Annotated in this window: 35 protein-coding genes and 4 pseudogenes (1 of these 39 running past the window's edge); 19 read left to right on the top strand and 20 right to left on the bottom strand. The window is 46.7% G+C overall.

Annotated features, from left to right (window positions below; genetic code table 11):
• Positions 1–428 precede the first annotated feature (428 nt).
• From DW083_RS14610 to DW083_RS14635, 6 genes are all read left to right on the top strand, one after another.
• Positions 429–1,835 carry an amidophosphoribosyltransferase gene (locus DW083_RS14610; protein ID WP_122332874.1) on the top strand — a complete coding sequence of 469 codons (1,407 nt, stop codon included), beginning with the start codon at positions 429–431 and terminating at the stop codon, positions 1,833–1,835.
• A 59-nt stretch (positions 1,836–1,894) separates the two neighbouring features.
• On the top strand, positions 1,895–3,115 hold the full coding sequence (gene pepT / locus DW083_RS14615; RefSeq protein ID WP_115499445.1) for a peptidase T: 1,221 nt from the start codon (positions 1,895–1,897) through the stop codon (positions 3,113–3,115).
• A gap of 16 nt (positions 3,116–3,131) precedes the next feature.
• Positions 3,132–4,217 carry a glycine cleavage system aminomethyltransferase GcvT gene (gene gcvT, locus DW083_RS14620; protein WP_122332875.1) on the top strand — a complete coding sequence of 362 codons (1,086 nt, stop codon included), beginning with the start codon at positions 3,132–3,134 and terminating at the stop codon, positions 4,215–4,217.
• 193 nt (positions 4,218–4,410) lie between these two features.
• Positions 4,411–7,113 carry an ATP-binding protein gene (locus DW083_RS14625; protein WP_122332876.1) on the top strand — a complete coding sequence of 901 codons (2,703 nt, stop codon included), beginning with the start codon at positions 4,411–4,413 and terminating at the stop codon, positions 7,111–7,113.
• Between the two features lie 86 nt (positions 7,114–7,199).
• Positions 7,200–8,150 (top strand): transporter, encoded by a 951-nt coding sequence (locus DW083_RS14630; RefSeq protein ID WP_115499442.1) that lies wholly within the window; start codon positions 7,200–7,202, stop codon positions 8,148–8,150.
• A gap of 107 nt (positions 8,151–8,257) precedes the next feature.
• Positions 8,258–9,511, top strand: coding sequence for an ATP-binding protein (locus DW083_RS14635; protein ID WP_122332877.1), 1,254 nt, complete (start codon positions 8,258–8,260; stop codon positions 9,509–9,511).
• Here DW083_RS14635 and DW083_RS14640 read toward each other — a convergent pair.
• On the bottom strand, positions 9,497–9,982 hold the full coding sequence (locus DW083_RS14640) for a GNAT family N-acetyltransferase (protein WP_115499440.1): 486 nt from the start codon (positions 9,980–9,982) through the stop codon (positions 9,497–9,499). The genes DW083_RS14635 and DW083_RS14640 overlap by 15 nt on opposite strands.
• A 116-nt stretch (positions 9,983–10,098) precedes the next feature.
• Here DW083_RS14640 and DW083_RS14645 point away from each other — a divergent pair.
• Positions 10,099–10,535: pseudogene (locus DW083_RS14645) on the top strand (DUF695 domain-containing protein).
• A 98-nt stretch (positions 10,536–10,633) separates the two neighbouring features.
• Here DW083_RS14645 and thrC read toward each other — a convergent pair.
• The 8 genes and pseudogenes from thrC to DW083_RS14690 all read right to left on the bottom strand — a co-directional run bounded on the left by thrC (position 10,634) and on the right by DW083_RS14690 (position 21,668).
• Positions 10,634–11,947, bottom strand: coding sequence for a threonine synthase (thrC, locus tag DW083_RS14650; protein WP_122332878.1), 1,314 nt, complete (start codon positions 11,945–11,947; stop codon positions 10,634–10,636).
• On the bottom strand, positions 11,944–13,146 hold the full coding sequence (locus DW083_RS14655; RefSeq protein ID WP_122332879.1) for a cofactor-independent phosphoglycerate mutase: 1,203 nt from the start codon (positions 13,144–13,146) through the stop codon (positions 11,944–11,946). Before DW083_RS14655 ends, thrC begins: the two co-directional genes overlap by 4 nt.
• A gap of 3 nt (positions 13,147–13,149) precedes the next feature.
• On the bottom strand, positions 13,150–15,585 hold the full coding sequence (thrA, locus tag DW083_RS14660) for a bifunctional aspartate kinase/homoserine dehydrogenase I (RefSeq protein WP_115499436.1): 2,436 nt from the start codon (positions 15,583–15,585) through the stop codon (positions 13,150–13,152).
• Between the two features lie 357 nt (positions 15,586–15,942).
• Positions 15,943–16,878 (bottom strand): DMT family transporter, encoded by a 936-nt coding sequence (locus DW083_RS14670; RefSeq protein ID WP_233547706.1) that lies wholly within the window; start codon positions 16,876–16,878, stop codon positions 15,943–15,945.
• Positions 16,879–16,890: 12 nt separating this feature from the next.
• Positions 16,891–18,891 (bottom strand): fructose-1,6-bisphosphatase, encoded by a 2,001-nt coding sequence (locus DW083_RS14675; protein WP_122332881.1) that lies wholly within the window; start codon positions 18,889–18,891, stop codon positions 16,891–16,893.
• 3 nt (positions 18,892–18,894) lie between these two features.
• Positions 18,895–20,229 carry an MATE family efflux transporter gene (locus DW083_RS14680; protein ID WP_122332882.1) on the bottom strand — a complete coding sequence of 445 codons (1,335 nt, stop codon included), beginning with the start codon at positions 20,227–20,229 and terminating at the stop codon, positions 18,895–18,897.
• Positions 20,226–20,986 (bottom strand): annotated as a pseudogene (locus DW083_RS14685) (peptidylprolyl isomerase). Before DW083_RS14685 ends, DW083_RS14680 begins: the two are co-directional and overlap by 4 nt.
• Positions 20,987–20,996: 10 nt before the next feature.
• Positions 20,997–21,668 carry a peptidylprolyl isomerase gene (locus DW083_RS14690; protein ID WP_122332883.1) on the bottom strand — a complete coding sequence of 224 codons (672 nt, stop codon included), beginning with the start codon at positions 21,666–21,668 and terminating at the stop codon, positions 20,997–20,999.
• A gap of 127 nt (positions 21,669–21,795) precedes the next feature.
• On the opposite strand from DW083_RS14690, the gene DW083_RS14695 reads away from it, so the two are divergent.
• From DW083_RS14695 to DW083_RS14705, 3 genes are all read left to right on the top strand, one after another.
• Complete coding sequence (locus DW083_RS14695) at positions 21,796–23,082, top strand: DcaP family trimeric outer membrane transporter (RefSeq protein ID WP_122332884.1); 1,287 nt, start codon at positions 21,796–21,798, stop codon at positions 23,080–23,082.
• A gap of 125 nt (positions 23,083–23,207) precedes the next feature.
• The gene (locus tag DW083_RS14700) at positions 23,208–26,309 is read left to right on the top strand and encodes a SusC/RagA family TonB-linked outer membrane protein (protein ID WP_122332885.1); all 3,102 of its coding nucleotides are present in this window, start codon (positions 23,208–23,210) and stop codon (positions 26,307–26,309) included.
• 10 nt (positions 26,310–26,319) lie between these two features.
• Entirely contained in the window at positions 26,320–27,945 is a 1,626-nt protein-coding gene (locus DW083_RS14705; RefSeq protein WP_122332886.1) for a SusD/RagB family nutrient-binding outer membrane lipoprotein, read from the top strand.
• 338 nt (positions 27,946–28,283) lie between these two features.
• Here the strand turns inward: DW083_RS14705 and DW083_RS14710 are convergent.
• Both DW083_RS14710 and DW083_RS14715 read right to left on the bottom strand, forming a co-directional pair.
• Positions 28,284–30,877 (bottom strand): annotated as a pseudogene (locus DW083_RS14710) (outer membrane protein assembly factor).
• A 173-nt stretch (positions 30,878–31,050) separates the two neighbouring features.
• Positions 31,051–31,752: an MBL fold metallo-hydrolase gene (locus DW083_RS14715; RefSeq protein WP_370039203.1), complete on the bottom strand. Its 702-nt coding sequence runs from the start codon at positions 31,750–31,752 to the stop codon at positions 31,051–31,053.
• Between the two features lie 132 nt (positions 31,753–31,884).
• On the opposite strand from DW083_RS14715, the gene DW083_RS14720 reads away from it, so the two are divergent.
• Both DW083_RS14720 and DW083_RS14725 read left to right on the top strand, forming a co-directional pair.
• Positions 31,885–33,612 (top strand): serine protease, encoded by a 1,728-nt coding sequence (locus DW083_RS14720; protein ID WP_122332888.1) that lies wholly within the window; start codon positions 31,885–31,887, stop codon positions 33,610–33,612.
• A gap of 9 nt (positions 33,613–33,621) precedes the next feature.
• Positions 33,622–34,056, top strand: coding sequence for a hypothetical protein (locus DW083_RS14725; RefSeq protein ID WP_115499424.1), 435 nt, complete (start codon positions 33,622–33,624; stop codon positions 34,054–34,056).
• A 3-nt stretch (positions 34,057–34,059) separates the two neighbouring features.
• Here the strand turns inward: DW083_RS14725 and DW083_RS14730 are convergent, their stop codons facing one another.
• Complete coding sequence (locus DW083_RS14730; RefSeq protein WP_122332889.1) at positions 34,060–35,271, bottom strand: DUF763 domain-containing protein; 1,212 nt, start codon at positions 35,269–35,271, stop codon at positions 34,060–34,062.
• A gap of 114 nt (positions 35,272–35,385) precedes the next feature.
• Here DW083_RS14730 and DW083_RS14735 point away from each other — a divergent pair, with 114 nt between their 5' ends.
• Positions 35,386–35,901: a thioredoxin domain-containing protein gene (locus DW083_RS14735; protein ID WP_122332890.1), complete on the top strand. Its 516-nt coding sequence runs from the start codon at positions 35,386–35,388 to the stop codon at positions 35,899–35,901.
• 218 nt (positions 35,902–36,119) lie between these two features.
• On the opposite strand, the gene DW083_RS14740 is transcribed toward DW083_RS14735, so the two are convergent.
• The 8 genes from DW083_RS14740 to DW083_RS14775 form a co-directional block, all read right to left on the bottom strand.
• Positions 36,120–37,160, bottom strand: a complete 1,041-nt coding sequence (locus DW083_RS14740; protein WP_122332891.1) for a TQO small subunit DoxD — start codon at positions 37,158–37,160, stop codon at positions 36,120–36,122.
• Between the two features lie 546 nt (positions 37,161–37,706).
• A complete protein-coding gene (locus tag DW083_RS14745; RefSeq protein WP_122332892.1) occupies positions 37,707–38,306 on the bottom strand; it encodes a hypothetical protein in 600 nt (199 codons plus the stop codon).
• A gap of 178 nt (positions 38,307–38,484) precedes the next feature.
• The gene (locus tag DW083_RS14750; RefSeq protein ID WP_115499420.1) at positions 38,485–39,486 is read right to left on the bottom strand and encodes a GGGtGRT protein; all 1,002 of its coding nucleotides are present in this window, start codon (positions 39,484–39,486) and stop codon (positions 38,485–38,487) included.
• A gap of 8 nt (positions 39,487–39,494) precedes the next feature.
• Positions 39,495–39,686 (bottom strand): hypothetical protein, encoded by a 192-nt coding sequence (locus DW083_RS14755; RefSeq protein ID WP_122332893.1) that lies wholly within the window; start codon positions 39,684–39,686, stop codon positions 39,495–39,497.
• A complete protein-coding gene (locus DW083_RS14760) occupies positions 39,679–40,371 on the bottom strand; it encodes an iron-sulfur cluster assembly scaffold protein (RefSeq protein WP_115499418.1) in 693 nt (230 codons plus the stop codon). Before DW083_RS14760 ends, DW083_RS14755 begins: the two co-directional genes overlap by 8 nt.
• 123 nt (positions 40,372–40,494) lie before the next feature.
• On the bottom strand, positions 40,495–40,941 hold the full coding sequence (locus tag DW083_RS14765) for an OsmC family protein (protein WP_122332894.1): 447 nt from the start codon (positions 40,939–40,941) through the stop codon (positions 40,495–40,497).
• Positions 40,942–40,952: 11 nt separating this feature from the next.
• Positions 40,953–42,908 carry an alkyl/aryl-sulfatase gene (locus DW083_RS14770; RefSeq protein ID WP_122332895.1) on the bottom strand — a complete coding sequence of 652 codons (1,956 nt, stop codon included), beginning with the start codon at positions 42,906–42,908 and terminating at the stop codon, positions 40,953–40,955.
• A gap of 63 nt (positions 42,909–42,971) precedes the next feature.
• Positions 42,972–44,090, bottom strand: a complete 1,119-nt coding sequence (locus DW083_RS14775; RefSeq protein WP_122332896.1) for a TlpA disulfide reductase family protein — start codon at positions 44,088–44,090, stop codon at positions 42,972–42,974.
• 141 nt (positions 44,091–44,231) lie between these two features.
• On the opposite strand from DW083_RS14775, the gene DW083_RS14780 reads away from it, so the two are divergent.
• The 6 genes and pseudogenes from DW083_RS14780 to DW083_RS14810 all read left to right on the top strand — a co-directional run.
• Entirely contained in the window at positions 44,232–48,314 is a 4,083-nt protein-coding gene (locus DW083_RS14780) for a hybrid sensor histidine kinase/response regulator transcription factor (protein WP_122332897.1), read from the top strand.
• Positions 48,315–49,259: 945 nt separating this feature from the next.
• Positions 49,260–52,330 (top strand): annotated as a pseudogene (locus DW083_RS23650) (SusC/RagA family TonB-linked outer membrane protein).
• Positions 52,331–52,356: 26 nt separating this feature from the next.
• Positions 52,357–53,979 (top strand): RagB/SusD family nutrient uptake outer membrane protein, encoded by a 1,623-nt coding sequence (locus DW083_RS14795; RefSeq protein ID WP_115499411.1) that lies wholly within the window; start codon positions 52,357–52,359, stop codon positions 53,977–53,979.
• Between the two features lie 68 nt (positions 53,980–54,047).
• Entirely contained in the window at positions 54,048–55,154 is a 1,107-nt protein-coding gene (locus DW083_RS14800; RefSeq protein WP_122332898.1) for a basic secretory protein-like protein, read from the top strand.
• Between the two features lie 23 nt (positions 55,155–55,177).
• Complete coding sequence (locus tag DW083_RS14805; RefSeq protein WP_122332899.1) at positions 55,178–57,505, top strand: GH92 family glycosyl hydrolase; 2,328 nt, start codon at positions 55,178–55,180, stop codon at positions 57,503–57,505.
• Between the two features lie 17 nt (positions 57,506–57,522).
• Positions 57,523–57,671, top strand: partial view of a GH92 family glycosyl hydrolase gene (locus DW083_RS14810; RefSeq protein WP_115499408.1) — the 5' portion only. The gene runs 2,140 nt beyond the window's last position; only the first 149 of its 2,289 coding nucleotides appear in the window; the start codon lies at positions 57,523–57,525; the stop codon falls past the right edge of the window.

Consider the following 57,671-nt stretch of genomic DNA (forward strand, 5'->3'; position numbering starts at 1 on the left):
AATCTTCGCGAGGTGCCGAGTGCACTACACATTAGCACGGTCGTAATGGCAAAGAGGACGGTCGTAATTGTTGAAAACGCTCAAAAAAGAGGAAAAAGTCCCTTTTTGACGGCCGAAAAGTGGGTTAACGTTTATTTGCTTTTAGCTCTCTTTTGAGGCTTGAAAATGCGTTTTATACAATAAGCCCCCCGGAATAGTTGAAAGTTATGAGTTGAAAATTGAAAATTAGGGGGAGCGTATTTATTTAGAAAAGCGGAATTATTCGTTTCGACCTTTTATTGTGTTTGCATCTATTTTGTGGTTAAGATGGTAAGGAATAAGCGAAGTTTCCCCTGTAAAAAATGCAAACGTGTGGGCGTAACTTCTGAAATTTCTAAATAATCTTGTACCTTTGCAACCTAATTCAAAAATCAAAAACACTATTTACAATGGGTGGTTTTTTCGGAACTATTTCTAAGTCGGCTTGCGCTGTTGATTTATTCTATGGCACCGACTACAATTCTCATCTGGGGACTCGCCGAGGCGGTCTGGCTACATACGATAAAGAAGCCGGCTTTACCCGTTCCATTCACAATCTGGAAAGTTCTTATTTTCGTACCAAGTTTGAACCTGCTCTTCCCAAGTTTGTAGGAAATGCAGGAATCGGTATTATCAGTGATACGGATGCGCAGCCGATTGTGATCAATTCACATCTTGGAAAGTTCGCGATCGTGACGGTAGCGAAGATCAACAACATCGATGAACTGGAACAGGATTTGCTGAAGGCGAACATGCACTTTTCCGAGTTGAGTTCGGGCAAAACAAACCAGACCGAACTGGTTGCCCTGCTGATTACACAGGGAAAAGATTTTGTCGAAGGAATCGAGAATGTCTATAACCGGATCAAAGGTTCCTGCTCCATGTTGCTGCTGACGGAAGACGGAATCGTTGTTGCCCGGGACAAATGGGGACGTACTCCTATTATTATAGGTAAGAAAGAAGGTGCTTTTGCCGCCACCAGCGAATCGAGCAGTTTGCCCAATCTGGATTATGAAATCGAGCGGTTCGTCGGTCCGGGCGAAATCATTCGTTTGCGTGCCGACAGCATCGAGCAGATGCGTAAGCCTAACGAACAGATGCAGGTTTGCTCGTTCCTTTGGGTTTATTATGGTTTCCCGGTATCCTGCTATGAAGGCAAGAATGTCGAGGAGGTCCGTTTCCAAAGCGGTTATAAGATGGGAAAGAAAGACGAATACGATGTGGATTGCGTTTGCGGTATTCCGGATTCGGGCGTCGGTATGGCGTTGGGATATGCCGAAGGAAAAGGCGCTCCTTACCACCGTGCGATCACAAAATATACACCGACCTGGCCGCGCAGTTTTACTCCGGCCAATCAGGAGATGCGTTCACTGGTTGCCAAGATGAAACTGATCCCGAACCGTGCCATGCTGGAAGGCAAGCGGATTTTGTTTTGCGACGACTCTATTGTCCGTGGCACGCAGCTTCGCGATAACGTGAAGATTCTTTATGATTACGGGGCAAAGGAAGTGCACATGCGTATCGCTTGTCCGCCGCTGATCTACGGTTGTCCGTTTATCGGGTTCACTTCTTCGAAGAGCGACCTCGAACTGATTTCCCGCCGTATCATCCAGGAACTTGAAGGTGATGAAAATAAGAATCTGGACAAATATGCGACAACCGGTTCACCCGAATACCAGAGGATGGTGGATATTATTGCCGAGCGTTTCGGTTTGAGCTCATTAAAGTTCAACACGCTGGAAACATTGGTGGAAGCAATCGGATTGCCGAAATGTAAAGTTTGTACACACTGTTTTGACGGAAGTAGTTGCTTCTAAATTTTGTTGTTCGTGACACTTTGATTACTTTTAGGGCTTGTAACATTAATAATAAGCTTATGACTGTAACAGATAGATTTTTGAAGTATGTGACGTTCGACACGCAGTCGAGCGAAACGACGGGGACGACGCCCAGTACGCCGGGACAGCTCGTGTTTGCAGAAGCACTGGTTAAGGAACTGAAAGAGATCGGGTTGGAGGATATAACCCTCGATGATAAGAGCTACCTGATGGCAACTTTGCCCGCCAATACGGCGAAGGCGATTCCGACGATCGGTTTCATTGCCCATCTGGACACAAGTCCCGATATGTCGGGAAAAGACGTGCAACCCCGTATCGTGACTTATAAGGGTGGCGATATCGTGTTGTGTGCGGAAGAGAACATCGTGCTTTCTCCGTTGATGTTTCCCGAACTGAATGATTATAAGGAACAGGATATCATTGTGACGAACGGCAAGACGCTGTTGGGGGCTGATGATAAAGGCGGTGTGGCCGCTATTATCTCGGCTATGAAATATCTGAAGGATCATCCGGAGATTGAACACGGCAAGATCCGTATCGGTTTTACGCCGGATGAAGAGATCGGTGCCGGTGCTGACCATTTCGATGTGGAGAAATTCGGTTGCGAATGGGCCTATACGATTGACGGCGGACAGATCGGAGAGCTGGAATATGAGAACTTTAACGCTGCCGGTGCGAAAGTCCTTTTCAAAGGGTTGAACGTGCATCCGGGTTATGCAAAAGACAAGATGCTCAACGCTTCCCTGCTGGCTGTGGAATTTGCTTCCTGGCTACCGGCCGCACAGCGTCCGGAACATACGGACGGCTATGACGGTTTCTTCCATCTGACAGCTATGGGCGGGACGGTTGAAGAGGCTTCCCTTTCTTACATTATCCGCGATCATGTGCGGACAGCCTTCGAACAGAAGAAAGAATTGCTGCAAGAGCTGGTGAAACGGATGAACGAAATGCATCCGGGCAGTACGACCTTGGAGTTGCGCGACCAGTATTACAATATGCGTGAAGTCGTTGAGCCGAAGAAATATATCATAGACCTGGCGTTCGACGCGATGACGGCTGCCGGTGTGACGCCTTTGGTCAAACCGATTCGCGGCGGAACGGACGGTGCACGCCTTTCCTTTATGGGCCTGCCTTGTCCGAACCTTTTTGCCGGAGGATTGAATTTTCACGGCCGTTATGAATTTCTTCCGGTCAAGTCGCTGGAAAAAAGTATGGAAACAATTATCAAAATAGCTGAGCTGCTGGCTCAAAAATCTTAAATAAATTTATAATAACATGAAAACAACTCCCTTTACCGATGTGCACATTGCACAAGGTGCCAAAATGCATGAGTTTGCCGGTTTCAACATGCCGATTGAATATACCGGTATTATTGATGAACACATGACCGTTGTGAACGGCGTAGGTGTGTTCGATGTTTCACATATGGGCGAGTTCTGGGTAAAAGGCCCGAACGCATTGGCTTTCATCCAGAGTATCACGTCGAACGACGCTTCTGTCCTGCCGATTGGCAAGGCTCAATATACTTGTTTCCCGAATGATAAAGGCGGTATCGTGGACGACCTGTTAGTGTATCACTATGAGCCGGAGAAATATCTGTTGGTAGTCAATGCCGGTAATATCGCGAAGGACTGGGATTGGTGTGTAAGCCATAATACGGTTGGAGCCGAATTGGAAAATTCTTCTGATCGGACGGCGCAGTTGGCTATCCAGGGACCGAAAGCCGTTGAAGTACTGCAACGCCTGACTCCGGTCGATCTGTCTTCCATCCCTTATTATTCATTTGTAACAGGTGAGTTTGCCGGTTGCAAGAATGTGATTATCTCCAATACGGGTTATACCGGAGCCGGTGGTTTCGAACTGTATTTCTATCCGGATGATGCAATGACGATCTGGAATGCAATCTTTGAAGCCGGAAAACCGGAAGGCATCAAACCGATCGGTTTGGGCGCGCGTGATACGTTGCGCCTGGAAATGGGCTTCTGCCTGTATGGCAATGACCTGGACGACACGACTTCTCCGATTGAAGCCGGCCTGGGTTGGATCACTAAGTTTGCAGAAGGAAAGAACTTTACGAACCGTGCCGAGTTGGAACGCCAGAAGAAGGAAGGCGTGACACGCAAACTGTGTGCGTTCGAACTGGTTGACAAAGGTATTCCCCGTCATGAATATGAAATCGTCGACGCAGAAGATAATGTGATCGGTGTGGTAACATCCGGTACGATGTCTCCCGTATTGAAGAAAGGTATCGGTATGGGCTATGTGAAACCTGAATATGCAAAAGCCGGAACGGAAATCTTCATCAAGGTCCGTAACCGTAACCTGAAAGCACAGGTGGTAAGACCTCCGTTCAGAAAATAAGTATTCAATAGTCCACAATCGGGTGGGCATGACATTGGTTATAGAATGACCATAGATTGATTATCATAATATGGATAATTAATTCTGTGGTCATTTTCTTTTGCTATATCTTTTTTTCTTACCTTTGGACATTTTTTAAAGAGTATCTTTGATTTTCAACAGGTTTTGGAGTATGGGCTAAAATAGTACAAATATGAAACGCTGGTATCATTTAAAGGGCCTTTTTTTGTTAGTGGTTTTTCTGATAATAACCACCTTGCCATCCTATGCTTCTCCGGATGGGGGCGAAAACAGTTATGTGCTAATCATAAACTCTTATACGGAATCTAATCCTTGGAGCCGTATTTTTACGGCGCCGGTCTATGAGCAAATGACAACAGATGATGAAAGTTGGACTGCCTATACGGAAAATATGGACCTGATGCTGATAAAGACGGATGCTGATGTCGAGAATTTCTCAACTTATTTATCCCGGAAATATACGGGAACGCCTCCTTCTTTAGTGATTTTACTGGGAAATAGCGCTTATATGTTGTTGCGGGACGAGTTGAAACGCCGTTGGGGTAAAGATATTCCGCTTTTAGTTTGTGCGGAGAAGGATTTTATTGCTCCCTATGAATATTACTTGTCTAAAGAGGCTTGTCCGGAAGAACTGCAAATCAACCTTTCAGAGATGGTCGAAACCTTCCATAACCTGACTATACTGTATGTCCCGGAATATATATCCGAAACGGTCAATCTGATAAAGAATTTGAAACCCGATATGAAACGGCTTATCTTTCTGGCGGATAAGCGTTATATCAGTGCACAGAATAAGCGCTTTATCCAAGATGTCATGGAGAATGATTTTCCGGATATTGAACTGCAACTGATAACAGCCGGAGATACGAGTACGGATGAACTTATCTCTCTGTTAAGCCGTGTGGATAAACGGACTTGTGTTTTGTATTATTCATGGATTCTTTTAAATCAGCAGGGGAATCGGGATATTCTTAGTTCCGATACTTACCGGATGCTGAGTTCTTATACGGACGCTCCTATCTTCACCCTGAATGACATGGGAATAGTGGAAAACGGGATGGTCGGGGGATTTTTTTATCCGGAATCCAATATCTCTACTACGCTTACCGGAATTGTCAGTGATATATTGAAAGGGAAAAAGCTGCATGCCGTTATTACTCCCGGTCAGCCGTGTTCGGTGTTGAACTACCAGGTCTTGATACAAAAGAATATTCCGCTTTCTGATCTGCCTTCCGATGCTATCTTTTATATGAAACCTCCATCATTTTGGCAGCAATATCATAACCATGTTTACGCAGGCAGTGGAGTCCTTTTCGTCTTTATCTTATTCCTGTGCCTGCGGATTAAATCATTGAACAAGCTGCGGATATTCCACACCAGGGAAATTGCGTTTATGAGGAATTACAGGCAGCTGATCAACTGTATGCCTATTTCCTATATGAAGCAGCAGATCTTATATGAGGGAGGTAATGCCGTCGATTATTTGATAGTCGATGTCAATCCTGAATTTGAAAAGTTATTCGATAGAAAAACTCATTTCCTGAATAAGAAAGGTTCGGAGCTGTCCCATTCCCGTTTGGTGCAATATATGCAGGCCTGTTCGCTTATATTGGCACAAAACAAGCAACTCAGTGTCCAATATTACTATGAACCGGCCGAGCATTATCTGAATGTCCTGATCATCCCGTCCAGTACGCCGTGTTGTGTCGACCTGTTCATGTCGGATGTAACGGAAGTGGTTAAAGCGCAACAGGTATTACGCTCTCTGAACAAAAAGCTCTCCATGTCGTTGGATGTGGCAAACATTGTTCCCTGGAAATGGGATTTGGTCCAGCAGACCATCCTTTGTGAAATGAACCCTTCCGGGAACACCGGTTTTTCCGGGTTGTTTGATGAAAGTAAACTGATAGCACCGGCCTCTGAATATTTTGCAAAGATTTACGAGGACGACAGGGGTAAGATAGAAGAGGCTTGCGAGGCTTTGCTACTTGGCCATGTCGATAAGATAAAGGAGGAGTATCGTATTCTTCCGGAGGGGGAAGACGAACTGGTATGGGTGGAAACATATGCGACTGTGGAGAAAAGGGATGAAGACGGAAAACCGACATCACTGATTGGTTCCGTAATCGACATTACAGACCGGAAGAAAGTGGAAGAGGAACTGCTGAACGCCAAGAATAAGGCTGAGGAGTCCAATAGGCTGAAGTCTGCTTTCCTGGCCAATATGAGCCACGAGATCCGTACGCCTTTGAATGCAATTGTCGGTTTCTCCAATATTCTTGCCATGACGGACGATGCGGAGGAGAAAGAAGAATATGTTCATATCATCGAAAACAATAATGTCTTGCTGTTGCAGCTTATCAATGATATCCTGGATTTGTCGAAGATAGAGGCGGGGACATTGGATTTCATCTATTCGGATGTCGATATAAACACCATGCTACATGAATTGGAAGTATCCATGCAGAGCCGTATAACGAATCATGTCAAGCTGATATTCGAACGGAAGGAGGAGGATTGTTTCGTCTCGATAGCCAAGAGCCGGTTTATGCAAGTTCTTATAAATCTTATAACTAACGCTATCAAGTTTACGGAAGAAGGCAGCATACGCTTCGGCTTCTCGATACAAGACGGGGAGATGCTGCGTGTTTATGTGGCGGATACCGGTTGTGGTATTCCGCCGGAGAAACAGAACAGCGTATTCGAACGTTTTGTCAAACTGAATGCTTTTGCCCAAGGCACCGGCCTGGGGCTTTCTATTTGCCGGATGATCATTGAATATCTTGGCGGTGAAATATGGGTGGAGTCGGAAGTTGGAAAGGGGACGACGTTCGGGTTTACTTTCCCTTATAAACCCGCTACGGTACGGGAATAGCTTATTTGGCGATTTGTAGAAAAAAAGAGTTCTTCGGGTTTAATATTATATATATCTTTGTCCCGAAAATATAAAGAATAGGTATTATGTTGAATTTTCTGAAAAACTGGACGTTGCCTATTGCAATGTTGGCCGGTGTGTTAGGTTATTTTATGTTTGCCAACTTCACTTTTCTGGAGCCGACAAAACCGTTTATGAATTCTTTAGTTGCCTATTTGACCCCTTTCCTGATCTTTGCACAGCTGTTGCTAACTTTCTGCAAGGTGCAGCCGCACGAGTTGTTGCCTTCTCCCTGGCACGGATGGCTGTTGCTGTTCCAGCTTGTTTCTGCCTCTGCAATAGCCGCTTTGCTGATATTCGTCCGGATGGAAGGTTCCTATAAGGAGGTGTTTGAGGGGGCGATGGTTTGCCTGATTTGCCCGACGGCGACGGCAGCTGCTGTTATTACCGGTAAATTGGGAGGGAGTGCATCCAGTTTGACTACTTATACGCTGTTGTCCAATATCCTGGCGGCAATCGTTGTTCCGCTGATGTTCCCTTTGGTGGAGCCTCATGCTAATATTACTTTCCTGACGGCATTCCTGAAAATATTGAGCAAAGTGTTCCCGTTGTTGCTTTTCCCGTTTATCCTGGCAATGCTGTTTCGCTATTATCTTCCGAAAGTCCATCATTTCTTGTTGGGCTTCCGTGATATGGCTTTCTATCTTTGGGCTGTTGCCCTTACAATTGTAACAGCCCAGACTGTAAAATCGCTTGCCAATAGTGATGCCGCAGTGGGTGTTGAGGTGTTGATTGCATTGGCCGGATTTATAACCTGCGTCATTCAGTTCTATTTAGGGAAACGGATCGGTACCCGTTATTTCGATCGCATCAGCGCCGGGCAGGCGCTCGGACAGAAGAACACCGTGCTTGCCATCTGGATGTCTTACACGTATCTGGATCCGCTTTCATCGGTCGGTCCCGGCTCATACGTCCTCTGGCAAAATATTTTCAATAGCTACCAACTGTGGAAGAAGAGGAAGAAAGAGATGAAATAAGGATATAGATTACAAATATTCCGATTAGAAATCGGAATATTGCAGGCAAAGTTCCGAATGACATTCGGAACTTTTTGTTATATTTGCCTCAATAAAAGAACATCATCATGAATAAGGAACTGTTAAGGCAAGTCATTTATGAGCAGAAAGCCCAGAATGTAGACTTAGGTATTGAACGATATATCGATCCTACTTTGCTCGAATGTCCGGAAGTGGTCGTCATAACAGGAGTGCGGCGCTGTGGTAAATCTGTCCTGTTACATCAGATACAAAAAAGGCGGGAAGAAAAAGACTACTATCTCAATTTTGATGATGAACGGCTTATTAGTTTTACTGTAGAAGACTTCCAAATGCTGAATGAGGTCTTTATGGAAGATTTTGGTTTGCAGAAGACTTATTATTTGGATGAAATACAAAATATACAAGGGTGGGAACGCTTTATTAGCAGGCTTTATGGGCAAGGATGTAAAGTGTTTGTTACGGGTAGTAACGCGAACCTTCTAAGTCGGGAACTGGCTACTTTTTTGACCGGACGTCATGTGACTGTGGAACTTTATCCTTTTTCTTTTCTTGAATTTCTGAAATTGGAACAGTTTGAATTCAAGCATGAATACTTTTATACGACAGAAGGCAAAGCCCGATTATCCAGTCAGATGCGTAAATATTTGAAGATAGGCGGCTTTCCCCAATATATACGTTGGGGAAGTACTAATTATTTGTCTTCGTTATATAATGATATTTTATATAAAGATGTGGTAGTACGCAACCGGATTAATAATGAGAAGCAACTTAAAGAAATGATGTATTATTTAGCCAGCAATGCTACTCATCGGTACACTTATAATTCTGTTGCAAAAGTTGTTGGAATAAAGACTTCAGATACAATTAAATCTTATCTCGGATTTATTGAGGATACTTATCTGGTTTATCAACTTGGTAAATTTGATTATTCTGTAGGTGCTCAGATGAAAAGCCCTAAAAAGATTTACTTTATAGACAATGCAATTATCAATAAAATAGGTTTCAACGCCACGGATAATTTAGGAAGCCTTTTGGAAAATATTGTATGCGTGGAGCTCTTGCGGCAAGGAAAAGAAATTTATTATCATGCAGATACACAAGAATGTGATTTTATAGTTCGTGAAGGAAATCAAATAGTCCAATCTTTCCAGGTTACTGTTTCTCTAAATGATCCGCGTACGCGGGAACGTGAAATGAAAGGTGTCCTTTCTGCTATGGATGCTTATAAGCTGAAAGAAGGATATATAATAACCTTGGAGGAATACGAAGAAGTAACAATCGATGATGGGCGTTGTATCCATGTATTACCTGTATGGAAATGGCTGTTAGAGAAGCACTAACTCATAGTCCACGACATCCAGCCAACGGTCGAATTTCAGTCCTACTTTTTCGAAGCGGGAGACTTGTTTGAATCCGAGTTTTTCATGTAATATGTTGCTGGCTTCATTCCCTTCCGTGATGCAGGCGATCAGGGCGTGAAATCCTTTTTGGCGGCATTCGTCGATCAGCTTTACCATCAATTGCTTCCCGATGCCTTTTCCTGTACTTTCCGGTGACAGGTAGACGGTAGTTTCCAGCGTATATCTGTAGGCGGCGCGCTCTTTCCAGGGATGGGCGTAGCAGTATCCGACCACTTTGTTGTCCACTTCGTAAACAAAATAGGGGAAATGGGCGGAGATTTCAGCTATCCGTGAACGCATCGTTTCTTCCTGTAAGGGTTCCGTGTCGAAGGTTGCTACACTATGCAAGACATATTCATTGTAGATATCCGTAATCGTTTTTGCATCCTGGAGTTTTACCGGTCTGATCATTGTCTAAAAGAATTATTATATTTTCTATTTTGAGGACAAAGATAAAAGATAACTGCTTTGTATAGACGCCTGATCTCATAAATAATATCTATTTTTGTAGAATAATTGATATTGATATGAAACTAAGTAACGAATGGTTTACCGCTCTTTCAGAGAATGAATCCGGACAGTTGGTCACTGTTTCCGGCCGTGACGAACTAACCGAATTTGTGCAGTCGGGCAAGTTCAAGGAACGGGTGGAAATCACCTGGAAATATGAAGGTGACGACAAGGGAATGCCTTCCGAAGCATTGGCTGAAAAGATGGAAGAGATACAGGAAGCTTGCGCAAGGCAATGGAAAAGGATAAGCTTTCAATCCTGACGGGTGTATATACCGGAGGAGGAGAGAAGATATGGGTCTATTACACCCGTACCGTCCGTGTTTTCGGTGAACGGCTGAACGAAGCATTGGCTCCGTTTGAAGAGTTGCCGATCTCTATTTATACGGAGGTTGATCCCGAATGGGAAGAATACACGGATATGTATGAGATGAAAGACTGGGCCATTGAATGAAAAATAAAGAGGATGCATCAATTTAGTATGAGATGGCGGGGCAAGTCCGCCAAGACACAGATGCTATAAATAGGACTTTTGATGCATCCTCTTTAATCTTATTGTTTCATCAGGTAAGACTTGAAACCCTCGAAATCTTTTTTCAGCTCGATACTTTGTTTTGTCCCTTGCATAAAGGCTTTTAGCTTTGCCGGTATTTCAATATCCGCTTCCAGGATGCTGTCTACCGTTCCTTTGAACTTCGCCGGGTGGGCCGTTTCCAGGAATACGCCTGTTTCACCGGGGGCGAGCTTGTTTTCAATTAACGCCTGATAACCACATGCACCATGCGGATCGAGCAAATAACCGGTTTTTGTGTAGACCTGCTTCATGGTAACGGCGATTTCTTCATCTGTGAAACGATAGCCGCTTATCAGTCGGCTAATTTCCTGATGCGGGTTGCCATTTTTGCCAAACAGATCCAGGATACGGGCAAAATTGCTCGGATCGCCTACATCCATTGCGTTGGCTATCGTTGCAACGGAAGGACGCGGGGTGTAAGTGCCTGTTTTCAGATATTCGAGGAATACATCATTGCGGTTGTTGGCGGCAATAAAGCGCTTTACGGGTAATCCCATCCGGTTGGCAAACAACCCGGCTGTGATGTTTCCGAAGTTCCCGCTGGGAACAGAAACGACCAATTCATCCGCTTTACCGATCTTGTCTAATTGCGCGTATGCATTGAAATAGTAGAATGATTGCGGAAGGAAACGGGCAACGTTGATCGAGTTGGCCGATGTCAGTTTCATGTGGCGGTTCAGCTCGTCGTCCATAAAGGCCGACTTGACCAATGCCTGGCAATCGTCGAACGTGCCGTCTATCTCCAGTGCGGTAATATTCTGTCCTAATGTCGTGAACTGGCATTCCTGGATCGGGCTTACCTTTCCTTTGGGATAGAGCACATACACATGGATGCCCGGCACACCTAAAAATCCATTGGCAACGGCACTGCCTGTGTCTCCCGAAGTGGCAACCAATACGTTAACTTGCTTCAGCCCTTCTTTTTTAATGAAATATCCCAGCAGACGTGCCATGAAACGGCCGCCGACATCCTTAAAGGCCAGTGTCGGACCGTGGAACAGCTCGAGGCTGTAGATGTTGTCGTCGACGTGTACCACCGGAGTCTCGAACGACAGCGTGTCTTTTACGATCTCATTCAAGGTACCGGCATCGATGTCTTCACCAAAGAAAGCCTGTGCCACAGTGCAGGCTATTTCGTGGAAAGATTGGTTCTTCATATTGCCGATCGTATCCTCGTCTAATTTGACGATGCGTTCGGGCATATATAGCCCTTTGTCACCGGCGAGCCCTTTTACAACGGCTTCTTCCAATGAGGCAAAGGGAGTTTGCTTATTTGTGCTGTAATATTTCATAATAACTCTTTTATAAATTCGTCTTTCTCTAAAATGCCATATTTACCCTTCAGAACGGAACACTCGTCGAAACGGGTGACAGCGTCGGGTGCCTGTCCCGGTTTGTAGATCAGGAAAGGAACCGGGGTGTTTGTATGGGTACGGATGGCGCAGGGAGTCGGGTGATCCGGAAGTACGGCTATTGCAACTGGCTCGTCCCATTTCTGCAATTCTTCGAAAATAATGCCGATCGCCCGCTTGTCCAGGTTCTCGATCGTTTTTATTTTCAGATCCACGTCGCCTTCGTGTCCGGCTTCGTCGCTGGCCTCCACATGGAGATAGACGAAGTCGTTTGTTTTCAGGGATTCGAGAGCGGCGTGCGCTTTTCCTTCGTAGTTGGTGTCGTACAGTCCGGTGGCGCCTTCCACGTCGATCACTTTCAGTCCGGCATATACGCCGATACCGCGGATCAGGTCGACGGCAGAGATCACGGAGCCTTGCTTGAAGCCATACATTTCCTGCATAGTCTTCATGGCCGGGCGATATCCGGGCGACCAGGGCCAAATGCTGTTTGCCGGATCTTTCCCGGCGGCAACACGTTTCCGGTTGACGGGATGATCCTTCAATATCTCTTGCGATTTCAGAATCAACTCGTTCAGCAGATCGGCCGTTTCCTGTGCTTCCGGCACTTCCGGCTTAACCATCAGGGGACGGAAAGGATGGAGGGGTACATCGTGAGGAGGCGTGCAATCCAAGCGTTTGTCACCTCCTTTGATCACTAACAGATGGCGGTAAGACACACCCGTGTAGAAATGTACGCGGTCGGAGCCTAATTTCTCGTTCAGGAAGCGGATCAGTTCGTCCGCCTCACCGGTTGTGATATGTCCGGATGAATGGTTTTTCAGGATATCGCCTTCCACACAGATCAGGTTACAGCGCATCGCCATTTCCCCCGGTTTCAGCTCATATCCGATACTGGCGGCTTCCAATACGCCGCGGCCTTCATATACGGTCGGAAGGTCGTAGCCCAAAACTGCCATATTTGCCACTTCACTTCCCGGATGGAAACCGTCGGCAACGGTTTTCAAGCGTCCGGTCACGCCCATTTCAGCCAGCCTGTCCATATAAGGAGTGTCTGCATATTGCATTGGCGTCTTGCCGCCTAAAGCCTCTATCGGCTCGTCGGCCATCCCGTCTCCCAGAATGATTATACTTTTCATCTTTTATCGAATGTTTGCGATCGAAATAATGTCGGCGAATACGCCTGCTGCCGTTACGTCGGCACCTGCTCCATATCCTTTGATGATCATGGGATATTCGTGATACCGTTCGGTGGAGATCATGATGATGTTGTTACTGCCTTCCAATTCATAGAACGGGTGGTGCGCATCTACCTCCTGCAAGCCGACTTCACAGGCTCCGTTTTCCATTTTGGCTACAAAACGGAAGCGTTTGCCTTCTGTCTCTAATTGCTGGCGTTTTGCTTCAAATTCGGTATCCAGTTCCTGTATATTCCGCCAGAAATCATCGAGCGTACCTTCAAAATATTTGTCGGGGATGAAAAGATGACGCTGTACGTCTTCCTCTTCAACCTTGTAGCCGGCTTCACGGGTCAGGATAACCAGTTTACGGATTACGTCTTTTCCACTCAGGTCGATACGCGGGTCCGGTTCGGAATATCCTTCTTCCTTAGCCATCATGATCGCCTTACTGAAAGGAATATCGGCGCTCAGGGTGTTGAATATGTAGTTGAGCGTACCGGAAAGGACTGATTCCAGTTTCAGGATATGATCACCGCTGTTGATCAGGTCGTTCATCGTATTGATAATCGGCAATCCTGCACCGACATTCGTTTCGAACAGGAACTTGACACCGCGATGGCGGGCGATTTCTTTCAGGTTGGAATAATTGTTGTAGGAAGAAGATGCTGCGATCTTATTCGCTGCAACAACGGATACGTTATTATTCAGCAACTCTTCATAGAGATCGGATACTGCCTGGTTTGCCGTACAGTCTACGAAAACCGAATTAAAGATATTCATTTTCAGAATTTCGTCTTTCAGATGTTCCGGTGAGCTTGCTTCACCGTTCTTTTTCAGTTCCTCTATGCAAGTCTCCAGGTTCAGTCCTTCGCGGGAGAAAAGAGCGCGTTTGCTGTTGGCTATTCCGACTACATTCAGCTTTAAACCGTTTTGCATAAGTTTGAGCTGCTGGATACGGATTTGTTCCAACAGGTTGCCGCCTACAGTTCCGACACCTGCGATGAACAGGTTCAATACCTTGTATTCTGACAGAAAAAAGGAGTCGTGAATGGAGTTCAACGCTTTCCGCAGGTATTTCAGCTTGATAACGAACGAGATGTTTGTTTCTGAAGCACCTTGCGCACAGGCGATCACACTGATACCGGCTCTTCCGAGCGTACCGAACAGCTTCCCGGCAATGCCCGGTGTCCGTTTCATGTTCTCACCGACGATGGCAACTGTTGCCAGGTCTTTTTCAGCTACGGTGTCGCTCATGTCACCCTGCGCACGTTCGAGGGCGAACTCTTCGTCCAGCACCTTGACTGCCAAGTCTGCATCCGCGTTGCGGACAGCGAATGTCGTATTGTTTTCCGAACTGGCCTGCGAAACCATAAACACGCTTATGCCATTCTTTGCCAAAGTCTTGAATATGCGGTAGTTTACGCCGATTACGCCTACCATACCCAAACCCTGTACTGTGATCAGGCAGGTGTCGTTGATAGAAGAGATACCTTTGATCAGGGCTTTGCCTTCATCTTTTATTTTCTCTTTGGAAATATAAGTTCCGCGAGCCGTCGGATTGAATGTGTTCAAAATGCGGATCGGAATATTCTTATGGTAAACCGGGTAGATCGTCGGAGGATAAATCACTTTCGCACCGAAGTTACAAAGCTCCATCGCTTCGGTGAAGGTTAACCGGTCGATTACGTAGGCTGAGCTGATCACACGCGGGTCGGCAGTCATGAAACCGTCGACATCCGTCCATATTTCAAGCCTGCGGGCATCTAATGCCGTTGCCAGGATGGATGCGGTATAGTCGGACCCTCCACGTCCCAGGTTTGTCACTTCCCCTTCTGCGCTGGTTGAAATGAAACCGGGAACCAGCGATACTTTGGGAAGCGGATTGAATGTTTCTTTGATCAGTTTGTTTGTCAGCTCAAAATCTACGATATGTTTGTTGAACTGTTTGACTGTCTTGATAAACTTGCGTGAGTCGAACAGTTTTGCTTCGTTTATCACATTCGATACGATCAGGGATGAGATACGTTCGCCATAGCTGACAATCGTGTCGGATGTCTTGGCAGACAGATCGTTAATAAGGTACACACCTTTGTAAATATTCCCCAGTTCGTCCAGCAAGGCCATTACCTGTTTCTGGACTTCGATCCGTCTGTCTTTATCTGGGATAACTCCTTCTATAACATCCAGGTGGCGAGTGATAATTTCAGAAAACTCTCTTTCGTATCCGACATCGCCGTTTGTTGCCATCGAGGCTGTGTTCAGCAGTTTGTCTGTAATGCCTCCAAGGGCGGATACGACGACGATTACGGGCTCTTCAATAGCCTCCACTATTTTCTTTACACTCAGGATGCTATTCACGGAACCTACGGATGTTCCGCCGAATTTCAATACTTTCATCGATATGTATTTATTTAGTTGGCAGTTGGCAAGTGGCTATGCCGGCTTGCGAATGCCAGTTGTTTACTAATAATTTGTTGATTTGAAAAAAGAAATGAATGCAATGTGAGAATTGCAACAAAGCGGGACGTGGTCTCCGCACTTGTTTATTTGTATATGCTAAACCCCCCAAGGGGTCATTGTCAGTGCCCAGGTATGATATGTAAAACCTGTTAATGTCATTTGCGATTTCTCTTGTGTTTATTTTTACGTCGGCAATATTACGCATTATTTTTCAAATGCAAGCATATTTTTGTTAGAAAGTTGAAAATTGACAGATAAAAGTTCAATATTGCGCCAAAAAGAACAACGCAGTCCTTATAAAACAGACTTGTTGTGCTTTTCTTTCTCCAAATCCGCCCGGCTCTTACTCTGCGTCACGAGGTAAACGCCTGTAAAGACCAGGATTGCAGAGAGAAACTTTTGCCAGGAAAATGTGTCTTGTCCGATCATGACGGCAATCAGTGAGGCGACGATCGGTTGTACGTAATTATACATGCTGACGGTTGTCGGGCGTATTCGCTTCAGTGACATCGGGATAAGCAGGTAGGGGAGGAAAGTCGCTCCGAAAAGGACATAAAAGATTGCACTCAGTTCGGTAAAATCCCATACCTCCCGGTGAAAAGCTGGTGCGTCCAATACGTGCCGGAAGGTGAACGGCACTAATGCCAAGGTTGTGAACAGGAACATCCATTTCATCATCGTGACTGATGAATAACGGAGTGAGAGCGGCTTGGATAATACCAGATAAATGGCATACATCAGTCCGCTGATAATCATCATGACATCCCCGTCCAGGCTGCTGACACTGTCGGCCGACTGTGTGGAGCTAAAGACAAGTAGCAAGCCTCCGCTTACCCCCATGAATACTCCGAATGATTTTTTCCGCGTGATAGGCTCCTTCAAGATGACTGCCGCTAACAACAAGACAAAAATCGGCACGGCAGTCGCAATAATAGAGGCATCGACAGGAGAAGAACGGTTTAGTCCTACGATGAATAACCCTTGATTGATGCCGACACCGCAGAGGGCACAGACAAAGAGCATTCCCAGGTCCTTCAGCGGAACTTTCTCTTTATGGACAAACAGGGAAACGACCCAGAACATCACGCAGGCAAAAGCCATGCGCATAATAGTAAGCCCTTCGGGTGGAACATGCGTCGGCAGCAGATATTTGGATATCGGCATATTGACGGCAAACAGGATATTGGTGATCAATATCAGGATATGTCCCTTCAGTTTCTCGCGGTCCATGACTGGTGTTTTTTATTCGTTATTACGTTCTTTCTCTTTAATAAAGCCGTTGCGGAAAGCGTATAGAAGTTTCTCAAGGTCGTGGATCTGTTTTTGCAGGTCGGCGCCCTTGTCGGTATCTTTTACCATTTGGCGATGTGAGTTGAGTTCTACCACTATCGTTGTCGACAAGATATCTTTTCCCTCCTTGATAGCCTGGTCGGTCGACATGAACGGTTCGTGTTGTACAAGCTGGAAACCGCGTGAATGGTAGACCAGCGTATATCCGGCAATACCCGTCTCCGGATGATAAGCCTTAGAGAAGCCGCCGTCGATCACGAGCAGTTTACCGTTAGCCTTGATCGGGTTTTCACCTTTGATGGAACGGACCGGGACGTGCCCGTTGATGATATGCCGGTGTTGGCCTGTCACGCCGAACTCGTCCAACAGCATATCGCAGACCGCTTCTTCTTCCCGCAGGGTATAGTAGGCCCCTTTTTCCTCTTTCTGCACCGATTTGTCGTCGATGAAACAGCGTTCGAACGTAGCCATCCGGCTTTTGTCGAAAAGGGGAGAGTCTTTCCCTTCCCACAGATACCAGATGTAATCCATTGCGAAATCCTTTTCCGGGCTGCCGTCTGCATCGAAGTAGGCGGTACGCACCAACTGGTCTACTTTGTCCAGCAGGGCTTTCCCCTTATATTCCGTTCCTTCGATACGGACCGCTTTGAGTGTCCCGTCCGGATTCATCGGGACGGAAGCATGAAACAGCAGGTTCGAGTTGCAGACCTGATACATGCTGCCGTGCGTGAACAGGCAACGCATATGCTTCTTCAACTTTTCGCTGCATTCGAACGAGTGTTTGATACGGCGCATCAACTCTTCTTCTTCAATGGAGAGGGCATATGGGTCTTTGGCGTTGAGGGTCGGCCAGTTTTTATCTCGCAGTTCATATTCCTTTCCTTCGATGCGGATTGTTCCGCGTTTCAAGTCGATGTGGTGAAGTAGCAAACGGTCGTCCATCAGGAATTCCGGACGGCGGCGGATGATTTCGCCTTCTAACTTGAACTGTATGATTGTGATCGCTTTGTGCATACGGGCGATCAGTTGGGTAGTCTTTTCGTCGAAAGTGGCATCCGAAGCATTGGTGCGGGGAATGAACAGTTCGCAGGGATCATCGCCATATACCTCCATCGCAAAAGTGGCAAGTGGCAGGAGATTGATTCCATAACCATCTTCCAGGGTTGCCAGGTTTCCGTAGCGCATACACATACGGATGACATTGGCAATACTTCCGGCATTACCGGCGGCGGCACCCATCCAGAGTATGTCGTGGTTTCCCCATTGGATGTCGAAGTTATGGTAGTTGCAGAGAGTATCCATGATGATGTGCGCTCCCGGTCCGCGGTCGTAGATGTCCCCGATGATGTGCAACAAGTCGATTGTCAGGCGTTGTATCAGGTTACACATGGCGATGATGAAGTCGTTGGCGCGCCCGGTGGAGATGATCGTATTGATAATCTGGTCTACATAGGCCGATTTGTTCGGCTCGTCGGACGATTCGTGCAACAACTCCTGGATAATATAGGAAAATTCTTTCGGCAACGCTTTGCGCACTTTCGAACGGGTGTATTTGGAAGAGATGTTCCGGCATACGCGCACCAGCTGGTTCAGGGTGATCAGGCACCAGTCGTCCATATCCTTTTCGTGCTGCCGGACCAGCTCCAACTTCTGTTCCGGATAGTAGATCAGCGTGCAAAGTTCTTTTTTCTCGAAGTCGCGCAGCGTATTGCTGAATATCTCGTTTACCTTCCGCTTGATCGCGCCGGAGGCATTCTTAAGCACATGGTTGAAAGCCTGGTGCTCCCCATGCAGGTCGGACAGGAAATGTTCTGTTCCTTTCGGCAGGTTCAGGATAGCTTCCAGGTTGATGATCTCCGTACTGGCATCGGCTACTGTCGGAAAACTGCGTGCTAACAGTGTCAGGTAGCGCAAGTCACAGAAAACGTGTTCTGTTGTTATATCTTTAGTCATAAGTTATTTTATTGTCAATTTATTAAAGCGTCTCCATAGCAATATCCCAAGTGTTGTCAGGCTGACCGGAAAACCGCACCATACTCCGATAGCTCCCCAACCTAATGTGAAGCCACAAAGATAACCAATTGGCAGCGCTAATCCAAAATGACAGACAAAAGCCATGTAGGCCATGTATTTTACGTCTGCGATACCCCGGAGGGCATTGGCGAAAAGTATCTGTAATCCGTCTCCGAACTGATAGAGGATAACCGACCAGGCGAGCAATGCCACCATCTCGACTACCTCCTTTTCGGGCGTGATGATGTAACCCATCGTGTTACGGAAGGCCAGGATCAGGAGTACGACTATAAGTGCCGTAGCCATAATCAGATGCAGGCCGGCAAAAGAGGCGTGCCGTACATTCGGCCAGTCGTTCCATCCCCTATAGGCACTTACCCGTATGGTGACCGCCGCCGCAATCCCGTAATAGATCATAAAGCCGAGCGTAGTGATTACGCCTACCACCTGGTGGGCGGCAAGAGCTGTGCTGCCTAACCAGCCCATCATGATCACACTCAGGCTGAAAGAACCGGTTTCGACTCCCATTTGGAATCCCACCGGCAGGCCGAGGCGGATCAGATTGCCTAAGTTCAGCTTGTTGACCGTCCCCTTTTTGAACCCTTCCAGATAGGCCTTGTAGCGCGTGTGTTTCGCAAACAGGATGCAAAAGATTACGAATGTCAGAATACGGCTGGTGAGGGTCGAGATGCCGGCGCCGGTGAGCCCTAATTCCGGGCAACCGAATTTACCGTATATAAGCAGGTAATTACCGATAATGTTCAAGACGTTCGTACTCAGCATGATCCACATGGGGGTAAGCGTATCGGTCGTCCCGTCGCTGAACTGCTTGAACGAGTTGAAGAGCATCGCGAATATCACCGAGAAGAGTTGCAGTATATAGTAGGGTACGATATAAGGCATCAGCTCTTCCGGCTGCTTTAGTATCTCGATGTTCAGCAGCAGTGCCAGCATACAGAGGCAGAGCAGCACACCGACAATGAAGTTGATAAAAAGACTGTTTTTCAGTGTTTCGCCGGCTTTGGCATATTCTTTCCGGGCGAAGAACCCACCGATAATAGGCGTGAGCCCGTAGGAGAATCCCATCCCGGCAATGAAAACAAGATTGAAGAAGTTGTTGACGAAAGAGGCGGCCGCCAGTTCAGGCGTACTGTGATGCCCGACCATGATGTTATCGGCGAAACCGACAATAATAATGCCTAACTGTCCCAACATAATCGGGACACCCAGGCGTATTGTTTCTTTATAATGTTCTTTATAGACCGAAAGCTGTGTCATTCCAAAACCTTTACCGACTTGATTACTACATTTTCTGTCGGGCGGTCCTGTTTATTTGTCTTTACTTGCTGGATTGCGTCTACCACGTCCAGTCCTTCTACACTTCGCCGTACACCGTATATTGGTTATCGAGGAAGGGGACACCGCCAATCGTTTTGTATGTTTCGCGCAGTTCCGCCGGCATTTTGGTTTCGTCTTTCCGCTTTTCGTCTTCCAGTTCGGTCTTTCCGATCAGGGTGTCGCGCAGGATTGCCAACTCTTCCTTATTGCCGCTGCGGTACAGCTCCATAATCTGGGGCTTGTACTCCGTTTGCAGACGGTTGAAGATTGCCTGTTTCAGGCGTCCTTCCAACTGTTTTTCCATTTGGCCGAGTTCGGCTTCCGAATATTTCTTGCCCGTCACGATATAGAACTGGGAAGCGGACGACGCTTTCTCCGGATTAACTTCGTCTCCGGTACGGGCAGCACAGATCGCTCCCTTTTTGTGGAAATACTTCGGATAGATAAATTCGGCAGGTACGGTATATCCCAGGTCGCCGGCACCCAACTGCTTGTTCATCGGGGCGTCTTTGGAAGTGACGTCGCCACCCTGCACCATGAAGTCTTTGATGACACGGTGAAACAGCAGCCCGTCGTACTGTCCGGCTTTTGCCAGCTTGATAAAGTTGTCGCGATGTTGCGGCGTGTCGTTATATAATTTGATTTTTATTTCTCCTAATGTGGTATCCATGACCACCAATGTTTCTGTTGTTTCCATGTTTTGTTGTTTATTTATTGACAATCGTCATTGATTTGATTTTGATGTTCTTGACAGGGCGGTCTTCTCCATTTGTTTCGATGAACTGTATCTTGTCTACCGCTTTCATCCCTTTTATGACTTCGCCGAAAACTGTGTATTTTCCGTCCAGATGCGGCGTGCCGCCTTCCAGCATATAGGCTTGCCGTTGTTCGGGCGTGAAGGTGATGCCTTGTTCTTGTTCCATTTTATCCAGTTCCATTTCCGTGAAGAACTTACCGGTCACGATATAGAACTGGGTTGCCGATGAGGCGCGTTCGGGATTTTCGTCGTCACCGGTGCGGGCCGCGCACAGCATACCGCGTTTATGGAAATACTTTGGGAAGACAATCTCTGCCGGGATGGTGTAATCCAGGTCGCCGTCTCCTAAATGTTGTTCCATCGGGGCGTCTTTTGAATTAATGTCGCCGGCCTGTATCATAAATTGTTTGATGACACGGTGAAACAACAGTCCGTCGTAGCGGTGTTCCTTCACGTTTTTGATAAAATTATCACGATGCTGGGGTGTGTCATTAAAGAGTTTTACTTTAATCTTTCCCATGTCGGTATCGATCTGAACCAGCGTTTCAACCTCTTGCGCTTGCAAATGAACGGATATGAGAGCCGAAAAGGCGACTAAACACATAGCAAACAGCTTCTTCATCTTCTTCTTATTTTTTTATTACGGCAACAAAAATAGTGATATTTACTCGTTAAAGCAATCATTTAACACAACCTTTTACGCTGGTATCTGTTCAAATCTGAAATTCATCTAAACAAAAAGCACATTTATGAAAACATTGTTGAAAAGCGCAGTTCTACTGCTCGGAATGGGACTGGTTTCTGCCCATTCCCAGGCCCAGAAAGTTGTGGTTGAGGATAATGAGCCAAACACCGTCATGTTTGTCTCCATTGACAAGGCGGGCGACGAGATTATCCGGATCATGAATGAAACACAGAGCCCTCGCTTCCACGAACCGAAAGCCCCCCGTTTCCTGCTGACGGACCGGAAAGGCAGGTTTGCACTCGGTATCGGCGGATATGTGAAATTGGCAGCCGAATACGACTTTGGCGGTATCTCCGATAATATAGATTTCTATCCGGCCCTGATCCCCGGCAAAGGGCAGTCTTACGTACGGAACCAGTTTCAGATGGACGCGACGACCAGTACGATCTTCCTGAAGCTGGTCGGGCATACGGACCTGCTGGGCGACTTTGTCGTCTACACAGCCGGTAACTTCCGTGGGGGAGGCGGCAAGACCTTCGAGCTTCGGAATGCTTATATGTCGGCTCGCGGTTTCACGGTCGGTTACGATTACGGTTCGTTCATGGACTTGGGCAATGTGCCTGCAACGATCGACTTTGCCGGTCCGAACGGGCTGTCTATCTATCATGCTACCCAGATTCGCTATGAACATGCGCTTGCCAAGGGGCTGAAAGCCGGTATCGGTGTGGAAATGCCGGTTGTGGACGGCTTGACGAACGACCATGTCAGCATCACCAAACAGCGGATGCCCAACTTCCCCGTCTACCTGCAATATAGCTGGAACCCCAAGAGCCACATCCGCGCAGCAGGTATTATCCGCAGCATGACATACGATAATCTGACAGCCCACAAAGCGGAGTCCGAAACCGGCTGGGGAGTATTGGCTTCTGCCACGGTCAACGTAACGAAATGCCTCCAGGTATATGGCCAGGGTGTTTATGGGAAAGGTATCGGGCAGTTCTTGAACGATATGAGTATGTTGGATGTCGATGTCGTTCCGAACCCGGAGAAGGAAGGCCGGATGCAGGTCCTTCCGATGATGGGCTGGTTTGCCGGCCTGCAATATAACATCTGTCCGAAGGTGTTTCTTACCAGTACCTACGGGCAATCCCGCCTGTATAGCCATGACGGTTACCCTGCCACCCCGTCCGGCCAGTACCGTTACGGACAATATCTGAATGCAACACTTTTTTGGAATATTACTTCCGATTTACAGGTGGGAGCTGAATATCTTCGCGGCTGGCGAACCGACTTCAACAGCGACAAACGCCACGCCAATCGGATGAATCTCGCCGTACAGTATAGTTTCTAAGCTTTCTATCTGTATATCAGTCTTATTGCCGTAAGCCTGTCCAGTCATAGTTATGATTTTACTAAGTCGTAACTATGACTTTTTTTATATATCTTTGCCGTAGGTTTAACGAAAGGATAGGCGAAATGAGATATTTGTCAGGGAGTATTTTCCTGTTGTTTCTGTTGTGTGGATCAGTATATGCTTATGGGGGTAATGAAGCGATTGGTAAGGAGCTACATATTTCACAAGCTCAGGTGTCTAAGGTCAAGGTCTCCGGGAAAGTTGTGGATGAAAGCGGGAAACCGTTATCGGGCGCCAATATCGTGGAAAACGGTACCACTAACGGTGTTATCGCTGATGTAAACGGAGACTTCACGTTCTTTGTTACGGACAATTCGATAGTAACAATTTCTTTTATCGGATATGAGTCCCAGGCAATCCTTGTCCGGGGGCAGCAATACCTGTATATCAAGATGTCGGAAGACGCCCTTCAGCTTGATGGAGTTGTCGTGACCGCTTTGGGTCTCAAGCGGAAAGAATCCGCCTTGACCTATTCTGTCAAACAGGTGGACGGCGAGGAGCTGACGCGTGTGAAAGCCCCGAACATGATTACTTCGCTGGCAGGCAAGGTTGCCGGTATGCAGGTGAACAAGACCTCTTCGGGCCTGGGCAGTTCAGCCAAAGTGCTGATGCGCGGTGTCCGTTCCGTAGCCGGAAACAACCAACCGTTGTATGTGATAGACGGCGTACCGGTCTTGAACACCTCCAATGAGCAAGCCTTTACCGCTATCGGCGGTACGGCTGATGCCGGCAACCGCGACGGGGGCGACGGTATTTCCAACCTCAATCCGGAAGACGTGGAAAGTATCAGTATTCTGAAAGGCTCTCCTGCCGCTGCTTTATATGGGAGCCAGGCGGCGAATGGTGTTATCCTCATTACCACAAAGAAAGGCCGGACAGACGTCAGGAAGATCACTTTCTCCACCAGCCTCATCTTCGACAAGGCCTTTTGTCTACCCGAATTCCAGAACACGTACGGCGAGAGCAACGGCGTGGAGAGCTGGGGCGCGAAACAGGCTATGCCGGCTTATGATAATACCGGCGATTTCTTCCGTACCGGTCTCAACTCCATGACTGCCTTCTCCGTCAGTACCGGTAACGAACGCTATCAAACTTATTTCTCTTATGCCAATACGACCAGTAAGGGTATCATGGAGAATAACCGGTTGAGGAAACATAATATAAATTTCCGGGAGACTGCCAAACTATTCGGCGACCGCCTGAAGCTGGATGCGAACGTCAACCTCTTCCGTCAGGTTATCAACGACCGTAACCCGAGCGGTGGCTTCTATATGAACGCGCTGGTCGGCCTTTACCGTTTTCCGCGGGGCAAAGACATCTCCGAGTTTCGTGACCATTTCGAAGTGTGGGACGAGACGCGTAATTTGTACGTCCAGAACTGGCATTCGGGAACAGAGGACTTCGAGCAGAATCCCTATTGGGTCGTCAACCGCATCCAGAGCAAGGACCTTCGTAACCGGACGATGGCTTCGCTGACCGCTGAACTGAAGGTAACGGACTGGTTCCGCCTGCAAGCCCGTGGAAGTGCTGATAATGTCTCGGACAAGATCCGCCAGAAGTTTTATGCTTCTACCGCCCCCGCCCTTGCCGGAGTGAACGGGCGTTATATTGAGATGGACTATCAGGAGACGATGTTCTATGGTGACGTAATGGCCCTGTTCGAGAAGAAGTTCAGTGACTTTTCCTTCCAGGGAGCCATCGGCGCCAGTATCAACGACAAGACGGTTAACTCCCTTCGCTACGATTCCAAGACTGCCTCGCTTAAGTATGCGAACGTTTTTAATATCGCTAACATCAATATGAACGGCTCGGCTTACATCAACCAGCAGATCGACGCCCGCCGTCAGATGCAGTCACTCTTTGCCACTGCGCAGGTTGGTTATAAGGAAACCTTGATCCTCGACCTGACCGCCCGCAACGACTGGGCGAGTACATTGGCCTATACGCCGCACGAAGGTTCCGGTTTCTTTTATCCCTCGATAGGGGCGGCCTGGATCATGGACAAGACACTGTCGCTACCCGAATGGGTTTCCTTTTCCAAACTACGTGCCGTGTGGAGCAAGGTCGGTAACGATATACCGCTTTATGTCACCAATCCCGTGTCGCATGTCGGTGCGGGAGGCGAGATCGAATATGCCGATGCCGCCCCTTTTGAAGATATGAAGCCGGAGATGACGACCTCTGTCGAGTTGGGTACCGAATGGCGTCTCTTCGACAACCGCCTGAATTTGAGTGCGACTTGGTATCAGACCAATACACGCAACCAGTTCTTCAAGCTCCCCGCCCGTTCCGGCGACAAGTATGCCTATCGCTATGTCAATGCCGGAGATATCCGTAACAGGGGGTGGGAAGTTACTCTCGGAGGCGTACCCGTCATGCGGCAAGATATTACGTGGAAGAGCGAACTGAACCTTTCAGCCAACAAGAACCGGGTGATGAAGCTGCACGAAGAGTTGCCGGTCTTTGTCTACGGTCCCAGCGGCTTCTCATCCAGCTATGCTATGAAGCTGAAAGAGGGAGGTGCTTTCGGTGATATCTACGGTAAAGCCTTCCGCCGGGATGCGGACGGACAAATCCTCTACGAGACGGAAGGGGAGAAGAAGGGCCTGCCGCAAGTCGAGGGCGAAGGTAACCTCATCAAAGTCGGCAACTGCAATCCGAAACTCAACCTCAGTTGGAGCAATACGGTCAGCTATCGTGACATCACCCTCTCTTTCCTGATCGACAGCCGTATCGGAGGCGATATCCTCTCGCAGACACAGGCGGATATGGACCTCTTCGGTGTGACGAAAGAGACGGCAGCCGCCCGTGATGCCGGTTACGTGATGCTCGAAGGGCATAAGATCGAGAATGTCGAAGGCTTTTATAAGAATGTCGTAGCCGGGCGTGCCGGTGTGACGGAATATTATATGTATAACGCTACCAATATCCGTTTGCGCGAGCTCTCCCTCGGTTACCGCTTGCCGGAGAAATGGATGGCTGCAAGCCGTGCCTTCAGCCAGGTACACCTCTCGTTTGTCGCGCGTAATCTCTTCTTTATTTATAAGGATGCGCCCTTCGATCCCGATTTAATCCTTTCCACCGGAAACGACAACCAGGGTATCGAGGTCTATGGACTGCCGACCACCCGCAGCTTCGGATTTAATATCAAATGTGAATTCTAACGATTGACCTATGAGAACGCTATCTATAACACTCGTAGCCACCCTGTTGGCACTATCCGCCTTGCTCGTCTCGTGCACCGGCGACTTCAAAGATTTCAATACGGATCAGACCGGCATCACTGACGAAGATATGAAGATCGACTTCAATAACCTCGGCATCCCGCTCGACATCATCCAGCAAGGTATCTACTTCAACTACGACTTCGGCAAAGGCAAGAACTGGCCTTTCCAGTTGATGCAGAACCTGAACGCCGATATGTTCAGCGGCTATATGCATGATTACAAACCCCTGAATGGCGGTAGCCATAACTCTGATTATAACCTTCAGGACGGCTGGAATGGCACCGACTGGGGCTATACCTACGCTTATGTCCTGCCCCAGATCAAGAAACTGGAAGATTCCACGCGTGTGGCTTACCCCTCGGTCTATGCCGTGACCAAGGTATTGAAGGTGGAAGTGATGCACCGCATCTCGGATATCTACGGCCCTATCGTCTATACGAACTTTGCAAACACCGAGGGCAATTACCGTCCCGATACGCAGCAAGAAGCCTACGACGCTTTCTTTCGCGACTTGGATGAAGCGGCCGGCATACTCCATGAATATGCCGAGTCGAGAGCGAAAGGTCCGGATATCTCGAAGTTTGACATCCTGCTGGACGGCCGTCCCATCTCGTGGCTCCGCTTTGCCAACTCACTCCGGATGCGTCTGGCTGTCCGTATCGCAATGGTTGACCCTGCGCGGGCTAAGGCGGAGTTTCTCAAATCAGCCTTCGATAAAGCGGGTGTTTTCGAACAGCCTTCCGAATGCGTACGCGTCTCGACCCGTAACGGCTATCAGAACCCATTAGGCGAGATCAACCGGGTATGGGGCGAAGCTTTCATGAACGCCTCTATGGAGTCGATCCTCACCGGTTATGAAGATCCCCGCATGGAGCTCTTTTTCGAGCCCTGTGCGGAAGATGTGGAACGTCCGGGCGATGAGGCGGTCGTAGCTTTGAAGAACCGCTACAAGGGGATTCGTCAAGGTACCTGCTTTTCCCATTTTCTCTACGCTTCCCATTCCTGCCTGTACGTGAACCAGTCGACCGCTCCGATTCTTATGACCGCTGCTGAAATCTGGTTCCTGCGTGCCGAAGCCGCCCTCCGGGGGTGGACTGCGGAAGACCCCGGCACTTGTTACCGCGAAGGCGTTGTCACCTCTTTCCGCCAGTGGGGGGCTGATGGATCGGATGACTACCTGCAATCCGAAAGGGTGGGGGCCGACTATCGGGACGCTTTCGATCCTGCGAACGATATTGCAGCCCGTTGTCTTGTCACCCCCAAGTGGGAAGAAGAGGCATCCCATGAAGTGAAACTCGAAAAGATAATCACCCAGAAATGGATCGCCCTCTTCCCGGAAGGTGGCGAAGCCTGGGCCGAACAGCGGCGTACGGGCTACCCTCGCCTCTTCCCGGTGCGTATCAACAACAGCAAAGACGGTTGCATCGACACTGAAACGATGATTCGCCGCCTGAACTTCCCCGCCGATATCGTCGATACCGACGCCCCTCTCTACGAGAGACTTGTCGAAGCCTTCGGCAAACCGGACCATGCCGGCAGTCGTTTGTGGTGGGATACTGGACGCAATTTTTAGTTCATGTATGAATATTTGAATCAATAACGGATAAACCTCGGTCCTCTATTGCATGTTACGGTTGTATTCTTTGTATGTCACAACTGTCCTCCTTCTATGTTACAATTGGATTTCTTTTGTTTCACAGCTGTGACATGAATAGCGGGTAGGTATGGAGGAGGTACACATTCCGTATCGTTCATTCTATCTGCCGGGTTGTTCCTTCCTTTACGGCACCGTAACCCCATGAAGTACTGCAATACCATTTTACAGCCGATCTTGACAAGTCAGGACCTTCACGCTTGTTTATAGTTTCAAGAATATTTGAATCAAAATAGCAGGCTTCGTAGGGGCAGGAATTAAAACTCCTGTCCTAATACGAAACTGAGTTTACTGCCGTTGCGTTTGCCCTTGCCTCCATAGTTGGGAACATCGAAGCCATATCCCCAATCCAGTCCCATCAGGCCGATCATTGGAAGGAAGATACGGACACCCACTCCGGCCGATCGTTTCAGGTCGAACGGATTGAATGACTTCATATCCTTCCAGGCATTACCCGCTTCCAGAAACACCAGCCCGTATATCGTCGATGAAGGTTCCAGTAAGAATGGATAACGCAGTTCCATCGCAAGCTTTGAATAAGCATAGCCGAATGTCTCAGGACCGTCGCTACCTGCAATAGAACCGTTTTCGTAACCTCTCAAAGCAATCGTTTCAGTCCCGTAGGCACCGGAATAACCGCTCATCCCGTCACCCCCGACATAGTAGGTCTCGAAAGGTGATTTCTTATGTTTGTTGTAAGAGCCGACAAAGCCATATTCGACGCGTGTCATCAAGACCGGAGTCCGCTTCACGGAAGACGGGGCAAGCGGTGAAAAGAACTTAGCTTTAAACTTCCACTTGTGATATTCGACGAACTTGAATTTTCGGGAGTCTTGGTCGTCCATAGCGGCATAATCTTTTCCGTCGAACAACGAATAGGGCGGTGTCAGGGCTACGGACAGATCCAGCTGTGATCCCCGCCGGGTATAGAGAGGGTTGTCTATCGAATTACGTTGCAGCCGGAGTTCGAGGTTGATGTTATGGCTGTTGCCATTCTTAGCAAGGAAAGAGTTCCAGTTCTTCATTATATACATCTGGTAGTTCAGTGTCGCCGAGAATTGAAAGTAATTATCCGGCCAGTTCAGCCGCTTGCCATATCCGACGGAGCCCCCAAGTGACATAAAAGACTGGTCCGGGTCGAAACTCTGTTCGAAACTGTTTTGATAGTAGTTGCGGTCGTAATAACGTTGGCTGATGCCGGTCTGCCGGGAAAAGTATGCGTTCAGGGAAAGAGCGTTCGGGCGCTTTTTCCCAAACCAGGGGTCCATGAAGGCAATGCTGTAGCTTGGTAATAACGCCCGTTCGTCTCACCGCTCAACGTCAGCGTCTGCCCTTCACCTTGCGGGATGATGCCTTTGTATGAATTGGGATTGAGGAGGTTCTTCATCGAGAAATTGGTGAACTTCAGGCTTAGTTTGCCGATCAGTCCCGTTTGTCCCCAACCGGCGGAGAATTCTATTTGGTCATTGGCTTTTGACACAAGGTCGTATTTGATGTCGACCGTCCCGTTTTCAGCATTGGGCAGCGGTTGCGGAACCAACCGTTCCGGGTCGAAATGCCCCGATTGGGCCAGTTCGCGTACGGAACGCATCAGGTCTTCACGGCTGAACATCATCCCCGGTTTGGTGTACAGCTCACGGCGTACCACATCTTCATAAAGACGCTCGTTCCCATTGATGATGATCCGGTTGATGACAGCCTGCGGGCCTTCCTGTATGCGGATCTCCAACGCGATGGAGTCATTGCTGACATCCGTTTCTATGGGGTCGGCACTAAAGAACAGGTAACCGTTGTTGTAGTAGACGTTTGACAGGGCGTCGTCGTCACTGATAAGCCGTTCGTTCAGCTTCTTTTGATTGTAGACTTCCCCTGCTTTCATATTCAGCACTCCGGTAAGGAAATCGGTCGAGTAGTGCGTATTACCGACAAACGTAATCCCTTTCAGATAGTATTTCCGACCCTCCTCTATCCGGATGTCGATGTCGACGGTCTTATCATTGACGTTCCGTATGGTGTCGGCTGTCAGCACTGCATCGCGGTAACCCATTTCATTATATTTCGAGATTATGTTCTTTTTGTCTTTCTCATACTCCTCTGCTGTAAATTTCTTTGTGGAGAATATCTCAAGAAGGCTGCTTTTGAAGTCCCGTGACAGGTTAAACTTCTCGTTCGTTTTTTTCATCGCCTTTTTCAGCTCGGAGTCGGTCAAGGCTTCATTACCCCGGAAAGATATCTTGCGGATCTTTACTTTTTCGTTTTTATCGATGTTTACATCTACGATAACTTGTCCTTCGTGCGACAGGTCATCCGTTTGGTTGATCTCCACATCTACGTTCTTGAATCCTTTTCCCTCGAAGTACTTTTGTATGACGAGCTTTGCCCGGTCTGCCAGGTTGGGCGTGATCTGGTGTCCTTTCTTCAGTTGCAGCCTGCTTTCCAGGTCTTCTCTTTCCGATTTCTTAATGCCGTTGTAGTTGACCTGCGAGACGCGGGGCCGCTGCTCGAGATGGATCTCGAGCCATATCTTGTCATCCTCGATCCTGGATGCCGATATTTTCACGTCGGAAAACAGGCCATGCTTCCAATAGCGTTTGACGGCATCTGTTATCTGGCTTCCGGGAACGGAAATCACGTCACCTACCGAAAGCCCGGAAAAGCCGATCAATACAAAATCATCATAATCCTTGCACCCTGTCACCTCGATCCCGGCTATGGTGTATTCTTTAGGGGAAGAATAAGAGACTACCGGTACTCTGGCGGGCTTCTCCACCTTGACCGTGTCGTTTTCCTGGGCTAAGAGAGTGTTTGCGTTTGCCAGGAAAAGAATCAACATCACATTTTTCATCAACATATCAATCCTTGTTTTAGATTAGCCGCATTCATGTTCATGACCTGCGTTTAACCTAAAGACCGAAATGCCGTTTTTACCCCTATCCGGAGTAGCTCCCGAAGGACAAGATTAAGTTAAATAAGGAATTGTGTTTACTTTTTAAAAGAGCAATAGCGGATTTGCGTTCGCCTGTGTCATTGCATCTCCCGAATCCTTACCTCCACGCCGCTACCTTGCAGAGCCTCTTTGAGTTCGCTGATCTTTGTGTCCCCGTAATGGTAGGGGTACAGGATTTTAGGCGAGAACATCCTTGCGGCGTTGGCAGCTTGGGGAACGGTCATCGTATAGGGCTGGTTGACCGGGAGGAAGGCGATGTCTATGTCTTTGAGATTCTTCAGTTCCGGGATGTCTTCCGTGTCGCCGGCTATATAGATACGCGTGCCGCCTAATGTCAGGATGTAGCCGTTGTCACGGTGGCGGGGATGGAATTTCTCTCTTCCGGAAGTCGTGTTGTAGGCGGGGACGGCTTCGATCGTCAGATAGTCTGTCGGTTTGAGCTTGTCTCCGTTCTTCATGACGGTGCCCTTGCCGATGATTTCCCGGCTGTTTTCGTTCGCGATGATGAGTGTGCCGGCCTTTTCGGACGCAGCAATGGCTTTCTTGTCCAAGTGGTCGCCATGTTCGTGAGTGATCAGGATGATGTCTGCTTTCGGGAAGGTGGCATAGTCGGCATATTCGGAGATGGGATCGACCTGTATGACATGGCCGCCGTATTCGATCATCAGGCTTGCATGTTTGATGAATGTGATGGCCAGCTCGTCGCCGTCGCGCGTTTTCAACTTATCAACTGTAAAGTTACCTGCCGAAAGGGAGGTGTATGCAAACAGACTGCTCATAAGAATAAATAATAGATGTTTCATAAATAACAGGTTTGAAAGGTAAAACGTTTGGACAAAGATAAGGGAAAAAGGATAACAATTAGAGATAAATCCTTACATTTGCGTCCGTATCTGATAACATGAAAAGAAATGAAACGAATACTGCAATTGATCTTTATTAGCTGCCTCTGCCTGTCGGCAGCAGCTCAGAAAAACGCCCCTAAATGGATGGACAAGGCTAAAAAGGCCGTCTTTACGATTACAACTTATGGAAAGGATGGTAACAAACTGGCTACGGGTACGGGATTTTTCGTCTCCGAGGCCGGCGATGCTGTTTCTTCATACGATATCTTCAAAGGGGCCGAGAAGGCGACCGTTACCGATACGGAAGGAAAGACATACCCGGTTAAGAATATACAGGGGGCGGATGAACTCTACGATGTTATAAAGTTCCAGGTAGAGGTCCCCAAGAAAGCCGCTTTTCTCGTGATCGCTGCCGAACCGGTTGCGAACGGTACGAATGCTTACCTTTTGCCCTTTTCTACCGGAAAAACGGCGTCTTTTAAGTCGGGAGCAATTACCGAAGTGAGTAAATTGAAAGATCCTTATAAATATTATAAGATGGCGATCGCATTGGATGAGAACGAACTGAACGCTCCGTTACTGACACCCGAAGGCGAGGTTTTTGCGTTGGCACAGGCCGATGCGGGGGGGAAGAAAGATGTGTGCTACGGTCTTTCCGCCGGTTATGCGGGCAGCCTGTCGATCGGGTCTGCCGACTATTTAGGCTCTGTTTACCGCAGTATCGGCATCCGGAAAGGATGGCCGAAAGAGGTGGACCAAGCATCCGTTGCCCTTTATTTACTTGCCGGGACACAGGATGCGAAGACGCGTCTGGAGACAATCAATGACTTCATCGCCACTTTCCCGAACGCACAGGAAGGCTACTTGAACCGTGCCGACCTCTATGCTTACAACCGTGCCGATCTGGCAAGTTCGCCGGCTGAAGAGGTCTCCTATCTGGAGAAAGCATTGGAAGATATAAAGACGGCCTCCAAGTATAGCGACAAGAAGGCGGATAGTTGGTATAACCGTGCCAAACTGATTTATGGTGTGGCTTCGGCTGATACGACTTTGACCGATCCTGCCTGGTCGATCGATGCGGCTATGGAGGCGTTGGACAAGGCGATTGCAGAGGATGACCTGCCTGCTTACCATCAGTTGAAAGCGGATATCTATTTCAATAAAGGTGAGTTCCAACAGGCATTCGATGAATATATGATCGTTAATAACAGCGATATTGCTTCCGCCTCATCCTATTATATGGCGGCGAAAGCAAAAGAACGGATCACCGGGTTCAATATCGGGGATGTGATCGACCTGTTGGACAAGGCTGTCGAGAAATGCGGAGCGAATATGAATAACGAAGCGGCTGCCTACGTCCTGGAACGGATCGACTGGCGCCTCCGTCTGGCACAGTATGCCGAGGCGATTGCCGACTATGACCTTTATTATGTGCTGGCCGGCGGGAAAGTGTTGCCTAATTTCTACTTCCTGCGTGAACAGGCGAAGTTCCGTGCCGGTGATCTGGAAGGAGCGTTGAAGGACATCCAGGAGGCTATTTCGGCAAGCCCGCAGACACCGGACTACTATGCTGAAGAAGCTTCCGTTTATGTGCGTTTGCAGAAGTATGAAGATGCCCTGAAGAGCATAGAGAAGGCGATTGCCATTGCACCCGATTTCGGGGCTTGCTACCGTTTGCGTGGCGTCTGCTATGTCCGCCTGGAGAAAAAGGCTGAGGCTTGCGAGGCGTTCAATAAGGCGAAAGAGCTGGGTGACCCGCTTGCCGACAAATTGATTAAGGAACACTGTAAATAAACAAGAGATATGAAGAATCTGATGAAAGTATGGCTGCTACTGCTTGTCTGTATCCTTCCTCTGGGTACGGCCTGCCAGGACAATAAGAAGAAAGAGACAACGAAGGCTAACCTTTCGCTGATCGAAAAAGACCTGCCGGAGATCAAGCAGTTGGTCAACGGGAAGTGGGAACTGGTAAGCGGCAAGAATGCCCGTGAGTTTTGCGAGTACGAGAATACGTTCATCACTTTCGATGGTGACCGGTACGTCTGGACTGAAGACGGTAAGGCGGAACCGGGTGCCCTGAACTGGCGTAAAGCGGATACAGGTTTAGGCTACGAGGCCTACCTGATGGATGTATTCTATGAAACCAATCCGGCTTTCCCGCTCTCCATCAAGGGAGATACGCTGTTTCTGCAAGATTGTTCGGAAACGGGGTATAAGTACACGTTAGTTAGGAAATAACCATTATTCGTCCCAAAGGCTAAGTTGCGTCCCACCTTTGCCTTTGGGCTTTTTAGCATCTCCATATACTGTTTTCCCGCCATATTTGTAGGAGGTGTTTCGTTCGTGTTCCACCAGTCTATCAAAGTAATTGTTGGGTGTATAGCCTTTCTCCATCTCTTGTGAGATAACGGAGAGATTCTTCAGGGCTTCGGATTTATCCTTGTCTCCTAACTTTGCTTGCCGGATCGCTTTGTCGAATACTTCGATCGTCTCGTCATATACGCTTGTCGGGACAGGAAAAGGATGTCCGTCTTTCCCGCCGTGTGCAAAAGAGAAACGGGCCGGATCGGAGAATCGCGAGGGGGTTCCGTGTATCACTTCGCTGACCAATGTCAACGATTGCAATGTCCGGGGGCCGACCCCTTCAAGCAGTAGGAGCGACTCCATATCGGAAACATTCGTCTCGTGTGCCAGGATTAAGGCGGCGCCTAAACGTTTCAGGTTGACATCTTCAGCTTTTACCTCGTGGTGGCGGGGCAGGATGAGGGATACTTCATGCATAAGCTTGTCGGGTGTCTCTTTGGTCAGTTCGAGGATACCCTCTTTTGTCGGAGTGGCGAGTTTATCGGTGAGGTTCAGGATCAGTCCCTGGTTGCGGCCGCAGACAGATGTATGGGGCTCTTCCATAAAGGAACGGAGGGAGGAGGATAGCCAGTGGTAGCGGCGGGCCATCCGTTCGTTGGGGTTCATGCCTTGTTGGACAACCGCCCATTCCCCTTCTTTGGTAACGACAAAAGAGTGGAGATATAGCTGAAAGCCGTCTTGCACGGCTGTGTTGTCCACTTTCGCAGACAGTTTGCTGTGTTTTACCAGCTCGTCTCCGTTCAGTCCGGTCCTGCCTGCTATGGCCAAAAGCTCTGCCGGTGTCTGGAGGGATGCCTTTCCGCGTCCGCCGCATACATATACGCCCAACTCTTCCGACCGCTTATTGATCGCTTTCTTCAGGGCGTTCATTACTGATGTCGTAATGCCGGACGAATGCCAGTCCATCCCCAGTACACATCCCAGTGACTGGAACCAGAACGGATCGCTCAGCCGTTGCAGTAAAGCCGCGCGTCCATATTCGATCACAATCGCTTCGACGATGGCGCCTCCCAACAGGCACATGCGCTGGGCAAGCCAGGGAGGTACTGTCCCGTAATGAAGCGGCAAATCTGCATATCCTCTTTTCATACCTGCGAAGGTAAATAAAAACTATGCAAACAATCCGGATTGATTGCATAATATTTGCAACAAACAACCGGATAGAGGTGTTCTTAATTCATAATCAATAAAATAGTTATCGATATGAGTTTACATGTTACAGAAAAGGATCATATCCTGGGTCCTGCCGAGGCTCCGATAGAGATAGTGGAGTACGCCGACTATCAGTGTCCGTATTGCAAAAAGGCGTTTTACATCATGCAGGATATCCTGAAAGAGCAGGGAGATAATATCCGCTTTGTTTTCCGTAACTTTCCGTTGGAGGAAGTACACCAGTATGCCCTGCATGCAGCTATTGCTGCAGAAGCTGCTTCGGGTCAGGGGAAGTTCTGGGAAATGCATGATATCTTGCTTGAGAACCAGCGTGAGTTGGATGATGCCCATTTGATCGAGTATGCCCGTATCATCGATATGGATGTAGAGAAGTTCAAACATGATTTCAGCCTGGAATCTTATGCCCGTAAAGTACAGGACGACTATACTTCAGGCGAGAAGAACGGAGTGGATAGTACACCCACTTTCTTTGTGAATGGCCGGAAATATGAAGGAAACTGGACGACTGCCGAATTTCCGGAATATCTCAGGTCGTTGCTACCCTAAAGCTTTATGATTGGATAAAGCAGGGTTAGTGCTTGGAAAAAAGGGAATGTGTCAAAAGTAAGTTCTAACGTTTTAGCGTGTCATTGCGGGCTTGCCCCGCAACCTTATACTAAACTGATCTACAGTGATCAGGATGAGATGGCGGGTCAAGCCCGCCAGGACACAGACGCTATAAATAGGACTTTTGACACACTCCTTTTTTGTGGGGATTGGTATATCTATTCTTCATGTGTAAACTCTTCTTTCCAGGTAATCCCGCTAATGTCGGTAAGGAGCAGGGTATATGTCCCTTTCGGCAGATTGGCTATGGAACGGTCGCTGATCGTTAAGCCTGCTTTGCTGCCGAGCGGTATTACCAAGCTATGCTTGCCCGGTGCGACTTTGGCTATATACTTGTTTTCGATGTCTGACGCCGGGAACTTGGACAGTGCTTCCGCATCCTTGTCCAGGACCACATTCCCTTCTTTGTCTTTCAACGTGATGCCGATCAGGAAAGAACCATATACATCTGCCCCTTCTACGCGATAGACCGTAAAGGATAGTTTGCCGTGATCGATACTTACATCCGATATTTCAATCTTTGGCTTGACCGATTTGTTATGCAGTTTTCCCCAGACCCCATTGTGAAAGACCTGGTTGGTGGCAAGCGACAGGAATAACAGTGCAAAAGCGCCGATTCCGGCTATTTTATTGATTGTGCCGGTTCTCAACGGTAACGCTCCGGAGGTCAACCATACGATCCACGGCAGCTTACGTAACCCCTGTATTTTGGGTATCAACAGGTAATCAAGAGAGTATTTGCCTCCTCCCGATAAGAAGACCGTGAATCCGGCAACAGCCCCTAATATCCCGATCTGCCATTCATCGAGACAGGTAGTACCCAGCCATCCCGAACCTAACAGAATACCGGTAGCCAGACTGAATACCCCGATACTCATTAGTCGGGTGAACAATCCCAGCATGATGAATAGTCCGACGATCCCTTCTATAATTGTAAATATAACCATTGCCCACCAAAGGACATCCGGGTTTGTAACCAGATATTCGATCATCGGTTTAATGCCAAGGGCATTGGGCAGGAAGTGATTGAACTTTTCTCCTATATAGCCGGGCATATCCGGTATCAGTTTATTCTCTAAAATAAGGCGTCTCCAGAAAGCTGAAAAATAGGTCCATCCGACCACTAACCGTAATGAAAGGGTAAATAAGCCGATCATGGAGTATGTATAGGACATCTCCTGTTTATTCTGATTTATCATATTCTAAATGTATTTGTAAGTGAACTAATTTGTTTAAGTCTTTTGTTTGTAGAGGATACTCAATTGTGACGCAATCTTAAATAATTAGTTTACGATAACAGATGAACAGTGAAGTCTGTATGAATACATCTGTATTTCGTCTTACTTGTTCAGACAGGGTTGTCCGGATCGGTGGATAAATATGTGTGCTTGTTGAGAAGAAATCGGATAGATATGTATATTGAGGCTTATCCTGCTCCTTTCCGGAAGAAGAAAGCTCAAAGATACAGGTATTTTGTGCATTGTTACAATTTTCGACATTGGCTGTCCGAACAGGTATATACAACATCTGCTTGAACTCTCTCTTTGTTGGACAGGAGAGTAGCAAGAAGAACATCATCGGGAACAAGATGAAGCTTGTCAAGTGTTTACCTGTTTTAGATGTCATTGTTTATTGTCTTTGCCAGTTTTATGATGTATGTGAAGAACTTTTTATTTGATGTTTGTTTATTAAATAACAATCTTAGCTTTGTTTTGTTCTGATGATTTATATATTATCTATCGGATTTATTGATTATTCGTTCTTAGCCTGATTTGGGTATCAATGAAGTATAGCTTACTATCTATTCCATATAGCACATTATTGGGGACTGCATCAAATATCTCGTACTTGTCATTGTGGAACTCATCAGCATAATCCATAATGAAACCTAATGCTTCCATATAAGTCGCAATTTCATCTTCCGTGGCTTCCCGTTTTGCCCTAACATAGGGTTGGACCAGTACGGCACAGAATTCCTGTTGACTGTTATAAGTGAAACCTATCATATTATAGGGTATATTGCTGAAAAACAGGTTGTGGGCTTCAATTCTTATAAAGAAGTTGTTTAGATCATCTCCTGCATAGTCAAAGTTATTGAGTTTGATAACTGAGGTTGTTCCATTGAAGAAAACTTCATTTTCTCCACCTTTAGCCATATATGTAATGGTAGAGTCGGGAAAGTCTAACCACAAATTATAAGAAGTAGCAAACTGTTTTAACTTTTCAACTTGCCTTCTCTTATAGCCCTCTGCTGATCTAACATCTCCTGCTGCCTCCTTACATCTTCTACAGAGATGGGCTGCTTCTTCCAAGATTCGATTGACTGTCGAGTGCTCTCTATCCATTCCTTGTGAAACTCATTAATATAGGTACTGTTCATATTCCATTATATATCTTGATTGGCAAATGTAGTGATAATTTGGGAATATTATAGTTTACAGGTATAATAAGTTGAGTTGGAATAAAAAGAAAAGCTCCTGTAACCATCAAGATTACAGGAGCTTTATTTATATGAAGTCTGAATTACTTCTTCATAGCTTCCTCGATAGCAACGGCTACTGCAACAGTAGCACCTACCATCGGGTTGTTACCCATTCCGAGGAATCCCATCATTTCTACGTGAGCAGGAACGGATGAAGAACCAGCGAACTGAGCGTCACCGTGCATACGGCCCATAGTGTCTGTCATACCGTAAGAAGCAGGACCGGCAGCCATGTTGTCCGGATGCAATGTACGGCCTGTACCACCACCGGATGCTACAGAGAAATACGGGTGACCGTTTTCCATACATTCTTTCTTGTAAGTACCTGCAACCGGGTGCTGGAAGCGAGTCGGGTTGGTTGAGTTACCTGTGATAGATACGTCAACACCTTCTTTACGCATGATGGCAACACCTTCGCGAACATCGTCAGCGCCGTAGCACTTAACTTTTGCACGCAGACCGGTAGAGTATGCTTTTTCTTCGATTACGTTTACGTCGCCAGTCATATAGTCGAACTGAGTACGAACGTAAGTAAATCCGTTGATACGGGAGATGATTTTAGCAGCATCCTTGCCCAGACCGTTCAGGATGACACGCAACGGTTCTTTACGAACTTTGTTTGCCATTTCAGCGATCTTGATTGCACCTTCGGCAGCAGCGAATGATTCGTGGCCAGCCAGGAATGCGAAACATTTTGTTTCTTCACGAAGCAGACGGGCAGCCAGGTTACCGTGGCCGATACCTACCTTACGATCGTCGGCTACAGAACCGGCGATACAGAATGCCTGCAGACCGATACCGATAGCTTCGGCAGCTTCGGCAGCATTCATGCAGCCTTTCTTAATTGCGATAGCAGCGCCTACAACGTAAGCCCAGCAAGCATTTTCGAAACAGATAGGTTGTGTTTCCTTACACATTGTATAAGGGTCGATACCTTTAGCGTCGCAGATAGCCTTTGCATCTTCGATACCGTTGATACCATATTCTTTTAAAACCGCGTTGATATGCTCGATACGACGGTCATAACTTTCAAATAAAGCCATATTATTTTTTACTTTTTTAAATTCTTATTTACCAGGAATAAAGATATCAGAAAATTGAAAACAAGCACACCGCCGCAACAGAGCACATAGAATGCCATCCAGGGACGATCCGGTTTAATCACGAAATAGGCGATAACCGAAGCCACAATGGTGATAGCTGTCAGCCCAAGGAGGACGCGTGTCAGTGTTTTCTTATTCATTACGAGGATCGATATATTTTACAGCTTCTTTGAAACGACCGTAAGAGCCTTTTGCTTTTTCCAGTGCTTCGTTAGCATCCATACCCTTCTTTACCATATCCATGAATTTGCCCAGGTGGATAAATTCATAACCGATTACTTCGTCGTCAGCATCAAGAGCCATACGAGTACAGTAGCCTTCAGCCATTTCCAGGTAACGAGTACCCTTTGCCAATGTTCCGTACATTGTACCTACCTGGCTACGCAGACCTTTACCTAAGTCTTCCAAGCCGGCGCCGATAGGCAGACCGTCTTCAGAGAAAGCGGACTGTGTACGACCGTAAACGATCTGCAGGAACAATTCGCGCATTGCAGTGTTGATAGCATCACAAACCAGGTCAGTGTTCAATGCTTCCAACAATGTTTTGCCCGGCAGGATTTCCGAAGCCATAGCAGCAGAGTGAGTCATACCGGAACAACCGATAGTTTCAACAAGTGCTTCCTGAATAATTCCTTCTTTAACGTTCAGAGTCAGCTTACATCCACCCTGTTTCGGTGCACACCAACCGATACCGTGAGTCAAACCAGAGATGTCAGAAATCTGAGTTGCTCTAACCCACTTTCCTTCTTCGGGAATCGGAGCACACTGGTGGTCAGCTCCCTTCTTTACAACACACATGTGTTGAACTTCATGTGAATAAATCATAATCGCTAATTTATTATATTAAAGTGATAATAAAACTTTATGCTAATTTTAATGTAAGATCGCTTTCAATAAGACCGCACAAAGATAAAATTTTTAATCCAGCCGTGCAACAGCCCCGGTTCGTTATTTATCGGCGGAATCAGTATTAAGTGGTATTCCGTTCAGAATAATCTGCCATGTTACGGGAGCTATCTTTTTCATCATAAACGATACTCCGCAATATGTCTCTTGCGACATACGGACAGCTTTCAACATTTTTGCACTGTCGTCCGGATTCCCTGTTACATGATAGGTTATATGGAAATCCGTATAGATCATAGGTATCCCTTCTGACGTCCCGGCTGTAACATCGATCGACAGGCTTTCAAATCGTACCCTCATCTTCCGGAAGAGAGGGGCGACATCCATTCCTGTACAACCTGCCAGAGCCACAAGCATAAGAGCTTTCGGGCGTGGCCCTTCATCGTTTCCCCCATTCTCCACGGATGTGTCAATAATAAGGGGATGACCATTTAACTCTGTCTCAAAAGTAGAGTCTTTTTTCCATTTTAAAGTGATTTGAGCAGGCATAGCTTTGATATTTAGGGTTCGATAATGTTAAAATAGCTGTCCGGGGCTTCGAAAGTGGTGAACAAATCTTTTAAACTTTCGAGGCGTCCTTCGACCGATAATTTTTTTGCTTGCATATTAGCCATTATGCTTTCCGGTTGCGTGAAGCTCGTGTAGATTGTTTGCTTGTCACCTTTCAGACTTACCGTCGGAGCTGCGTGGAGTATGCCGATACGGTTCGATAAGGCTCCATTTTTTAATATCAGGGTCGCCTGTTCTTTTGTATCTGTCAGGCTGACATTGATAATTATATCCTTATCAGCCGCTTTCTCTCCGTTTATTTGGATCGCCAGCATATCGAATAGCATCTCGAGGCTTAGATTCTGAGACATTCTGGCTATATTTGAGCTTGTTTTACCTTTTCCTGCTATTCCGTTTGTCAGTTCCTGCGCCCCTGTCAGGTAGAAATTGCGCCAGGGGCCGCTTTCGGCTTGATATCCTAATTGTGAATAAGTGTCCGCCAGCAGTTGACGAGCCGCTTTATGATTCGGATTAGCGAAGACAAGGTTGTTCAGCAGGGTCGCAGTCCAGCGATATTCACCTTGGTTATAGGCTTCCTTTGCTTTTTCCATTACAGCTTCTTCTCCGCCGATAGCTTCCACATATTTTTTACCTTCTTCTGTCGGTGGCAATGGATTCAGATTGGCGGGAACCCCGTCGAACCAACCAAAATACATTTGGTACTGGGCTTTTACGTTATGGCTCACCGTGCCGTAATATCCCCGGTTGGCAAATTCATTGGCGATAGCCTCCGGCAATTTTATCATCTCTGCGATTTCCCTCGGAGTATATCCCTGATTGGCAAGATGAAGGGTCTGGTCGTGCAGGTAACGGTACATATCCCGCTGCTTTTCCCAATAACCCACGATCTTCTTATTGCCCCATGTCGGCCAATGGTGGGTTGAGAAAGATACTTCCACCTGGTCGCCGCATTTCACGATCGCCTTGTCGATATATTTGCTCCATAACTGGCCGTTACGCACTTTGGCGCCGCGCAGGGTCAATAAGTTATGCAGGTTGTGATTGATCTCTTCGGCAACGCAAAATGCTTTCATTTCCGGAAAATACATCATGATTTCCACAGGAGCCTCCGCCCCGGGTACCGACATGAAGTCGATCTCCACACCGTCAATCCGCAGCGTTTCGCCTTCTTCCGATATCTCGCGGGTGGGAGGGACTAAACCGCTGGTCCCTACAGCTGTTGTTTGTCCGAGGCCGGTACCGATATTACCCTTCTCGTTTTTAGGCAAGCTGCGTCCATACATATAAGTCGCTCTGCGTCCCATAGCAACGCCGGCCATCAGGTTCTCGCTGACGGCTTCTTCAAAGAACCCTTTTGGACCGATGATTTCGATAGAGTTCGGTTGGTTCGGAGCATTTTCCAGGATGGCGTCGATACCTGCAAAATGATCTACGTGGGGATGTGTATAAATAACCGCCTTTACGGGAAGGTCGGCAACATGTTTTTTGAGCAGGTTATAACCGGCCAAGGCCGTTTCTTTTGATAATAATACATCAATGACGATCCAGCCGTTATCACTGCGGACGAACGTCATGTTTGCAAGGTCGAATCCCCGTATCTGGTATATTTTGCCCGGCAGTACCTCGAATAATCCGTGTATCCGGTTCAGCTGCCCTTGTCGCCAGAGGCTGGGGTTTGCAGAGGCAGGAGCCTCTTGTTTCAAGAAATCCCAGACAGCAAGTCCATAAACCTCTTTCCCGTTCTCGCCGGTGATTGCCGGTTCGTCTATCATGGCGATAAAGCCCCGGGTTGCATCTTCAAAATCTTGTTTGTTGTCAAAAGGAAGTGTTTTGAGTACTTGTTCATTTGCTTGTTTGGTAAAACGGGACGGTTCCGTGTTTTGAGCACAAACGAATAAGTGACTTGTGGCAATAAGGAGCCATAGGAGTCGTGTTTTTGTTTTCATGATTTAGCGGTTATAAATAAGGGCTGAACGAAAAGTAAGAAATTTCGTTCAGCCCCGATTATGTTATTTCAAAACTTCTTTGATTTTATCTTCCAAGTCTTGGCCGTGCAGGTTTTTGGCGATGATTGTACCATCTTTATCTACCAGTAAGGTATGAGGGATGCTATTTACTCCATAAAGAGCGGCTCCGCCGTTCTGCCATCCTTTCAGGTCGGACAATTGTGTCCAGGTGATGTCCAGGTCTTTTACGCCTTTAGCCCATGCATCCGCTTTGCTGTCCAGGGAGATACCTACAATATCGAAGCCTTTGCTCTTATACTGTTTGTATGTTTTTACCAGATTCGGCATTTCTGCGCGGCAGGGAGGACACCAAGATGCCCAGAAGTCGATCAGAACCACCTTGCCATTGCCTACATATTCGGATAGCTTGTGCATTTCGCCTTTTGCATCCGGCATTTCGAAGTCTGTGAATTTCTGTCCTACGGCAACCTTTTTCAGCACGTTCAGATGATCGATCATATAGCTGATTCCCGGAACAGCCTTAAATGTAGAGTCTGCTTTGGATATGATCTCATTTTGCTGGTCTTCGCCGATATTGTAACGGAAGTCATACAGGTTCTTGGCTGCGGTTTGTTTGTCCGTATGTGCCAGAATGTAGTTGACAACAGCTTCCGTTATTTTCTGGTCGATTTCATCATATTTGGCTTCCGCCTGTTCGATCAGCTTTTCGTCGCCCGATTTCATGTCGGCAATCAGCTTGTCGATACCTGAACGCAAACCTTTGATTTTGCCCTGTAACTCTTTCTGTGCATCATTTTCCGGTGTACCGCTGACCGTTGATGTCGAATCCAACGTAACCGTCAGTTTTCCGTTTTCGAGTACGAATGTTGCCATAAACGGGGCATTCTCTCCCGGAGCGACACGTGCAGGTTCTACTGCTTCTTCAGAAAAACGGAGTGTACGGAGAGCCGGACTATTTTGACTACCTTTCAGAACAAACGCTCCGTTTTGCACCAAAGCACTGTCGAGAGGCACTGCGTCTTTTACTCCATATTCATAGAGATATACGTACTGGCCATTCAAATCGGCATTTGAAACCGAACCGGTAATTTCGTAACCCGGTTTTTCGCTACAAGCTGCGAGGAGCAGAGTGGAAGCGGCAAGGATAAGATACTTTTTCATTTTGTATTTGTTGTGTTAAACTTATACATAGAATATTTACCTTGCAAAGATACGAAGTCTTCCGGATAATTTATCAGCTGAAAATATTTTTCGTTGTCATTCAAATGATATTCTTATATTTGTAGTCAAATAACCGTTATTATGAATTTATCCATTATCAAAACTGGGTCTGAATATGTAGTACTTTTCCGTTGGGTCAAGTCTGCAATTGCCTGTATTGCTTTGTTTTCCTTTCCACTGTCTGCCGAAATATCCCTGCATTTGGCCCATAATATCGATCTGTCCAATAATGCGATTCTCGAAATGTACCAGGATGAGAACGGGTATATGTGGATCGGTACTTATGACGGTTTGAACCTGTACAATGGCAAAAATACGTATGTATTCCGCTTCGAGCCGAATAATAAATATACCTTATGCAGTAATATTATTAATAAAATCACTTATGGCGGGGAGGGATATTTATGGGTGTCGACCTCGATGGGCTTGAACCGTTTTGCATTGAAGGACCGGAAAGTGACGGAGTCTTATACGGAATACCCGGAATGCCTGAATGTGGCGGCCGATTCGATGGGTAATACATTGATCGTAAAGCAAAAGGATTTTATCTCTTGCTATTCTCCGGCAAAAGGTTCTTTTCAGGATGTGCATATGCAAGGAATGAATGAGGGGGATGTTAAAGTTTTGTTCGCAGTCGGGGAAAAACAGTTTTGTCTCCTGACCGGAGATGGCTGCCTGAAGGAGGTTCGTCCTGATTTCGAGTCGCTTCCGATTACGCTGAACATAAAAGACGATATTATCCATGATAAGGAAGTGGACCGTGCCTATTATGTGAGCGATATTCTCTATTTCGTGGATGTGGATAACGGCCTTTATTCTTATAACATAAAAGACCGCAAGAAAAAGTACATTGCCGATCTGACCGGATGGATGGAACAATACGGCAAACTGTCGCGCATCGCTTTGTTTCATTCCGATGTCTATCTGGTTTTCAGGAATGGTCTTCTGCTGAATATCGACAGACCGGAAGATATACAGTCTTTTGATGTAAGCTTATTCTGCGCCTTGCCCGATCGTAAGCAGGATATCCTTTGGATTGGAACAGACGGGCAGGGGATTCAGATGTATTATGATAAATATAATCGTTTTTCAGGGATAAAACTGGAGAATCTGCCGATTGTCATGCGTAATCCGGTCCGGTCTATCTATACAGAGGACGAAAAAACGGTATGGTTCGGGACAAAAGGGAATGGATTTGTCCGGGTGGAAGACTACGATTCGTATGGTAAAGGGAAAATACCGGCTGATAAGATCACTCATTTTACGACGGCAAACGGTTTGGCCAGTGACCGTGTTTATTGTTTTCGCAAAAGCGATTATTATCCCTGGGTTTGGATTGGAACGGAAGGTCCCGGATTATCCTATTATTCTTTACTGGACAAGAAAGTCCATACCTTAACCGGCAATGCCGATACCAAGATCCGCTATGTCCATGCGATCCGGGAAGTGAATGATTCGACGCTTTGGCTGGCTACGACCGGATACGGGGTATTGGAAGTTAAATTAGATAAAGGAAAGAATGAGCCTTCTATTAAATATGTGGAATCGTTTGTTTTGGAAAAGGATGGAAAGATTTGCAATGAGTTTCATTCCATGAATTACGATGATGAGACTTCCATGCTTTATTTGGGAAGTCGTGGCGGATATGGACTGGTCTGCTTCAACCTGATTAGCAAACAGTATGAGTTTATTCCGATGAATAATGCCGGCAACCGGGCTGTCGGCGATGTGCTTTGCATGTGCTATAGCCAGGATTCGACATTCTATTTGGGAGCCAGTTCGGGGATGACTCAAATGAAGTTGCACGCCAATAATCTGGCCGAAGTCCATCAATACAGCAAGGCCGACGGTATGAAAAACGATATGGTCCATGGTATCCTTGAAGATCCGGACGGCTGTATCTGGCTGAGCACCAATAAAGGCCTTACCAAGTATAATCCCCATAACCGTTTCTTCCATAACTATGGAAGTCCGGATTTGCCGGTGACGGAATTTTCGGATGATGCCTATTGGGAATGTCCTTATACCGGAAAATTGTTTTTTGGAGGAATAAACGGGTTGGTGTGGGTGGACCCGCAGAATGACCGGCAGGAAAATTATAAGCCGGACCTGCATTTCTTTGAACTGAAGATGGGAGATGAGACACATGGTTTGTACGATTATGTAACGGACCAGAAAACCGGTTATGTGACTATACCTCCCGACATCTCCACTTTCTCGATATCTTTTGTGGCGACAGACTATATACACGGGGAAAATTATGAATATTCGTACCTGTTGGAAAACTATAATACTTCGTGGACCGAACTTCAAAAAGACAACCAGGTCTCTTTTACGAAACTGCCTTATGATAATTATGTATTGAAAGTCCGTTATAAGAATGATGTCTTCGATTCGGATGCAAAGGAATACTTATTGCATATACGGGTGTTGCCACCCTGGTATCTTAGTACCTGGGCCTTGTCTATCTACTGTTTGTTGTTTATGGCTGTCTGTTCCGGTATTTTTTGTTGGGTACGTTTCCGGATATCGAAAAAGCAGTCTGAGGTAGCCCGGAAAATCAGGGAAGAGCAGAAGGAGCAACTGTATGAAGCGAAACTGAATTTCTTTGCCAATATCACACATGAACTCTGTACGCCTCTCACTTTGATTAACGGAGTGAATGATTATATCAAAGGTGCTGCCGGACGGTCGGCGGATGGAAAATTGGAGAAGTATGCCCGTATCTTGGGCGAAAACGTGACAAGTCTGAATGAACTGATACAGGAAATTCTGGATTTCAGAAAGATCGAAGAAGCCGGATTCAGCCGTCTGCATATTAAAAAGGTATCCGTTAGCAGCTTGGTTCAAAAGCAGTGTGAATTGTTTATGCCTGTGGCTGAACAGAATAATATCAGCTTTACGGTTTCCGGCTTGGATGCTCCCCTTTATTGGAATACGGATGTTGCCGGTTTGAAGACAATTATGAGAAACCTGGTGTCGAATGCTTTTAAATATACGAAACGGGACGGGACGGTTCGTGTTTCTGTCCGGACGGAAAACGGCTCTTTAATCATACAGGTCTACAATACGGGAAAAGGGATAGGGGAGTCTGACTTGCAAACAATATTCGACCGCTTCCGCATCTTGGGTGATCTGGAGGTGAATAATTATACCCAGATGACATCCCGCAACGGATTGGGCCTTTTTATCTGCCATAGTCTGGTGCAATTGTTGCGTGGAGAAATAAAGGTGGATAGTAAAGAAGGCGAATATGCCGAGTTTACGGTTATTCTGCCTCTTCTGGAAGCAGAAGAGGAGAGCGTAGAAGAGGAAACGCTGGAAAAAAGCGGGCAAACTGCTGTTTCGACGGTTGTACAACCGTCTGCTTCGCCTGTTACAGGCGAAGCAGCTGTGAAGACCGATAAGCCGGTTATATTAGTGGTAGACGACAATCGGGATATCGTCTGGCTGATAAAAGAAACATTGTCTTCCGAATATACGGTGTTGGAAGCGTTCCGTGCAGAAGAGGCGCTGACTTTGATGGACCGGCAATCACCGGATCTGATTATTACGGATATCATGATGCCGAGTATGGACGGGTTTGAATTTATCAGTCGTCTTAAAGCGGATAAGTTTACCCGCCATATACCTTTAATAATAGTCTCGGCTAAAGTCTCGGATCGTGAACAGGCGGAAGGCCTGGATCTGGGTGCGGATGCTTATCTGACCAAGCCGTTCTCTGCCGTCGTGCTCCATTCCGTTGTGAACCGGTTGATGGCGACTAAAAAGGAACTGAAAGACTACTATTATTCGCCGGAAAGCGCCTATGAGCAGTCCGGTGGGCAGTTGATCCACCAGGAGGATAAAGAGTTTATGGATTCTGTTACGGCTATTATCCGGGATAATCTTACCCAGGAGGCATTGCGGCCCGAATTTATTGCAGATAAGTTGGGCATGAACTCCCGTGCGCTGTATCGCCGTTTCAAAAAGATTTCGCCATTGACGCCGACCGATTTTATCAAGGATTACCGCTTGACGCATGCCGCCCAGCTTTTGGTCACAACCAATTTGAGTGTCCAGGAAATCATTTACCAGGTCGGCATCTCCAATAAGTCCTATTTCTATCGCGAGTTCTCTCAAAAATACCAGATGACTCCGCGCCAATATCGGCAGAGGGAATAGGGGGTTATTGTAAAAAACGTATTTTTTAGGTCCGAAAGGCATCCGAAACCAAACAAATGTTAATCCGCTTTTTTGACCTCAAAAAGGGACTTTTTCCTCTTTTTTGAATGTTTTCAGTCATTACGACCGTCCTCTTTGCCACCACGACCGTGCTAATGTGTAGTGCACTCGGCACCTCGCGAAGATTAGGACGGTCGTAATGGCGATTATGACCGTCCTAATTGGAAAGAGGACCGTTTTCATGGCAAAAAAGCACCTGAATTTCCTTGGGATATTTGGGACGCCGTCCGTTTTATTTTCAAATATTCGATTCTCCGGGAGTTAAGCTTTATCACATTGACGCTGTTTTCGCCTTCTGGCAATCATACTGCCTGTTTTCCGGGACGGTCTCGGCACCTCGTTTCATTTGTTGTCAGCAAAGAATACTAAAATCAAGCAAAGAGTCAGTTCAAAATGAACCCATATTTTGGACGAAATAGAAAATGCTCCAAAAAAGGGCTTCTTGTATTTTTTGTTAATGGAATGTCCGGTCTTGGCATATTGGAGAAACGCATCATCCGGGGAGTCTCGTTTCGGATAGGAATGGTTAAAAATAAGTAGTAAGTGTTTGTGAATTGATAGTGTCCTGGTTGTCCAAAAGAGTGTCATAATTGACCAGCGGTTGATTTTGATACTCTTTTGGTGTTTCAGTGTTACTACGAATGTGTTAAGATCAAGTAATATTGCCATCGAAATACAAAAATTAATGAATGCCTTGATTGGTAAAGATATTCCCAATATTATTATGTATTATGTGTTAAAAATTAAAAAGCAAAAAAGATGAATGAATCTAAACTATTATCTCCATGTGGGATAGTGAAGGCCTCAGCCTTATGTTTGCTAATGTCTGCTTTTTCTGCTCATGCAGCGTTTGCTGTTCCGGTTTCGGCATCGGATGGCAATGTCATGGTGGCGCAGCAGGGTAAGACGATAACAGGCGTCGTAAATGACGAATTAGGTCCGGTTGCCGGAGCTAACATCGTTGTGAAAGGTACTACAAACGGTACGATGACAGACATGGATGGACATTTCTCCATCTCGAATGTTCCTGCGGGGGCTGTACTGCAAATTTCTTTTATCGGTTACCTGACTCAGGAGGTTAAAGTCGGAAACCAGTCTACTATTACTGTACTCTTGAAAGAGGATTCCCAGACATTGGATGAAGTAGTGGTAGTCGGTTATGGTACGATGCGTAAATCCGACTTAACAGGTTCTATCTCTACGGCTAAAGGTGAAGAAATCATCAAAACGCAATCGTTCAATGCCCTCGATGGTTTGAAAGGTAAAGTAGCCGGTGTGAACATTTTCTCCAATACCGGACAGCCGGGTGGTGAAATGCGTGTTGTTATTCGTGGTGTGTCCACGATCCAGGCATCTTCCTCTCCTTTGTATGTTGTCGACGGTGTGGTTATGTCTGACTTCCAGTTACTCAACCCGAATGACATTCAGTCTATCGAAGTTTTGAAAGATGCATCTTCCGCAGCAATCTACGGTGCTCGTGGTGCGAACGGTGTTGTTTTGGTAACTACCAAGCGTGGTGACGGAGGCAAAGGCGTTCATATCTCTTACGATGGTTCTGTTTCGGTCGGTACGATGGCTAAACAGATGGATGTGATGGATTCTTATGAATGGATGGCTGCTTTCAAGCAAGGTTTGGAAAATGCCAATGCATGGCAGGGTAAGAATTTTACCACTGATTTGTCTCAGATATTTACAGACGAGCGTTTGTTTAATGCTGACGGCTCTCCTAAATATAATACAAACTGGCAGGATGAAGCTTCCCGTACGGCTGTTTCCCACAACCATCAGATCAGTATCCAGCGCGCAGGTGACGGCTCTTCAGTCGGAGCATTCATCAACTATACTGACCAGGAAGGTATTTTGCTTAATTCTTATTTCAAACGTATCAATGCGAAATTGGCGTATGACGACAAACCAACGAAATGGCTGTCTACTTCAGTGAATTTGTTGGTGAACCATACATGGGGTAACCGTACTTCCGATAACCCTTACGGACAGGGAGCTTTGCGTACGATGCTCGAACAGTTGCCGTTCTTGCCGGTTAAGCTGGATGGTGAATATACGCAGACTAATATCATTAGAACGACTGCTATCTTGAATGACAAGGATAATCCTAACAGCGGTACTCAAGGATTTAGTCCGGAACCAGTCGGTAACCCGGTTGAATTGTTGAAAAATATGTACGCTATGCAATACCGTACGAAAATCTTCGGTAATGCAGCCCTTACATTCCATTTGTTGAAAGGGTTGGATTTGAAGACACAGTTCGGTGTGGACTACCAGAACAGCCGTGACGCCAATTACACTCCGTTCACTCCGCGTCCTATGATCAACCAGAATTCCGAGGTTATGCTTCTGCAAGTAATTCAAACGCTTTCTACTGGCAGGAAGAAACCTATATGAACTATTCTACGTTGTTGGATAAGCATTCTATCAATGCCATGCTCGGTTTGTCTTGGCAGGGACGTGAATATACATCTTTCAATGCTTCCGACAGTAAGTTTACGGATGACTTCTATGGTTATTACAACTTGGGCAAAGGTACGGACCGTCCGGGCGTAGGCAGTGACTATGACAAATGGACAATGAACTCATACTTCCTCCGTTTGGCTTATTCTTATGACAATAAGTATATGGCAACAGTGACCGGACGTTATGATGGTTCTTCCAAGTTCGGGTCCGGTAATAAGTATGCGTTCTTCCCGTCTGTCGGTTTAGGTTGGTTGATGTCCCGTGAAAGTTTCCTGGAAGACAATCCGACTATCAGCAAGTTGAAACTGCATACTTCTTATGGTTTGACCGGTAACTCTGAAATCGGTACATATCGTTCTTTGGCTACAGTAAGCCAGTCTACTACGATTATCGGTGATGCTTTGCATATGGTTTCTTATTTGGACAATATGCCGAACTCTAAGTTGAAATGGGAAAAGACCGGTCAGTTTGACTTTGGTGTTGAACTTGGTTTGTTTAAGGATCGTTTGAGCTTTGATGTATCCGGTTATTACAAATATACATCGGATTTGTTGCTTGACCGTCCGGTTCCGGAATCAACAGGTTATTCTTCAATCCTGGATAATGTCGGAGCTGTATCCAACCGTGGTGTCGATATCCTGGTTACTGCACATCCTATTCAAAATCATGATTTCCAATGGACTTCAACGATTAACTTAGGTTTCAACAGAAGCCGTGTTGAGAAATTGGATGAAAGTGCTTCTGTTGACCCGATTACAGGAAAACGCCAGATTACAACTGACGGTTTCGTAGGTTATGACATGCTTATCCGTGAAGGCGAACCGCTTTCTTCGTTCTACGGTTACAAACGTATCGGTATTTATGATGGCAAACCTGAAAACTGGGATCCGGAAACAATGAATGTTCCGTCTGTTATCGGTGAAAAAGTAACATCTAAAGACCGTACAATCATTGGTAACGGTTTACCTGACTGGACGGGATCTTTCGTCAATACGTTCAACTATAAGAATTTCGATTTGACGGTTGATTTTCAATATACATGGGGTGTTGATGTTATGCAGGAATATTACCACTCTACTGTGGCTCGTTTCCTGACTAACGGTCTTGACCGCATTTATCAGGATGCATGGCATCCGACTTTGAATCCGAACGGACAAGAACAGGCTCTTCGTCTGAACAACTTCGGTCAGGGTGCAAATAATGCAGCTGATGATGATTGGGTTGCCAATGGTGCTTATCTGCGTTGTAACATGATTCAGTTGGGTTATACATTTGATTCAAATCTGATCAAGTCGATTGGTTTGTCTTCTTTACGTCTGTATGCTAACGTGAATAATGCATTCTTGATCACTGCTTCGGATTATTTAGGATATGACCCGGACAACTCTTCTCGTTTAGGTGGTAACAACTGGGGTGCTAACCGTCAGTTCTTTACTTATCCGCGTCCGAGAACATTCATGTTTGGTGTTAATGTTGCATTTTAATCAGTCAAAAATAATATAAGATCATTATGAAACTAAAGAAAAGATATATTTCATTATTGTGCATCTGCTCGTTGGCCATGAGTTCATGTGACAGCTTCCTGGAAGAGAAGCCATTGGACCAGAAAGATTCAAATCAGTTCTGGCAGACTGCAGCTGATGCTGAAACCGGTGTGAACGCATTGTATTTCGGTGGTGTGCCTTATCTGCACAATACAGGTGGCGGTTGGACCCCTAAAGCAACTTGTTGGGGTGGTATTATTTCAGGTTTGTATGTTGACAGACGTAAAGACCGTCAGTTTACAAATGCATCGGAAGGTTGTAATTTCAATGTTGCATCATTTGAAGACCAGGCCATGAGCTATTGGCATGAGTTCTACAAAGGTATCTCTCGTGCAAATTTCGTGATTGCCAATGTCCCGAATATGACGGGCGTTCTGAGCGAAGAGACGATCAAGTATTATGTGGCACAGGGTAAATTCTTCCGTGCGTATGCTTATTTCTGGTTGGTAAAGGAATTTGGAGATGTGCCTTATATTTCTGAACCTTATACTTCTCCGGATGGAATCTTTAAAGAACGTATTCCGGCTGCTGAAGTTTACGGCTATATCGAACAGGATTTGCTTGACATCGTAAACAATAATGGTTTGCCTAATAAGGCATTCTACGATAATGGTTGCTATGCAACTCTTCCGATGGCCCAGACTCTGTTGGCACAAGTCTATCTGCAAAGAGCAGGAGCTCCGCTTAACGGTGGAGATGCTGATTATGCAAAGGCAGCTCAGATGGCATTGAAGGTGGTCGAAGGTGGCCAGCACGCCTTGGTTCAGGCTGGTGGTAGCAGTGATGATCTCAATTCGGCATTTAATGTGATCAAGACGACAAAATCATCTAACGAGATCATTTATGCAAAAGAGTATAACTATACCAACCATAAAGTAGGTAACTCTTATGCTGCCCATTCGATGGGATCAGATGCTTCTCAGTGGAAAGATGCGAATGGTAGTGCAATTTTCCATCCGGGTGGCGACGTTCTGGAAAACATTTATCTGCCCTGTGACATGATTGTAAACAGTTATGATCCGGCCGATATCCGTGGACATGAAAAGCAATTCTTCTTCAGAGAATATACAGATGCTACAGGTGTTAGTCATCAATTGAATAATATTGGTAACTGGGCTTGGTTTGATGAAAAATCTTTGATGGAAGGTCATGACGGCGACTACAATATGCCGATGTTCCGTTATTCGGAAGTCTTGTTGATCGCAGCTGAAGGTTTGGCTCGTACAGGTCAGGAAAGCGCTGCGTTAGGTTATCTCAACCAGGTGCGTAATCGTGCAGGTCTGGCAAATGAAACAGCAACAGGTGACGCTTTGATCCAGTCAATCTTGACAGAACGTTTGCATGAATTCCCATTGGAATTTAAAGTTTGGGATGATATCCGCCGTACTCGTTTGTATCCGGAAGAAGTCGGTGCACAATCCGGTAAGTTGAATTGGGTTCCCCTTACTTCAGCTAAGATCCAGAATAAACCTGACGGACAGATCCGGGTAGGTGCTATTCCTGAATATGCATTGTTATGGCCGATTCCGTTGGATGAAATGCAGGCTAACCCGGCATTGCAGGGACATCAGAATCCTGGATGGAATTAGTCTATTTTAATTTGTTTTTCTAACTTTGGAGAGTGAACAGTATATTGCTTAATTTTAATAGTTGTGTTATGAAAATAAGTATATTTATATCGATAAGTTTATTATTGTGTTCTTGTCAGACCAAATTACCGGTAAATGTCCCCGAACTGTCGGATGGAAATCCGACCACTTGTTTTGTTGGGACGAAGGGAGTTAATAAGGTTGTTTTTGAAGAGCAATGTACTGTTCCTGTCCAGAGTTATAAAATTTATTCGTCCGGCGAAACACCAGCCCACGATCCGGCTGCCTGGACATTGAAGGGATCGTATGACGGAAAGAATTGGGTGGTGGTAGACGAACGGAAAGACCAGAAGTTTTGTTCCCGCTACCAGGAAATCCTTTGTTCGATAGCCAAACCTTCCAACTATAAACAATATATGCTGGAAGCCAGTACCGAAACAGGCGATACACTGGTTTTGGGCGATGTATTATTATATGATACGAATTTGAATGCAAACTGGGAAAGCTTTAAGTATCCCAATGTTGATTTTGAAGTGTTGGACCCTGATACAAAAGGGGCTTCAATTTATACCGGCCTCGTGCAAGATCCTGACGAGTATATCCGGTACCATGCCCGTAAAGTGGCAGAGATTTTGTTCTATACGGCCAAAGACACAATGAACGACGTGCAGAAAATCGAGTACACGTTGAAGGACTATGACGGTGTGTCGGCTAAAGGTGGTAATCCGCCTGTCATCTCGATTGTTTATAGCACGCAACATATCGAGAAATCGGCAAACGAATCGCTGTATAAACTCGATTTTGAAACACGTGGCGTTTTGTATCACGAATTGGTACACGCTTATCAGTTTGAACCGAAAGGAATCGGTTCCTACTCAACAAACAAGACATTTTGGGCTTGTATCGAAGGTATGGCGGATGCAGTCCGCGCACAGGCTGGATATTTCGATATGAGTACCCGTAAACCGGGTGGTAACTGGATGGACGGTTATCGTACGACCGGTTTCTTTATCCAGTGGCTGACAACCAAAGATCCGGATGCGATCCGGAAATTCCACGAGACTGTCCGCGACATCGATGAATGGAGCTTCGACAAAGCGATCAAGAGTATCTTCGGCGAAGAGAGCAGCATTGAAAGCATGTGGGATGAATACCAAGCTTTTTTGTCAAAATAAGAATATAAACAGATAATGATATCATGAAAAAGACGATCCTTTTATTTTCCGCCTTATTGGCTTTTGGCGGTTTGTCCGCACAGGATAAATCTTCTTTGGTCAACCCGATCATCGGGACAAACGGGATGGGGCATACGTTTCCGGGGGCTTGTGTGCCTTTCGGACTGGTGCAGTTGAGTCCCGATACAGACACGATCCCTCATAATATAGATGGTAAATACCAGCCCCGCGTATATGAATACTGTGCAGGTTACCAGCATAAGGACAGCAGTATTGTCGGGTTCAGCCATACGCATTTCAGCGGAACAGGACATTCCGACCTGGGCGATATCCTGATTATGCCGACGACCGGTGCTTTGAAACTGAACCCGGGTACAGCCACAAATCCTGATGGCGGCTATCGTTCCCGCTTTTCACACGAGACGGAAATATCCCGTCCCGGCTACTATGAAGTGATGCTGGCGGATTACGGTGTAAAAGCACAGCTGACGACCACCAAACGGGTAGGAGTCCATAAATATACATTCCCGAAAGAGGCAAAGAACCAGCGGATCGTCCTGGATATGATTCATGGCATATATAACTATGATGGGAAAGTCCTGTGGACCAATATCCGTGTCGAAAATGATACATTAATCACCGGCTACCGGATTACGAACGGATGGGCGCGTACCAATTATACCTATTTTGCCATGTCTTTCTCCAAACCGGTCATACATTATGGCTGCGATGAAAAGGCGAAGGTCGACTACCGGGGCGGATACGGTAAGTTTAATATGAAAGAAAACTTTCCGGATATAGGCGGACGCAAGATTGTAGCTTATTTTGATTTTGATCCGGCCGCATCCGAAGAATTAGAGGTAAAGGTGGCTCTTTCCGGCGTGAGTGCTGCCGGCGCTTTAAAGAATTTGCAGGCCGAAGCATCCGGCTATAGCTTCGATCAATTGGCTGCCCGGGCAAATGAAACCTGGAATAAGGAGTTATCCGTTATCGAGGCGAACGGCAGTGAAGACCAGTTGGCAATGCTTTACACTTCCCTCTATCATACGATGATCAATCCTTGCGTATATACCGATGTTGACGGTCAGTATCGTGGATTGGATCATAATATTCACCAGGCTGACGGTTTCACGAACTATACGGTCTTTTCCGTTTGGGACACCTACCGTGCCCTGCATCCGTTGTTTAATATTATCAATCGCCAGGTCAATACGGATATCGCCCGTTCCATGCTGAAGCATTGCGAACAGAGTGTACATAAGGCTTTGCCTATCTGGAGCCATATGGCGAATGAAAACTGGTGTATGATCGGGTATCACTCCGTTTCCGTTCTGGCAGATGCGGTTGCCAAAGGTCTTCCGTTGGATAAAGACGAGGTGTTGAAGGCAATGGTGAGCAGTTCGACTATCCCTTATCTGGATGGGACCGGCGAATATATGCAAAAAGGATATGTCGCACTCGACCATAACGGCAGTGCTGCATCTTTGACACTCGAATACGCTTATGACGACTGGACAATCTATCATACGGCGCTTTTGGCCGGAAACCGTGAAGTGGCCGAGACATATAAGAAACGGGCTACCAATTATGCGAATGTATTCGATACCGGCATTGGTTATGCCCGCCCCCGTTATGCAGACGGCCGGTGGAAGGAAAACTTCAACCTGTTGAGTACGCATGGTGAAGGCTTTATAGAAGGAAATGCCTTGAACTATTCTTTTTACGTGCCGCAGGATGTGGATAATATGATCCGCCTGATGGGAGGAGACAAGTCGTTTGTGTCTAAGCTCGACTCCCTGTTCACGATGCATCTGCCGGCTGAATTTTTTGCCGATACGGAAGATGTGACGGAAGAGGGATTGCTGGGTGGTTATGTGCATGGCAACGAACCGAGTCATCACATCCCGTTCCTGTATGTCTGGACTTCTCAACCTTGGAAGACGCAGTACTGGCAGCGTGAGATTATGAACAAGATGTATCGCAACAATATCGACGGCTTGTGCGGTAATGATGATTGCGGGCAGATGTCTGCCTGGTATATCCTGTCTGCGATGGGATTCTATCCGGTTTGTCCGGGAACAGACCAATATGTATTGGGTGCTCCTTTCCTTCCTTATATGAAGGTGACGTTGGAAAATGGCAAGACTTTTGAGGTCAGGGCTGATAAGGTAAGTGACAGGAACCGCTATGTCAAGTCGGTAAAACTGAATGGCAAACCTTATACGAAAGGCTATATCACCCAGCAGGATATTATGGATGGCGGTACGCTGACATTCGAAATGACGTCGTCTCCGAATAAAAAACGTATTTTTATGGGTACAGATAAGCCCTATTCTCAGTCTACTAATTAATTAAACATATTCTATCCATGAAAAAGTTATTTATTTTAGCGATTACGCTTTGCAGCAGCCTCTTTACTGCGGTGGCGGCTGACAAGACGGAGCTGGTGGATTACGTCAATCCGCTGGTCGGAAGCCAGTCGAAAATATCCCTGTCGACGGGAAATACCTATCCGGC

The organism is Parabacteroides sp. AF48-14 (assembly GCF_003477465.1).
Lineage (GTDB): Bacteria > Bacteroidota > Bacteroidia > Bacteroidales > Tannerellaceae > Parabacteroides > Parabacteroides acidifaciens.

Coding starts and splice junctions, on each gene's coding strand:
- DW083_RS14610 (WP_122332874.1), top strand. CDS start 429: ATGGGTGGTTTTTTCGGAACTATTTCTAAGTCGGCTTGCGCTGTTGAT.
- pepT (WP_115499445.1), top strand. CDS start 1,895: ATGACTGTAACAGATAGATTTTTGAAGTATGTGACGTTCGACACGCAG.
- gcvT (WP_122332875.1), top strand. CDS start 3,132: ATGAAAACAACTCCCTTTACCGATGTGCACATTGCACAAGGTGCCAAA.
- DW083_RS14625 (WP_122332876.1), top strand. CDS start 4,411: ATGAAACGCTGGTATCATTTAAAGGGCCTTTTTTTGTTAGTGGTTTTT.
- DW083_RS14630 (WP_115499442.1), top strand. CDS start 7,200: ATGTTGAATTTTCTGAAAAACTGGACGTTGCCTATTGCAATGTTGGCC.
- DW083_RS14635 (WP_122332877.1), top strand. CDS start 8,258: ATGAATAAGGAACTGTTAAGGCAAGTCATTTATGAGCAGAAAGCCCAG.
- DW083_RS14640 (WP_115499440.1), bottom strand. CDS start 9,982: ATGATCAGACCGGTAAAACTCCAGGATGCAAAAACGATTACGGATATC.
- thrC (WP_122332878.1), bottom strand. CDS start 11,947: ATGAAATATTACAGCACAAATAAGCAAACTCCCTTTGCCTCATTGGAA.
- DW083_RS14655 (WP_122332879.1), bottom strand. CDS start 13,146: ATGAAAAGTATAATCATTCTGGGAGACGGGATGGCCGACGAGCCGATA.
- thrA (WP_115499436.1), bottom strand. CDS start 15,585: ATGAAAGTATTGAAATTCGGCGGAACATCCGTAGGTTCCGTGAATAGC.
- DW083_RS14670 (WP_233547706.1), bottom strand. CDS start 16,878: ATGGACCGCGAGAAACTGAAGGGACATATCCTGATATTGATCACCAAT.
- DW083_RS14675 (WP_122332881.1), bottom strand. CDS start 18,891: ATGACTAAAGATATAACAACAGAACACGTTTTCTGTGACTTGCGCTAC.
- DW083_RS14680 (WP_122332882.1), bottom strand. CDS start 20,229: ATGACACAGCTTTCGGTCTATAAAGAACATTATAAAGAAACAATACGC.
- DW083_RS14690 (WP_122332883.1), bottom strand. CDS start 21,668: ATGAAGAAGCTGTTTGCTATGTGTTTAGTCGCCTTTTCGGCTCTCATA.
- DW083_RS14695 (WP_122332884.1), top strand. CDS start 21,796: ATGAAAACATTGTTGAAAAGCGCAGTTCTACTGCTCGGAATGGGACTG.
- DW083_RS14700 (WP_122332885.1), top strand. CDS start 23,208: ATGAGATATTTGTCAGGGAGTATTTTCCTGTTGTTTCTGTTGTGTGGA.
- DW083_RS14705 (WP_122332886.1), top strand. CDS start 26,320: ATGAGAACGCTATCTATAACACTCGTAGCCACCCTGTTGGCACTATCC.
- DW083_RS14715 (WP_370039203.1), bottom strand. CDS start 31,752: ATGAGCAGTCTGTTTGCATACACCTCCCTTTCGGCAGGTAACTTTACA.
- DW083_RS14720 (WP_122332888.1), top strand. CDS start 31,885: ATGAAACGAATACTGCAATTGATCTTTATTAGCTGCCTCTGCCTGTCG.
- DW083_RS14725 (WP_115499424.1), top strand. CDS start 33,622: ATGAAGAATCTGATGAAAGTATGGCTGCTACTGCTTGTCTGTATCCTT.
- DW083_RS14730 (WP_122332889.1), bottom strand. CDS start 35,271: ATGAAAAGAGGATATGCAGATTTGCCGCTTCATTACGGGACAGTACCT.
- DW083_RS14735 (WP_122332890.1), top strand. CDS start 35,386: ATGAGTTTACATGTTACAGAAAAGGATCATATCCTGGGTCCTGCCGAG.
- DW083_RS14740 (WP_122332891.1), bottom strand. CDS start 37,160: ATGATAAATCAGAATAAACAGGAGATGTCCTATACATACTCCATGATC.
- DW083_RS14745 (WP_122332892.1), bottom strand. CDS start 38,306: ATGGATAGAGAGCACTCGACAGTCAATCGAATCTTGGAAGAAGCAGCC.
- DW083_RS14750 (WP_115499420.1), bottom strand. CDS start 39,486: ATGGCTTTATTTGAAAGTTATGACCGTCGTATCGAGCATATCAACGCG.
- DW083_RS14755 (WP_122332893.1), bottom strand. CDS start 39,686: ATGAATAAGAAAACACTGACACGCGTCCTCCTTGGGCTGACAGCTATC.
- DW083_RS14760 (WP_115499418.1), bottom strand. CDS start 40,371: ATGATTTATTCACATGAAGTTCAACACATGTGTGTTGTAAAGAAGGGA.
- DW083_RS14765 (WP_122332894.1), bottom strand. CDS start 40,941: ATGCCTGCTCAAATCACTTTAAAATGGAAAAAAGACTCTACTTTTGAG.
- DW083_RS14770 (WP_122332895.1), bottom strand. CDS start 42,908: ATGAAAACAAAAACACGACTCCTATGGCTCCTTATTGCCACAAGTCAC.
- DW083_RS14775 (WP_122332896.1), bottom strand. CDS start 44,090: ATGAAAAAGTATCTTATCCTTGCCGCTTCCACTCTGCTCCTCGCAGCT.
- DW083_RS14780 (WP_122332897.1), top strand. CDS start 44,232: ATGAATTTATCCATTATCAAAACTGGGTCTGAATATGTAGTACTTTTC.
- DW083_RS14795 (WP_115499411.1), top strand. CDS start 52,357: ATGAAACTAAAGAAAAGATATATTTCATTATTGTGCATCTGCTCGTTG.
- DW083_RS14800 (WP_122332898.1), top strand. CDS start 54,048: ATGAAAATAAGTATATTTATATCGATAAGTTTATTATTGTGTTCTTGT.
- DW083_RS14805 (WP_122332899.1), top strand. CDS start 55,178: ATGAAAAAGACGATCCTTTTATTTTCCGCCTTATTGGCTTTTGGCGGT.